Raw genomic sequence first — 57,671 nt, forward strand, 5'->3', positions numbered from 1 at the left:
AGGGTGGGATGGAACCTACAACGGAATATTAATGCCATCAACCGATTATTGGTTTACTGTAGATTACACCGAAGCTGCAGCTTACAAACAATTTAAAGCGCATTTCTCACTGAAACGATAATATCAATTAACCATAAAAAACAAAAAAAGTGCTAGAATTCTCTAGCACTTTTTTTATTTGGAATAATAATATTAGTCTAAAATAAAACTCACCGAAACATTTGCAACTACTTCAATTTCTCCTGCAGCAAGAGTCTCCTTTTGAGGTGTATTTCCTGGTAAACCGGAATCTGCCATAGCCATTTTAAACATCGGTTGCGGAAAATAAGCTTGCGTTGTATCGCTAATAGTAATCGCTTTGCCAATTTTTTGATTTAAAACAATAACATAATCTTCAGCTTTATGTTTAGCGTCTTTCATGGCTAATTTTCTAGCATCTGATTTATATTCTTCCAATTTAGAGGACTTAAACTCAATATTGTTAATGTTATTGATTCCTTTATCAACAAGTCCCATTGTTAAACCATCATATTTTGAAAGCTCTTTTAGGATAATAGTAACCGATTGTGAAGCTCGATAATTGTATTTCTTTTTCTCGTAATCATAATTTCGGTTTAAACTAACATCTGTTGTTTTAAAATCGGAAGATGGGATTCCAAAATCCTTAATGAATTTGAGAACTTTGTCAACAGTTTCATCGTTCAATCTTTTTACCTCGGCAGCATCTTTTCCTGTATTTTCAACTCCAAAGTTAATGCTAACTTGATCTGGTTTCACACTGATTTTTCCTTCTCCAGAAACTGAAATTTGAGGAATTTGTGCTTTTTCTTGAGCCTGCAGTGCAATGGTAAACAAAGCAAATGCAATTACGACAACTTTTTTCATAATTATTTGATTTAGATTTATTTCAGGTTCAAAAGTTGTGCCAATTATAATTTACCTTGTTTGGCCATCACCGCCATAATCACAATAGGTACTAATAATACTACAACCATGAAAAAGTTATCTTGAAGAATTGAAGGATGAATTAGAATCGAAAAAAGATATCCGCCTATGGCACCGCCAAAGTGGGCCGTATGACCAATGTTATCATTTTTTGCTTTCATTCCATAAATGGAATACAATAAATAACCAATACCAAAAAGATAAGCAGGGATTGGAATTGGAATAAAAAATAGAAAAATTTGTAAGGTTGGGTCTAGTAAAATAGCTGAATAGATAATTCCGGTTACAGCTCCCGAAGCTCCAATTGCTCTGTAATTCGTATCATTATTATGAATGTAAAGTGTTAACATATTTCCAAATAGTAAGCTTGCAAAATAAATTAGCAGAAACGCATAATTACCCAAATCACCATAAACTACTGGAGCAAAAAAATACAAACTCAGCATATTAAAAGCCAAGTGGCCAATATCGGCATGAAGAAATCCAGAGGATAGCATCCGAATTTGATCCCCTCTTTTTATACTACCAATATGGAATTGATATTTGCTAAAAAAATAGGAATCTTCAAATCCTTTGAAACTTATTATTACAGTTGCTGCAATTAAAATAATTAGAAAAATAGATGCATTCATATTTTTGTTTTAGGTAAAAATAAGAATAGTTTGTTAGGTTTTGAATATATAAACTCTTAAAAATTAACTTAAAATGTATATTTGCATAAAATTAATGAAATGCAGTTTTTATTATTTCTTTTAGTATATCCTTTGTTGTGGCTAATTTCAATCTTGCCATTTCCGATTTTGTATTTATTGTCGGATGGGGTATATGTTATTGTATATCATGTTGTTGGTTACCGAAAAAAAACAGTTAGACAAAATATTGCTATTGCATTTCCAAATTTATCAACTGCTGAACGCCTAGAAATTGAAAAAAAATCATACCATCATTTGTGTGATATGTTTTTGGAAATGGCAAAAACAATGACAATTTCTAGGAATGAAATTGACAAACGATTTGTTTTTACCAATATGCAAACGTATTTAGATTTAGAGAAAAAGGGCAAAAGTATTGCATTGTTAATGGCACATTATGCCAGTTATGAATGGTCTGTTTCGATAAATTATCATTCTGATTTTCAAGGATTTGCAATATATAAAAAGCTTTCTAATAAATATTTAGACAAATTGGTACGAGATATTCGATCTAAATTTAAAGCCGAATTAATTTCAACTAAAGAGACTAGAACTGTTATCGAACAGAATAAAATAAATAACATTTTAGGTTTGTATGGTTTTATTAGTGATCAAACTCCAAGAAAATCAAGTGCGTTGCATTGGTATAAATTCCTAGGAGTTGAAACGCCTATTCATGTTGGCGCTGAAGATTTGGCAAAAAAATACGATATGAATGTGGTGTATTTAAAAGTTCGGAAAGTAAAAAGAGGATACTATGAAGCTACTTTAGAAGTGCTTTCAGAAGATGTATCATCTGTTCCAAATTATGAAATTTCGGAAGCATTTATTCGAAAAGTAGAACAACAAATTCAAGATGCACCTGAGTTTTATTTGTGGACACACAAGCGTTGGAAACATCAAAAAAATAATTAATTATATAAAAAAAACCAAAACTATACGTTTTGGTTTTTTTATTTGAGTTCCACTATTAATTGTACATTTTCTTACGCATCTCTTGAATTTTATCGTCATCCAGATATTCATCAAATGTCATATAACGATCAATAACCCCATTCGGAGTAATTTCAAGAACTCTATTTGCAACCGTTTGAGCAAACTCATGGTCATGAGTTGTAAACAATACCGATCCTTTAAAGTTTTTTAACGAATTGTTGAAAGCGGTAATCGATTCAAGATCCAAATGGTTGGTTGGCTCATCAAGCATTAATACATTCGCACGAATCATCATCATTCGAGATAGCATGCAACGCACTTTTTCTCCTCCAGATAATACCGAACATTTTTTTAATGCTTCTTCTCCAGAAAAAATCATTTTACCTAAGAAACCACGAACATATACTTCATCACGCTCTTCTTCGGTTTTCACAAATTGACGCAACCAATCTACCAGATTTAAATCGCTTTTAAAGAATTCACTATTATCGTTAGGCAAATAAGATTGATTGGTAGTAATTCCCCACTCGTAAGTACCTGCATCTGCTATAAGGTTACCATTTAAGATTTCATAAAAGGCAGTGGTTGCACGAGAGTCTTTTGAAAAAACTACAACTTTATCACCTTTTGCCATATTTAAATCTACATTGCTAAACAACACTTCACCGTCAATGCTTGCAGCCAATCCTTGAACATGTAAAATTTGATCCCCAGCTTCTCTTTCAGTTTCAAAAATAATAGCTGGGTATCTTCGGCTAGATGGTTTAATTTCATCTAAATTTAATTTGTCAATCATTTTTTTACGAGAAGTAGCCTGTTTTGATTTTGCCACATTCGCACTAAATCGACGAATAAATTCTTCCAATTCGGCTTTCTTTTCTTCAGCTTTTTTGTTCTGTTGTGCTCTTTGTTTAGCAGCTAATTGACTTGATTCATACCAAAATGTATAATTTCCAGAATAGTGATTGATTTTTGAAAAATCAATATCAGAAATATGTGTACAAACCGAATCTAAAAAGTGTCTGTCGTGCGAAACTACAATTACCGTATTGTCATAATTAGCTAAGAAATTTTCAAGCCAAGTGATGGTTTCAAAATCCAAGTCGTTGGTAGGCTCATCCATGATCAATACATCTGGATTTCCAAATAAAGCCTGAGCCAATAAGACTCTTACTTTTAATTTACCCTCCATTTCACTCATTAAAGTGTAATGCGAATCGGCATTAATACCTAAATTAGAAAGCATCGCAGCGGCATCAGAATCGGCATTCCAACCATTCATTTCTTCAAATTGCACTTGCAATTCTCCAATTCTGTTCGCGTTTTCATCACTATAATCTGCATATAAAGCATCCATTTCTGTTTTAACAGCATACAATACTTTGTTACCCATAAGCACAGTTTCCAAAACAGTGTGCTCATCAAACATGTTGTGATTTTGATTCAAAACCGACATTCTTTTACCAGGTTCCAAAATCACTCTTCCAGAAGTTGGTTCTATTTCTCCAGCTAGAATTTTTAAAAATGTTGATTTTCCGGCGCCATTTGCACCAATTACTCCATAACAATTGCCTTGAACAAAAGAGGTGTTTACCTCGTCAAATAATATTCTTTTTCCAAATTGAACAGATAAATTAGATACGGTAAGCATAAATATTGAGTGTTAAAATTTGCTGCAAAAGTAATAAATTGCTTTCGACTTTAGTGGGTAATTTGAGTATTTTTTAGACGGGAAGGAAAGACATATTTATTTTTGACTTTCTTTCTTAAGTGCTTGTTCTAATCCTTTATAATCCAATAGAACTTTTGCGATTTGACCTTTTTTATTTAAAATAAAATGGGTAGGAAATGCATTTAAATGAAGTGTTTCATTCATGTATTTTTTCATATTTGGAACAACCAAATAGGATAGCGGCTTTTTTGATAGAAATTTAGTCAATTGCTCAGGTGAATCTTCTGCTAAGCTGATGAATAAAATATCTTTTCGGTCTTTGTATTGCGAAACTAGTTTGTTTACATAGGGAAATTCTTTAATGCACAACGGACAATGAATGTACCAACATTTTATGACTACAATTTTGCCTTTGAAGCTTTCGTTGGTTATGGTTTTTCCGTTTAGGTCTTTAAAATTAAATTCTGGAAACAAAGTGCCTTCCATTTTAAAATGCTCCAATTCTTCAATTGCTTTTTCGGTGATACTCGCTCTAATGCTGCTGTCGGAATTGGTATTTATTCGAATTAATCTATAATTGTTTGTTGTTTTTTCAATAAACGGAATGTATTCTCCTTTAGTAAGTTGCGTTAAGAAATCTTCCTTTGTGATTTGATTATTATTTTCATCCAATGGGTTAAAATCACTTGAAAGGATGATGTTGGCATCATAGTAATTGATCCAATTGGTATAGCTGGATTGAATTGAATTTGAATCCGACAGCGTTAATGATTTTTTTGGTTGCCCAAATGTTGTGCTCCAAATGAATATAAATAGGAATAAGATTATTTTTTGCATTTGGTAAAAATAATAATTATTTCTCATAAAAAATTTGAATAAAATTAGCAACCTTTGCCAAATGTTAGAGGTACTAGGTATTTATTTTTCGTATCAAAAGGAGATCACTATTTCCAATTGCAGTTTTACTTTACAAAAAGGTAAAACAGCTGCATTTATTGGTGAAAGTGGTTGCGGAAAAAGTACGTTATTGAAATTGATTTATGGATTATACGACTTGGATTCGGGGGCAATTAATTGGAATGCAATACCAGTTTTAGGTCCAAAATTCAATCTTATTCCGGGTATGGATTCTATGAAATATCTTGCCCAAGATTTTGATTTGATGCCCTACATTACTGTTGCCGAAAATGTTGGCAAGTACCTTTCCAATATTAATCCAGAAGTGAAAAATGCTCGAATTAAGGAGTTGCTAGAGATTGTTGAGATGCAAGATTTTGCATCTGTGAAAGCAAAATATTTAAGTGGCGGACAGATGCAAAGAATAGCTATAGCGCGGGTTTTAGCTTTAGAACCTGAATTGCTTTTGCTTGATGAGCCCTTCAGTCATATCGATAATTTCAGGAAAAATAGTTTACGCCGAAGGCTTTTTACGTATTTGAAAAAGAAAGAAATAACTTGTATAGTTGCCACGCACGATAGCACCGATGTGCTTTCTTTTACCGACGAAGTTTTGGTTATGAAAAAGGGTGAAATTATTGAGAGAGGAACGCCAGAATTTTTGTACCAGCATCCAATAAATCATTATGTAGCTTCTTTATTTGGTGATGTAAACGAAATTGAAATTGAGGGAACTATGCAACTAATATATCCTCATGAATTAATGGTGGTTGCACAATCTTCATTACAAGTAGAAGTTATTAATTCGTTTTATAGAGGGAGTAATTTTTTGATTGAAGCACATTATGAAAAAGGAAATGTGTTCTTTGAAAGTGCTGTTGGTTACCCTGGAGGAACGAGTTTGTTTTTAGAACGTAAATTAGTTTCCGTTTCTTAAAAATTCAACCAATTGCTTTACCGCAATCCCTCGATGGCTTATTCCAGATTTTTCTTCCATCGATAATTCGGCAAAAGTTTGGGTCATTCCATCCGCTACAAAAATAGGATCGTAGCCAAATCCATTTGTTCCAATTCTTTCATCGATAATTTTCCCGTTTATTATTCCAGTGAAAAGTGTTTGTTTTCCATTGTAATTTAAGCAAATTACGGTCTTGAAATTGGCTTTTCTGTTGGATTGCTTTTCTAAATTTAAGAGCAATTTATCTATGTTTTTCGAATCGTCTTTGGGTTCTCCAGCATATCGTGCAGAGTATACGCCGGGTGCGCCATTCAAAGCATCTACTTCCAGTCCCGAGTCATCTGCAAAACAGTTTAGTCCGTAATTAGTGGTTATATAATTCGCTTTTAATATGGCATTTCCTTCAATTGTTTCTGCAGTTTCAGGAATGTCTTCTGTACAGCCAATATCTTGAAGGCTTACTATTTGAATATAATCCGGAACTAATTGCTGAATTTCTTTAATTTTATTTGCATTATTGGAAGCAAAAACTAATTTCATTTAAATAAATTATTTAACTACAACTTGGATATTTTTGCTTGCGTTTACAGTGGATAATTTGCAAATGTATATTCCTGAATTAATATTATTGGTAGCAATTGTTTGATAATTCACTCCAATTCTAAGATCGTTTAAGGTTGTTTCTTTTACAAGTCTTCCTAAGGTGTCATACATAGAAAAAGTAGTAGGTTGTATTGAATCCAAAGTGAATGAGAAATGAATTTGGTTGTCTTGTGAAGGATTTGGCGCTATAGTAAAATGATTGGCATCAAAAACGGAGATTTCATTATTTAATGAAGAAGTCATTAGCCAAATCATACCATTCATCAATAATTTCTGGTGATTTCCATTTGCATCTCCAGTATAACCTGTGTATAAAGTATCTCCTGTATCTCCTGTACCGTCATCAATAATTGAACTGTCACCTACGGCAAAAACTTTTCCGTTTTGATAAGTAGCTGCTGCTACATAAACATTGGTTGTACCCGAAGTACTCGAACCTGATTTGTATACGATCCCTTTAACAGAGCTATTGTTTGTTGTGCTTAATGTCATCGTAGCTCCTCCCGACCATAATACCTGAACCGGATTGCCATAAGATCCATGAAGAATGCTATAATATGGGCTAGTTGTAGCTAAGGGAGCAAATGAAGTGGAGTTTCCGCTTACATTAGATAGTACATCAAATGTAATTCCTAAACCATCATTAGCAACTCCATTGTTGCTTAAAAAATCATTCCAAACCATTGGTGGATCATAGCCGTCATTATTTCTATCTGAACCAGCGTGGTCACAAATCATCATTAATCCACCGCCGTTTGCAATAAAATTCATTATTGCAGTTTTTTCTGAAGTTGTAAAAAGAGTATTTGGCTCTGTAATCACAAAGGCTTTGTAATTACTTAAATCTTGAACATTTGACGAGTTGCCGTAAGTTATTGCCCCGTTGTAAGGAAGGGTTTCTACGGTGTATCCTTGTTTTGCGCAATCTACAGCTATGGCAGAAATTCCTCCATCCCAGTAGGTTTCAGGAGTGGTTGATGTTACCCCCGATTGTGCAGGAGTAGGAATTCTTTGTGCATTGGAAGCGCCTGTTGTAGATCCTGCGCTTACATAAGGTATGTGTGTAGTGCTATTGAAATAAATATTATGTGCATCGGCATCAATAATCCAATCGGCATTTGCACACATTTCTGCTTTTGTTGCATCAAAAAGTATTTTATTTTGAGCATTTCCAAAGTTTGTAATAAGTGCAATAGTTATGATTAACGTAAGTTTCAAAAATTTCATATTGATTTTTTATTGAATTCAACTTACAAAAATAAGTTATTTTTTATTAGTTTTTTTATCGCTACTTAAAATAAATGTTTAAAAGTTGTTTATAGATTAGTTCAAAATAGTTCCTTCAAAAATTAATATTATTGTTATTTTTGCATCGTTTTTAACAACATTTATATCATGGTAAAAGATTTATTTGAAAGAATTCAAACCAACAAAGGACCACTAGGAAAATGGGCTTCTCAAGCAGAAGGGTATTTTGTATTTCCAAAATTGGAAGGTGAACTAGGTCCTAGAATGCAATTTCAAGGAAAAAATATATTAAACTGGAGTTTGAATGACTATTTAGGTCTTGCAAATCATCCAGAAGTTCGAAAAGCAGATACAGAAGCCGCAATTGCTTATGGAGCTGCTTATCCTATGGGCGCTCGTATGATGAGTGGACATACCAAATACCACGAACAATTAGAAAATGAATTGGCTGCTTTTGTAATGAAAGAAGCTGCCTATTTATTGAATTTTGGTTACCAAGGAATTATGTCGACTATTGACGCTTTGGTTACGCGAAATGATGTAATAGTTTATGATGTTGATGCACATGCGTGTATTATTGACGGGGTTCGTTTACATAGTGGCAAGCGTTTTACCTACCGTCATAACGACATTGAAAGCATGGAGAAGAACTTACAGCGTGCTACTAAATTGGCTGAAGAAACTGGAGGTGGAATTCTTTTTATTACCGAAGGTGTTTTTGGAATGCGTGGTCAACAAGGTAAGTTGAAAGAAGTGGTTGAAATGAAGAAAAAATACAATTTCCGTTTGTTGGTAGACGACGCTCACGGTTTTGGTACTCTAGGTAAAACTGGAGCTGGAGCAGGTGAGGAGCAAGGTTGTCAAGACGGAATTGATGTGTACTTTTCGACATTTGCAAAGTCAATGGCTAATATTGGTGCTTTTGTGGCTGGAGATAAAGATGTAATTGATTATTTGAAATACAATTTGCGTTCACAAATGTTTGCTAAAGCGTTGCCAATGATTCAAACAATTGGTTCGTTAAAACGATTGGAATTGTTGAGAAACTCTTCTGAAATTAAAGACAAACTATGGGTTAATGTAAATGCATTGCAAAATGGTTTAAAAGAAAGAGGATTTAATATTGGCGATACCAATACGTGTATTACCCCAGTTTACTTAGAAGGTTCTATTCCGGAAGCCATGATTATGGTGAATGATTTAAGAGAAAACTACGGAATTTTCCTTTCAATTGTAGTATATCCAGTTATTCCTAAAGGAATAATTTTATTGAGAATGATTCCTACTGCATCGCATACCCTAGAAGACATTAATGAAACACTAGCAGCCTTTGAGGCAATTCGTGAAAAATTAGTTAATGGAACTTATGCTAAAATTGCTGAAGCAAGTGTTCAAAATGTTGAATAATATTCTAAAGCTTCTTTAAATAAAAAATCCATTCATCACTGAATGGATTTTTTATTTATAAATCTTTTCGATAGGTACGTCTTCTTCTAAAAGTTACGGGATCAAAATGCTTCCAAAGTTGATGAATGGCGATATTATCCTCAAGTTCCGGTGTTCTGATGCAATTTAGTATTCCTTTTTGTGTGAATGTTTTATAGTATTCTTCAAATATTATAGCAGTTACACCTTTGCTTTGGTATTCGGGGGCAACCCCAATTAAATAAAACAACACATCTTTCGACTCTTTTTTTGCTTTAAGCAAATGGTAAAATCCAAATGGAAACAATTTGCCTTTGGCTTTTTGCAATGCTTCAGAAAAACTAGGCATCACTATACTAAAAGCTACCATTTCATCGTTTTTATCCATTACGAATTTGATGTATTCTGGATTGATGAAACTGATGTATTTTTTCTTGAAATATTCTTTTTGAACATCGGTTACGGCAACAAATGACGATAAATTAGCATACGATTTATTGAATAAATCAAACATTTTATCTACATGAGGCATAATGTCTTTTGTTTTTGTAAAATTCAATTCTCTTAATTGATAGCGCTTTATTATTAGCGGAACAATTTTTTCAAAGTGTTCGGGTTTTACATTAGCAAAAGGAAATTTATTTTCTAGATATTCTTTTTCCTTTACATAGCCTAATTGTTCTAAATGCTCTTTATAATAGGGATGATTGTACCAAGTAATCATGGATCCAATTTCATCGTAACCTTCTGTTAAAACACCAACTTTATCTAAATTGGAAAATCCCATTGGGCCTTCTATATATTCTAAGTTGTTTTTTCTGCCAAGTTCTTTGACTTTTTCTAATAAGGCGCTGGTAACTTCAAGATCATCAATTACATCCCACCATCCAAAGCGAACTTTCTTTTTTTCTTGGTGATTTACTTCGTCCCAATTGATAATTGCGGCAATTCGGCCAACAATTTTATTGTTTTTATAAGCTAAATAAAAGTAGCCTTCCGCATTTTCAAAAGCCGGATTTTTGGTTTTATCAAACCCTTCTAATTCATCCTGAATTAAGGGCGGCACCCAATACGGATGGTCTTTGTAAAGTGAAAAAGGAAATGTAACATATTCCTTTAATAATGCTTTGGTATTGGCTTCTATAACTGTTATCATAGTTGTTGCGGTGTTAAAAACCAAAAAGCCCTTTTCTTTTTTTGGTTTTTACTTTTTCTTTTTTTCCTTTATCTTTGTTTGGGACACGGTATAATACTTCATCATAGTTGCCGTCGAATCTCCATGATGCTCCTAAGCCGATGTAAAGCAATTTAGGTGTGTCTTTATAATTTCGGCTAACTGATGCGTCAATTTGTATGTTGTTACTTAATAGATAGGCAGCTCCACCTGTAAAAATCCCATCCGAATAGTATTCATTTTTGAGTCCGCGGTTTTCAATAAATCCGCTCCAATGATCGTTGAAGCCTTTTGTTAGGGTAACTACATAGCCCAATGTTTGCATCGATGTTTTGTATTGATCCATAAAAACATTGGTGACTAATACACAGGATCTAGGCAAAATATTTTGTGTAATTAACATGGCTTTTGGACCGAAGGTTCCAATTGCTTCATTGGTTCTTGCAAAGAGTTCCTTATTGGAGTTAATATTAAGTCCAGCATAAATTCCAATTGATGGAATTAGCGAATGCCAATCGTATCTATGGTTCGCTTTCCAGCTTTTTACATCGATTTTTTTCTCATAATTTTTCAACGGATCGTATACCAAATATTTAAATCCAAATGTGGTTGTTTTGATTCCTCTACGATGTATCCCTATGGTGTCTAAATTATAGCAATCATTTTGATAGTTAATATTTAAAACGGCCTCCAATTCCTCTCTAAAAAAACCATATCGAGTTGTTAAATCAGTACTGTAACCTTTGGCAGTATATCCTAAAAGGCTGTGATTTTCATTTATGTAATTCAATCCAGATTCTACTTGCAAAACGGTTTTACCCACTGAAAATGCCGACATGGAGTTTCCTGGTCGATTGGAATTAATATCGTCGGTGTATTGAGCAAAGGTATTAGTGCTTGAAATAAATAAACAAACAAAGAACAACTGAATTAATTTCATGGTATACTATTTGATTTTTATGAATTTTAGAAATTCAAATGTACTATTTTTTATCATTATTTTAAGAGGTAATCCTAATTTAGAAACTTTGAATTTAGTATTTTTGACAAAATTTAATAAATATGCAAGAAGCATCAATAGGTAGTTTAATTGAAGATATATTCGTCATTTTGATTATTTACTATGTAATCAAATTTGTAATGCAATTATTTTTGCCACTAATGGCTCGAAAAGTTGTTGAAAAAGCAAATGAGCAATTTCAGCAACAATACCAACAAAACAATCATTCTCAAACACAAAATAAGCAAAGCGAAAAGCCCAAAGAAACTAAAAATGTGGGTGAATATATTGATTACGAAGAAGTAGAGTAAAATTAAGATCCACGTTAATATTTAATTATTTGTCACAATAATGAAGCAGATTCAAAAGTTATATCCCCATTTTTTAGCCTTATTTGGTTTTGTAGTAATTGCTCTAATTTATTTTTTACCAGTTTTACAGGGTAAGAAAATATATCAATCGGATATTGTTCAATATACCGCAATGGCCAAGGAACAAAATGATTTTAGAGCTGTTGAACATGCTGAACCGTATTGGACAAATTCGGCATTTGGCGGAATGCCAACGTATCAAATGGGAGCTAATTATCCACATGATTACATAGGGAAATTGGATGATGCCCTTCGTTTTTTACCTAGACCTGCTGATTATTTGTTACTTTATTTCTTAGGGTTTTACGGATTAATGTTAGTTTTAAAAATTGATCCTCTAAAAGCATTTTTTGGAGCATTAGCCTTTGGTTTTTCAACCTATCTTATTGTGATTTTGGGAGTTGGGCACAATGCGAAAGCCCATGCCATTGCCTACATGCCTTTGGTTGTAGCTGGTGTGATTATGGTATTTCGTAAAAAATATTTTTATGGTGGATTGCTTACGATGCTAGCCGTAGCATTGGAAATAAATGCCAATCACTTTCAGATGACCTATTATTTATTGTTTTTATTATTGGTTTTAGGAATTTACTATGCCTACAAATTCATAAAAAATAAAGAGTACAAAGAATTAGGCCTTGTAGGAGGGACTTTTGCAGTTGCTTTAATCTTTGCCCTAGGAGCAAATGCAACCAATTTAATGGCTACCAAAGAGTTTACGGATTATAGTATTCGCGGGAAAAGTGATTTGAAATTAACTCCAGAAGGGACTAAAAAAACAGAAACTTCTTCATTAGATCGTAGTTATATTACCGAATACAGTTATGGTGTTGCCGAAAGTTTAAATCTTATTGCTCCGCGTTTATTTGGTGGAGGAAATGGTGAGAAATTAAGCAATGATTCTGCGGTGTATGATTATATGTTAAAGTATGGCGCTTCAGAAGAAGAAGCGCGTCAAATAACCGATTCGTATGCGCCAACGTATTGGGGGTCTCAGCCAATTGTTGCGGCTCCTGCCTATATTGGTGCAGTGGTTTTCTTCTTAGCAGTTCTTGGATTGTATCACGACAAAAGAAAAATTAAATATGTTTTCTTTATTGGTGCATTGCTTTCTTTGGTGCTTTCATGGGGGAAAAATTTCTCGGTTTTAACTGATTTATGTATAGATTACCTGCCATTCTACGATAAGTTTAGAGCGGTTTCTTCAATTCAAGTAGTATTAGAATTGTGCTTTCCGGTTCTGGCTATAATTGGATTACATTCTTTTTTTACTTCTGATAAAGAAAAGCAATGGGACAGCCTTTGGAAATCATCGGCTACCGTTTTAGGTTTGTTGGTCTTGTTGTTTTTATGCCGAAGTTTATTTGATTTTTCGGGAGAATTAGACGGACAATTACGACAAATGTTTAGTCAAAGTCAGGATAAATCTTTTGGAATTGGATTTATTGATGCATTAAAAGCCGACAGAAAAACGATGTATGCAGCTGATTTATTGCGTTCTGGATTCTTTATTTCACTTGTTGCTATTGCTCTTTGGGCTCATACCAAAAACAAACTAAGTTCTCAAAATGCCATTATTTTAGTTGGCTTATTAATGGTTGCCGATTTGTTTTTTGTTGATAAAAATTATGTAAGCAATAAAGATTTTGTTAGTGCGCACGAGGTAGATGTTCCATTTGAAGTAACTCCAACCGATGAACAAATTTTGCAGGATACTACCAGTTATAGAGTGTTGGATGTAGAAGGCTATTTAAATGCCAAAGCTTCTTATTTTCATAAATCTATTGGAGGATATTCGGCAGTGCGACCAAGAAGAATGCAAGAATTATTTGATTATCAAATTGCTAGAAATAACAAGCGTGTTTTGGATATGTTAAATGTAAAGTATGTTATTCAAACTAATGATAAAGGCGAAGAAGTGGCAAGTATGAACCCAGAAGCCAATGGAAATGCATGGTTTGTAAAAGAACTTAAAATGGTGCCAAATTCAGATGCCGAGATGAAAGCATTGGATAAATTAGATAATAAAAATGTTGCAGTAATTAATAAATATGAATTTGGAGCTTGTTTTAAAAATGATACACATACTTTTAGTGTAGATTCAACAGCAACAATAAACTTAACACTGAACAAACCAAATCATTTAAAATATAGATCAAACAATATAAATGATGGATTTGCGGTCTTTTCCGAAATGTATTATAAAAATGGATGGAAAGCTACTGTAGATGGAAAAGCAGCAGAGATTGTAAGAGTTGATTATGCCTTAAGGGGATTGAATATCCCTGCAGGAAAACATACTATTGAATTTAGATTTGAGCCACAAGTAGTAAAAACCGGAAGTACTATTGCTTTAGTAAGTTCTATTGGGATGTTGATGTTATTGGTTGGCGGAATTTATTTTGAGAGAAAGAAGAAATCGAACTAAATGCAACAACCAAAAAAACTCTTAATCATCACTTATTATTGGCCACCAGCAGGCGGGCCAGGGGTACAACGATGGTTAAAGTTTGTGAAGTATTTACCTGATTTTGATATTCAGCCGATAGTATATGTTCCCGAAAATCCAACGTACCCAATTGTAGATGAAGGATTGCTAAATGAAGTTTCAGATAAAGCAATCATTCTTAAAAACAAAATTTTTGAACCCTATCAACTAGCGGGAATTTTCTCTAAGAAACAAACACAAAAAATAAGTTCTGGAATTATTCCGGCAGCCAAAAAACAGTCTGTTTTAGAAAAATTATTGCTTTGGGTACGCGGAAATTTATTCATTCCGGATGCACGAAAATATTGGGTAAAACCTTCGGTTACTTATTTGAATAAATACATTCAAGAAAATAATATTGATACCATTCTAACTTCGGGGCCGCCTCATTCTTTGCATTTAATTGGTTTAAAATTAAAAGAAGAATTGGGTGTAAAATGGTTTGCCGATTTTAGAGATCCATGGACAACTATTGGATATCATAAAGCCTTGAAATTGTCTTCTTATGCCGATAAAAAGCACAAGTTTTTAGAAAGTAAAGTACTCAATTCCGCCGATACTATTATTGTAACTAGCAAGACCACCAAATCGGAATTTCAAGCACTAACCCAAAAGCCAATTGAGGTTATTACTAATGGTTATGATATAGAAAATGTGGCCAAACAAACTTTAGACGAAAAGTTTACCATGGCGCATATTGGTTCCTTTTTATCCGATAGAAATCCCAAAGTATTATGGGAAGTTTTGCAAGAATTAGTTACAGAAAATAGTACTTTTTCGGCCAATTTTCAATTGAAATTAATTGGAAAAATAAGTCAGGAAATACTAGAAAGCTTATCCAATTATAATTTGGAATCGTATTGCAATAATTTAGGTTATGTTTCGCATACAGAAGCTATTGCACACCAAAGAAAATCACAAGTTTTATTATTGATTGAAATTGATTCAAAAGATACCAATAGTATCATTCCGGGAAAATTGTTTGAATACATGGTTTCCGAAAGACCTATTGTTGCCATTGGTCCGAAAGATTCTGATTTTGCAGAAATAATTTCTTCAACAAATACCGGAGTTTTCTTTACCTATTCTGAAAAAGAACGTTTGAAAAAAACTATTCTTTCTTATTTTGAATTATTTTTGGAAAACAAATTACTAGTGCATCCTATTGGTTTACAGTATTATTCGAGAAAGAGTTTAACTGAAAAATTGGCAAACTTAATTAATCATTAATATCCAATTCAAAATGGGAATAGTTCAATCGCAATCTATTAAAAATACCATTATCACCTTCTTCGGATTTGGGATTGGAGCCATCAATGCACTGTTTTTTTACACCAATTTTTTAGAGAAAGAGTATTACGGTATTGTAATGACAGTACTTTCTGGTGCCAATATATTGATGCCATTAATGGCTTTTGGAGCACAAAATACCTTAATTCGATTTTTCTCTTACTATAAAACTCAGAAAGAAAAAGAGGAGTTTTTAACTTTCATGTTGGTCTTACCTTTGGCGTTAATAATTCCAATTGGATTGCTATTTTATTTCTTTTATGATCCAATTGCTGCTGGCTGGATTCAAGAAAATCCGACCTTAAAACCGTATTTTTGGTTAATTCCATTTGTTGGATTATTCATGGCATACTTTGAGGTGTTTTATGCATGGGTTAAAGTACATATGAAATCGGTTATTGGGAATTTAATAAGTGAGGTATTAGTTCGATTGATTGTAATGATTTTATTGTTTTCGGTTCACTTTAATTGGATAGAAAAATCGACTTGTGTTTACGGAATTGCATTAGCCTATTTTGCTCAAGTAGTTGTTATGAAACTCTATGCTATTTCGGTAAAAATGCCCGTTTTACGCTTTGTTATCCCTCAAAATTTAAAAGAGATTGTGCAATACTCCTTTTTTATTATTGTGTCTGGTGGGGTTGCGGTAATGTTAGTCGATTTTGACAAAGTGATGATAGCACAATATTTAAATATTAGTCAAAATGCTTTGTACGGAGTAGCAATTTTTATTTCAACAGTAATTGCAGTTCCAAGTAGAGCCATGACTCAAATAGTAGCTCCTATTACTGCTAAATTAATGGCTGAAAAGAAGTTTGATGAACTCAATGAACTCTATAAAAAAAGCGCCATCAATCTTCAGGTTATTGGCGGATTTATTATGTTTATTATATTTTTAAATATTAAACAAATGTACCTGCTCATCCCAAAAGATTATAGCGGAGGAATTTGGGTTGTATTTATGATTGGTTTGTCTAAATTTTATGATGTTTTGTTGGGTAATAATAATTCGATTATTGTCAATACCAAGCACTACAGAACGGTCTTATTATTCGGTGTTTTTACTGTATTTTTAATGATAGTATTAAACATGATATTTATTCCGAAATATGGAATTGAAGGTTCAGCATTTGCTACCTTATTGACTGTAATGATATACAATACCATCAAATTGTTTTATGTTGTAAACAAGATGAATTTGTACCCTTTTACAAATAAGACATTGTATTCTTTAGGGATATTAAGTTGTAGTTTTGCACTATTTTATTTTTGGGATTTTGCATTTCATCCAATACTAAATATAGGTTTGAAATCAATTTTATTTTCTTCTTTTTATTTATATTTAAATTATAAATTACAAATTTCGGAGGAAGTAAATAAAGTAGTGGATTCAGTTTTCAGTAAGCTTAAAATTAATCGTTAATTTTTTTATATTTGAAATAATAAATTTAAACGGTCACATCGATTAAATATGAAATCAAAACAAATTATATTTTTATTTTTTGGATTAATAATACTAACTAGTGGTTATAGTCAATCCTTTATTCAGGCTTATGCTAATGTAGTAAACCAATGTTCGCAAACCAATATTACGGCCAATTTAACTGAATTTGAAGCGTTAGGATTGAAACGAAGAGGAACAGCTCCGTTGCAAAACACTTTAGATTGGTTAAAAAATAAATATTTGAGTTATGGTTATACTGCTGCACAAATGCAAGAAGATTCATACACTTATTCTGGTTCAACCGCTGTATGTAAAAATTTAATTGTTACTAAAATTGGTACGCTATATCCCAATACTTATGTTATTGTATGTGGACATTATGATTCAATTGGTGGTACTGGCACCAATGATAATGGAAGCGGGACTTCGAGTATATTGGAAACGGCTCGATTATTACAAAATGTTCCTACCGATTATTCGATAAAATTCATAAACTTTAGTGGGGAAGAAGATGGTCTTTATGGAAGTCAACATTATGTAAGTTCTGTTGTAAATGCAACGAATCCAAAAATGAACATTCGATTAGTTTTTAACTTAGATGAAGTGGGTGGAGTTGCCGGAATGGTAAATAACACTATTACCTGTGAACGAGATACCAACACTAATCCTTCAACCAATAATGCAGCTTCTGCAACAATGACTAATGAGTTGATGAATTGCGTTACTTTATATTCGCCATTAAACACCTTTTTATCTTATGCCTATTCCTCTGACTATATGCCGTTTCAGAGTAATAACGAAATCATAACTGGTTTTTTTGAAACAAATGAAACGACTCACAAACACAGTCCAACAGATTTTTTAATCTATATGGATCCAGTGTATAATTATAATGTTGCAAAAGCTACTATTGGAGCAACTTTGCATTTTGCTCAAGCAAATGCTGCAGCTATGGCAGCAGATAAATTTGATGAATATGGAGTTAGTTTTTTTCCTAATCCAAGTAAGGATATTCTAAATATTAATTTAGGTTCGTTACCAGTTGCCGATTACACTTTTTCTATAATAGACATCAATGGAAAAGAAGTGTTAAATACTACTTTTAAAGCCGCTAAATTAATTGAAACAGTATCGGTTGCAACTTTGTCTAAAGGAATTTACTTAGGAATTCTACAAGCAGGAGACAATAGAATTACCAAGAAAATAGTAATTGAGTAAGTTGCTTTATAGTTTGTTTTTCAAATATTTTCCAGTAATTGAATTTTTGTTCTTAGCAACCTCCTCTGGAGTTCCTTCAGCCAATAACTGACCTCCATTTTCACCACCTTCCGGACCCAAATCAATGATCCAATCGGCACATTTTATTAAGTCGAGGTTGTGTTCAACCACCAAGATGGAATGTCCGTTTTCGATTAAGGCATCAAAAGAAGCTAATAGTTTTTTAATGTCATGAAAATGCAATCCGGTTGTTGGTTCATCAAATACAAATAAGGCTTTTTCTTTGGAAGCACCTTTAACTAAAAACGAAGCCAGTTTAATTCGCTGTGCCTCACCTCCCGATAGTGTAGAAGAAGATTGCCCTAATTGAACATATCCTAATCCAACATCTTGTAATGGTTGTAGCTTTTGTGTGATTTTTGTTTGTTTGTGCTCGTTAAAAAACAAAATGGCATCGTCAATGGTCATGGTAAGAATATCGTCGATATTTTTATCTTCAAAATTCACTTCCAAAATTTCCTTTTTGAATCGCTTTCCTCCACAAGTTTCGCAAGGCAATTCTACATCGGCCATAAAAACCATTTCCACATTAATTGAACCATCACCTTTACAAGTTTCGCAACGACCTCCATCTACATTGAAAGAAAAATGCTTCGGTTGGTATCCACGAATCTTAGATAATTTGGTTTTGGCATACAAATCTCTAATGTCATCATAGGCCTTAATATAAGTCACTGGGTTGGAACGCGAACTTCTTCCAATAGGGTTTTGATCTACATATTCAATGTGTCTAATTTTATGATAATGCCCTTGCATATCAGTGTATTGACCTGCTTTTTCACTAACTCCTTCTAGCTTTTTTTGTATGGCTGGAAATAATATTTTTTTAACCAAGGTACTTTTCCCGCTTCCAGAAACTCCCGTAATCACAGTTAGGCATTCCAATGGAAAACGAACATTAAGGTTTTGTAAATTGTTTTCTCTAGCGCCCAGAATATCAATATATGCTCCCCATTTTCTGCGATTTCTAGGGACTTTAATTTCAAGTTCTTCGTTAAGGTATTTTGCAGTTAAGGAATCCGATTTTAAGATTTCATCATAAGTTCCTTGAGCAACAAGATTTCCACCGTGTGTCCCTGCTTCCGGACCAATATCTATTATACAATCGGCTTGTCTCATGATGTCTTCATCGTGTTCAACTACAATAACCGTATTGCCTAAATCGCGCAGGTTTTTCAATACTTCTATTAATAATTCGGTGTCTTTTGGATGCAATCCAATGCTTGGCTCATCTAAAATATACATTGATCCAACCAAACTACTACCTAACGAAGTAGCAAGGTTGATGCGTTGGGATTCTCCGCCAGAAAGCGTTGCGGAATTTCTATTTAAGGTTAAATAATCCAACCCAACATTACTTAAAAATGCCAATCGGTTTTTTATTTCTACCAATAATCTTTTGGATACCAAACTATCGTATTCCGATAATTGCAAATCGTTAAAAAACGGGATTAATTTTTTTATTGATAAATCTACTAAATCCGATATGGTTTTTCCTCCCACTTGAATGTAGTTGGCTTCCACACGAAGTCGTTTTCCTTTACAAGTTGTGCATTTTGTTTTTCCGCGATACCGCGAAAGCATAACTCGGTTTTGGATTTTATAATTTTTTTCTTCCAATTCTTTGAAGAAATCATGAAGCCCTTGAAAATAGGAATTTCCATTCCAAACCAATTCTTTTTGCTCTACAGATAATTCGAAATACGGCTTATGAATAGGAAAATCAAACTTATATGCATTGTTAACTAATTCATCGCGATACCATCCCATGCTTTCACCTCGCCAAGGATAAATGGCATTTTCAAAAATAGAAAGAGCCGTATTCGGAATTACCAATTCTTCATCTATCCCAATTACATTTCCATATCCTTCGCATTTTGGACAAGCTCCATAAGGGTTGTTAAAACTAAATAAATGCACATTTGGCTCTAAAAAACTCATGCCATCCAATTCAAAATTTGAACTGAACTCGAGTCGGTTTTTGGAATCTACTTCTTGTAGAAAACAAACGCCTTTTCCTTCAAAAAAAGCAGTTTGCACCGCATCTGAAAGTCGGTTGTAAAATTCTTCTTCGTCTTTTACAACGATACGGTCTATAATTAATAGAATGTCTTTGTTATCAAGTGAATGGTTATCAATTTCATCCAATCGCACCATTTGGTTGTCAACTAAAATTCGAGCAAAACCTTGTTGCAAAAGCACCTTTAGTTTGTCTTCCAATTTTCTGCCGTTTTCTAAATGAATCGGAGCAAGTAGCAGCCAACGGCTTTCTAAATCAAACTTTTTCACTTCATTTACGACATCCTTTACGGTATCTTTTCGAACTTCTTTTCCTGAAATAGGAGAAATAGTTTTTCCAATACGAGCAAAAAGAAGTTTTAGATAATCATAAATTTCGGTTGAGGTACCTACAGTAGATCGGGCATTGGTGGTGTTCACCTTTTGTTCGATAGCAATTGCAGGAGCAATTCCTTTGATGTAATCAACTTTGGGTTTGTCTAATCTTCCAAGAAATTGTCTTGCATAAGAAGACAAGCTTTCTACATAGCGTCGTTGCCCTTCGGCATATAAAGTATCAAAAGCTAGAGATGATTTTCCAGATCCCGAAAGTCCAGTAATAACCACTAATTTATTTCTAGGAATGGCAACATCAATGTTTTTTAAATTGTGTATGCCAGCTCCTTTAATGATAATATTTTTCTTTGGATCTAGGATGGAAACATCTTTTGGAATCATGATAAAAAATGAATTTTTGCAAAGGTACTAATTTATCAAATGAGTTTACGAGTTGAACAAATCACAAATTTAATTAACACAAAAAATAGTATCTTTGATAATCTACTTTGCGCAAGTTTTATTAAAAACAGGTCTCTAAATAGAAAATAATTCTTTGAAAGAAAAGCAACTCATCTTAGGCCTTAAAATGAACGACGAAAAGGCGTTCGGATTATTGGTGGAATTATTTTCCCAAAAAGTGTACAATACGTGTATTGGAATGCTTCAAAATATGGAGGATGCACAAGATGTTACTCAAGAAATATTTATTGCCATTCATTTAAATTGTAGGGAATTTAAAGAAGAAGCATCACTTTCTACTTGGATATATAGAATTTCGGTGAATAAATGTTTGGAATTTATTCGAAAGAAAAACAGAAAAAAACGCTCAGGAATTTTTAAATCTATTTTTACATCAACTGGTGAAATTGAAATGAACAACCATTCTGATTTTATTCATCCCGGAATACAATTAGAAAATAAAGAGCTCGGTATTGTATTGTTTAAAGCCATTAATTTATTGCCAGAACAACAGAAAACAGCTTTTATTTTACATAAATTAGAACAAGTAAGTTACAATGAAATTGCCGAAATTATGGAGCTTTCTCTTTCGGCAGTTGAGTCGTTGCTGTTTAGAGCAAAACAAAATTTAAGAAAACATTTGTCTGTTTATTATGAAGAAAATGAAAAATGAGCGCAAGTTTTTCTAAAAAATAATCTCTATAAAAATATGAAAACAAAAGAAAATTGGATTGAATGCACTTTGAACTCGTTGGAGACGGTCCAGCCAGTTAGTATTTCATTTGATTTGAAGGAAAAAATAAAGAAGAGTATTCACGAAAATGCTGAATCAAAAATGAGTTCTACTCAAATTTGGTTGGTAGCAGCTTCGGTAGTTCTACTTTTAAGTATCAATTTAGTTACTATGAATTACTATTCTAAAGACCTAAATAAAACAATTTCAACCGAAGAAAAGAATATAGTATATCAAGAATATTTTACCAATATCAACGAATAAATACGTAATTATGGGCAATACAAAACTTTTAAAATTAATTGTACTGATCTTACTTTTAGTAAATACGGCTACAATTAGTTTTTTATGGATTACTAAACCACCAAGGCCAAATAAGCAAGATAATGCCAAGGAATTTCTATCAAATGAATTGTCATTTGATGTTAAGCAACAAGAACAATTAGAGAATTTACGGACTAATTTTGTTGAAAATCGAGAAGAATTAAGAAAAGAGATAAATGATAAAACGGATGCTTATTTTGCATTGCTTCAAAATCCAAAAATAGATTCGGCAACGGTAAAAAAAGCAGCTAAAGAAATTATTGCAATTAAAGAAAAAGAAGAACTAGCTGTTTTTTATCATTTTCAAAAAGTAAGAGCTTTGTGTACCGATAACCAAAAGCAAAAATTTGATAAAATAATAATGGAAGCAGCTCGAATGATGGGACCAAATCAACGAGAAGGTCATGGTCCACCACCAAGATGTGAAAGACACGATCCGCCACCACCACCAAGTAGCATGGATATACAATGTTCTCCACCACCAAGGAAGTAATTTATGAAAAAGGTATTCGTAGGGGTTTTTATTATTGCAATTACATGTCTTTCTTTTCAGGTAAAAAAGAATAAGAAAGATTTTACATTTTTCATTCATTTAAATTTTCAAAACAAACCTTTGGTATTGAATGATAGAAAATACATTACAATTAATAAAGATACCGTAATCATTACCAAATTGAAGTTTTATCTTTCTAATATTATTTTAGAAATGGAAGACGGAACCCAGTATAAAGAAAGTTCCAGTGTGCATTTGGTGGATGCGGAAAATTTAAGTTCACTTGAATTCAAATTAAAAAAGGTACCCGATTTAAAAATAAATAAAATTAGTTTTAATGTTGGTGTGGATAGTTTGAATAGTGTTTCTGAGAAGTTTGATGGTGATTTAGATCCTTCCAAAGGAATGTATTGGGCGTGGAATACGGGTTATGTAAATATGAAATTGGAGGGTAAAAGTTCCAGTTGTACAAATGCCAAGAAAGAATTTCAGTTTCATATTGGGGGTTATTTGACAAAGCAAAATGCAATTCAAAAGATAGAATTTGTTTTATCAGAAAAACAAAATAAAAGCATCACTGTAGAGTTGAGTAATTGGTTGGATGCCATTTCTTTAAAAGAAACAAAATCCATAATGATACCAGGAGAAAAAGCTATTAAAATGGCTCAATTATATAAAAACATGTTTCAAATTAAACAATAATACCTATGAAAAAGAACTTACAATTGTTTTCAATCTTGCTTTTTATGAGCATGGCTATTCAGGCGCAATACAATACCATGCCAATGCCAGAAGCTTTGTATGGAACTGATTTCAATTTGAATATTCACGAAAGTACCAAGCAATTGGTTACCGGAAATCAAACAATAACGGGAGCGATAAATAATGAGAATTTTTGGGGTCCTACATTATTTATTAATAAAGGAGATTTGGTTCATATGAATGTTACCAATAATTTAAATGAATCAACTACTTTGCACTGGCATGGTATGCACTTGCCTTCTGTAATGGATGGTGGTCCGCATCAAGTAATTCCTGCTGGAACACTTTGGCAACCGTATTGGACCGTTATGAATCAGGCATCTACTTTATGGTATCATCCTCATTTACATACTACAACTCAGGCGCAAATGACAAAAGGAATAGGTGGTTTTATTATTGTTAAAGATCCTCAGGAAGCCGCTTTGGCTTTGCCTAGAACCTATGGAGTAGATGATATTGTATTGGCATTAACGAGTAGAAGTTATAATGCTACTACCAATACTTTTGTAAGTTCCACTCGAGTTTATGGTGATTACATGTTGTCTAATGGAACTCCGAATGCGCAAATAAGTTTGCCAAAACAGTATGTTAGAATACGCATTTTAAATGCCGAAATAGAAAGAGGTTATAATTTAGGATTCAGTGATAATAGAACTTTCTATATCATAGGTAACGACGGCGGATTATTGAATGCTCCTGTAGCAGTGACAAGAGTGAAACTTATGGTAGGGGAGCGTGTAGAAATTATGGTAAATCTTGGTGGTGATGCAGTAGGATCGAGTATTGATTTAAAAGCGTATAATTCGGGGCAAGCTTTTGGTTTTCCGGGTGGAGAGCCAAATACTTCTGGCGATTTTGGAAGTTTATTAAATAACATAGATTTTAATGTATTGCATATTAATGTGGCTGCAACTACCACAGCTACGACACCAATTACCTCAGTTCCATCTACATTGGCTACTAATACTTATTGGACAGCAACAGATGCAAATGTAACGAGAGCAATTGCCGTGACTAATGGCAATCCTGGTCCAGCAAGTGTGCCGTTTAATTTTGATAATGTATCGTATTCGTTAACCATGACTCCCAAAGTGGTTAATTTAGATGATGTAGAAAAATGGACGATTACAAATAGTAATGTGTTTGGGCATTCTTTCCATTTGCATGATGTTGAGTTTAAAATTGTGGCTCGAAACGGAGTTGCAACTGCAGTAGGAAGCCACGAAAGCGGGTGGAAGGATACTTTTTATTTGCCAAAAAGTGAGTCGGTAACATTTGTGGCTAAATTTAATGATTTTGCAGATTCAGATGTGAACCATCCTTATATGTACCATTGTCATTTTGGAGGTCATGAAGACGGCGGAATGATGGGACAATTTATTGTTACAGGGACCATGGGAACCAATCAAAATGCAACCAATACTAATTTTAGTTTGTATCCAAATCCAGCCAATGACCGATTATATGTAAATTTAAAAGATTCTGAAACCGAAATATATTACGTTACAATTTCAACAATTACAGGAAGGGTGGTTATGATGTTACCACAGCCCGAATGGCAAAACGGAATTGATATTTCTTCTTTGGAAGCCGGTGTATATACTTTTCAAATGATGGATAAGCAATCTAAGAGTACCACCACTAAAAAATTCATAAAAAAATAATTTATGAAAAAGTTATCTGTAGCTTTATTTGTATTATTAATATTGGTATTTTCAAGCTATACAATAATAGAAAAGGAGAAAACAATCTCTAATTTCAAATTAAAAAGCGCTACAAATAACCAATGGGTTTCCTTATCGGAATACAAAGAAGCAAAAGGATTTGTGGTTGTTTTTACCTGTAATAAGTGTCCGATGGCGAAGTTTTATTCTAAAAGGCTGAATCAAATGGATATGAAATATAAGAAGATGGGCGTACCTGTATTAGCTATTAATTCTATGGATACATTGGCTTATGCCGAGGAATCTTTCAAATTAATGCAGAAAAAAGCAAAGAAAGACCAATTTTCATTCCCTTATTTGCAAGATAAAAAACAACGTATTGCAAAAGAGTTTAAAGCTACACATACACCTCAAGCTTTTGTGATTTGGAAAAATGAAGTTGGAAAATTAGTTGTTAAATACCAAGGTGCGATAGACGATAATGCCGGCGAACCAGAAAAAATCAAGCATCATTTTTTAACAGATGCATTGGATGAATTACTTCAAAATAAAGTTGTAACAACTCCTAAATCAGAATCATTTGGATGCCGAATTTACTTTAGAGGCGAAGAACAAAAAATGGATTAAATAATAATAATTGAAAAGGAAAAGAACATATAGTATCCTCATCGTATTATTAGCATGTAGTTTTTTGTCTTTAAAAAAGGCACAGAACGAAGCTGTTTACGAGGATTTTTTTGTTCCTAAAGGTTGGCCCAAACCAGTTTATAATTTTAAAGACACTAAACTGACTCAGGAAGGTTTTGAATTGGGTAGAAAGCTATTTTATGATCCAATACTTTCAAAAGACAGTACCATATCGTGTTCTAGTTGTCATTCTCAATACACCGGATTTGCTCATACAGATCATGCGGTAAGTCACGGAATTGAAGGTAGAATCGGAACTCGAAATGCGTTACCCTTAATGAATTTGGCTTGGGTAGAAAAATTCCATTGGGATGGAGGAGTGCTGGGTTTGAATTCACAGCCCATAAATCCAATTACAAATTCACTCGAAATGGATAATACCATGGCAAATGCCTTATTAAGTTTGAATCATTCAAAAAAATACCAAAGGTTGTTTTACAAAGTGTTTGGGGATAGTGTGATTACCACCAATAACTTACTTAAATCGATTGCTCAATTTACGGTATCACTTCAAAGCTATAACTCTAAATACGACAAAGTAATGCGTCATGAAAAAGGGGCGTTTTTTACAGAGCAAGAGCAAAACGGACATCAATTATTTAAAAGAAATTGTGAATCATGCCATAAAGAACCACTGCTCACAAATGAAGGATTTGCAGATAATGGTTTGCCGTTAGATAAAGATTATAGCGATTATGGAAGAGTGGCAATAACTCAAAATCCGAAGGATAGTTTTAATTTTAGAGTGCCCACATTACGGAATATTGAATTTACATACCCGTATATGCACGATGGAAGATTTATGAAATTGAGGGACGTTATTAATTTTTATACAGATGGTAAGGCCAATAGAAAAACCTTGGCTAGAGAATTACAAAAACCAATAGTATTATCTGAAAACGAAAAGAAAGATCTTATTGCTTTTTTATTAACTTTAACCGATAAAGAATTTTTATTTAATCCAAAATATAATTATCCAAAAGAATAAATCATTAGTAACCAATTATTTATTATGAAAAACAAATTATTATTTATTTTAGTTGTACTTGCTGCAAGCAATGCATTGTTTGCTCAAACCAACCCTATAATTACCGGTTGGCTAAGAAATACAACCGGAATTACGGGAAGACATTATGTTGCAGGAAATTCTACACCTATTGTAGATACACCATTAGCAAATGTTCAAACAGTGCAGTATTCTGCAAGTTCGGTTTATGTTTCTACAAATGGTATTCCAGCTTATATTACGGGTCCTTTTCAAGATGGAAATCCATCCTTAGCAACAAGTCAGAATGGTATTTTTAAATTTCCATTAACTCCAACACCAAATACCAGTACACCAACTTCAACTACGGGAGGTAATATTGGGCTTTTTATTAATGGTGTTGCACTTTTTGATTATAGAGATGGTGTTTCTTGGAAAAACTCAACAAGTTCTTTGTGTGGTGGGCCAATTCAGCCTCCTTGTACAGGTGATGGAGTTTGGAATAGAGATGCGGTTGTTGCAGAAAAAGCAGGATTTGATTGCTCTAAAGCACATCCGGCAATGGGGAATTACCACCACCATCAAAATCCAAGTGCATTTAACACCGATTTAAGTGTGATATCTAATGTTTGTTCATTGTATCCTTCAGATGGTTTGTATACCATTGATGTTAATCAACATTCTCCGTTAATTGGTTTTGCATATGATGGGTATCCAATTTATGGAGCTTATGCTTATGCAAATGTAAATGGTACGGGAGGAATTGTACGAATGAAATCTGGTTTTCAATTGCGCAACATTACCACCAGAACCACCTTATATACTGGTGCAACCGTAACTGCTGGACCAGCCGTGAGTACTACTTATCCTCTTGGTTATTTTAAAGAAGATTACGAGTTTGTTTCTCATCCCAATGATGCTAGTTATTTGGATATCCATAACGGAAGATTTTGTGTAACACCTGAATATCCAAACGGAATCTATTGTTACTTTGCCACAGTTGATGCCAATCATAATTCAGCGTATCCTTATGTAGTAGGTCCAACTTTTTATGGAGTGAAAACAGCAGCCAAAGTAACCTCAATTACAGAAGCAACTACAACATTAAGTACAGAAACTAATAATTTTGATATAATAAACACTACCGTTTTTCCTAATCCAGCAAAAGACTTTTTTGCAGTTCAGGTGCCAATGGCTGTTCAAGATATGAAAGTTGAACTTATTGATACTTTAGGAAAAGTTATTCAAACTCAAATACTGTATCAAGGAAGTACCATGTGTTATTTTGATGTACAAACTTTATATTCTGGAGTTTATTTTATTAGAATAGCTGATGATAAATCGAATACTACAACAAAAGTAATTATTGAATAAAGCTGTATCTATTTAATCATAATTCAATTAGATATTCATATTGAACCTACTAGGAGTGTTTTTTGTAAATAGAATAAAATAGAAGGTTACTATTTAATTACGAAATCGTAATAGTAAAACACAACATTACCACAACATTTGTAATTAATACGATTCTAAAAATAATTAAATTATAATTAAATTAGTATTTAAAACTCCTGTAAATTAATGATTTAAATAGATTTTTTATATTTTTTACAATTAATTAATTTGTATAGTTTTTATATAGTTTAAGATTTAATATGAAATTACAATTGAAATGAAATTTATGTAAATTTGAAAAATAACTAATACCAATACCTATGAAAAAAATTACATTATTAATTTCCTTGATGTTCACATTATTGGGAATTGCACAACCAACAACTAATGCACCTACACCAGCACAAAACGCTGCGAATGTAATTTCGGTGTATAGTGATGCCTACTCAACTAATGTAGGAACGAATTACAATCCTAATTGGGGACAATCAGGATCTGTAAATACAACTTTCAGCCCAACAGGTTCCGGAAGTAACTATGCAATGGCATATACCAACTTCAATTATCAAGGTACTGAAACAAGTACTCAAAATGCTTCTTCAATGGAGTACATTCACATTGATGTTTGGACTGCAAATGCAACTGTTTTAAAATTCTCTCCAATTAACAATGGAACAGGCGCTACTGAATTTTTAGTAGATGTTCCTTTAGTTACAAGTGGATGGAGTAGCGTAGATTTACCTAAGAGTGCTTTTGTAGGTATGACTTGGGATTCAATTTTCCAATTGAAATTTGATGGACAAGCAGGTGTTTCTCCTTCTACTATTTACTTAGATAATATTTATTTTTGGAAAACAGCTTCACAGCCTTTATCGGCACCAAATACAAATGCACCAACCCCAAACCATGCATCAGCAGATGTAATTTCGGTTTATAGTGATGCGTATACTACTAATATAGGAACTAATTACAACCCTTTTTGGGGTCAATCAGGATCTGTAAATACCACATACAGCCCAACGGGTTCAGGAAGTAATTATGCAATGGCATACACTAATTTCAATTATCAAGGTACTGAAACAAGTACTCAAAATGCTTCAACAATGGATTTTATTCATATTGATGTTTGGACTGCAAATGCTACAGTTTTGAAATTTTCTCCGATTAACAACGGTACAGGAGCAACTGAGTATCTTGTAAATGTTCCTTTAGTAACAGGAGGATGGAGTAGCGTTGATTTACCTAAGAGTGCTTTTGTGGGAATGACTTGGGATTCAATTTTCCAAATGAAATTTGATGGTCAAGCAGGAGTTTCTCCTTCTACAATCTACTTAGATAATATCTATTTCTGGAAAACAGCTGCACAGCCATTAACGGCTCCAAATACAAATGCACCAACACCTACGCATGCTTCAGCAGATGTAATTTCGGTTTATAGTGATTATTATACCACTAATGTTGGAACGAATTACAATCCTTTTTGGGGACAATCAGGATCTGTGAATACTACTTACAGCCCAATGGGATCTGGAAGTAATTATGCAATGGCATACACTAACTTCAATTATCAAGGTACTGAAACAAGTACTCAAAATGCTTCTTCAATGGAGTACATTCACATGGATGTTTGGACGGCTAATGCTACAGTGTTGAAATTTTCTCCAATTAATAATGGTACAGGAGCAACTGAATATCTTGTAAATGTTCCTTTAGTAACAGGAGGATGGAGTAGTGTTGATTTACCAAAAAGTGCTTTTGTAGGTATGACTTGGGATTCAATTTTCCAAATGAAATTTGATGGTCAAGCAGGAGTTTCTCCTTCAGATATTTATTTAGATAACATCTATTTTTGGAAAACAGCTTCGCAGACTTTAACTGCACCAAATACAAATGCACCAACACCAACGCATGCTACAGCAGATGTGATTTCATTATATAGCGATGCATATACAAACGTTGTTACTGATTACAACCCTAATTGGGGACAAACAGGATCTGTAAATACTACATTTGATCCAACAGGAGCAGGTAATAACTTTGCAATGGCTTACACTAATTTCAATTATCAAGGTACCTATTTGAACCAAACAAATGCTTCAAATATGGAATATTTACATATTGATATCTGGACTGCAAATGCTACCTCTGTTAAAATTTCACCTATTAATAATGGAACTGGAGTACCAGAATATCTAGTTAATATTCCTCTAGTAAATGCTGGTTGGAGTAGTGTTGATTTACCAAAAAGTGATTTCGTAGGTATGACTTGGGATTCAGTATTCCAATTAAAATTAGACGGTCAATCAGGTGTTTCTCCATCTACTATTTATTTAGATAATATTTATTTCTGGAAAACAGCTTCTCCTACAGGAACTCCTACAATTGGAAACTTTATTGTTCCAGCTAAAAATACTGGAGACGCTCCATTTACTTTAACTGATCCAACAAGTAACAGTACAGGTGCATTCTCTTACACAAGTAGCAACTTAGCTGTTGCAACTATTTCTGGAAATGTTGTAACTGTGGTTGGTCCTGGAGTATCTGTAATTACAGCAACTCAAGCTGCTGCTGCTCCATATATTTCTGGAAGTGTTACTGCAAATTTAGTGGTTACTGAAGTACCAATGGTTGCTGCACCAACACCTCCTGCAAGAAACTCTTGGGATGTTATTTCTTTATTTAGTAATGCCTATACAGATATTACAATTAATGATTGGGCTGCTGGTTTAGGATGGGGAGGATTAGCTCCAATTACAGATCTTCAAATTGCTGGAAATGATACTAAGAAAATTGCTTTTGGTAATTTTATAGGTGTAGATTTTGGTGCAGGTCATCATATTGATGCAACTAACATGACTGATTTCCATATGGATTTCTGGATTCCTAGTGCAACCGATTTAGTAGGTAAAGTATTAAATCCTAAATTCTCTGCTTGGACTTCAGATACATCTGGAGAGACATCTAGTTTCTTGTTAACTTATTTGCCTTCAGTTAAAGGTACATGGGTTTCAATTGATGCACCTATTTCAACATTCACATCTGGAAATAGTAATCCAAACATTAGAAATAATGTAGCACAGTTTTTAATTTCATCTAATTTAGGTGCAGTTTATGTAGATAACATTTATTTATATAGAGCTGCAACAATGACTACAGACACTTTTAATACATCAAATGTTAGATTGTATCCTAACCCAACTTCAACAAGTTTAACTATTGAAGCGAAAGATGCTATCGAAAGTATTGCGATTTACAATGTTTTAGGTCAAGAGGTTATGAGTAAAAACCCAATGTCTAATTCGATGACAATGGATGTTTCCAATCTTCAAAACGGACTATACTTTGTAAATAGTACAATAGAAGGTAAAACTTCAACTACAAAATTTATTAAAAATTAAGTTAAATAAGTTAAGTTAAGTTTTTTATTATTAAAAGCACGTTATTTATAACGTGCTTTTTTTTTGTTTTATAACCGTGATATTTATCAATATTGTTTATCTTTAGTGCTGATAAAATTTTAATTTTAAACAAATAATGCCCAAAATATTTTGTTTTAGAATAGTATCCTTTTTTATTTTAGTGTTTTCAATAAATGGAATTTCTCAAGAATTACCACCAATTGTGAAATTTAATCCGGTTACCTATAACGCTGGAAACCAAAACTGGATGGTAACTCAAGATAAGAACCACCTACTTTATTTTGCAAACAACGAAGGATTGCTAGAGTATAATGGAACTAATTGGTCTTTATATAAATCTCCTAACGAAACAATCATTCGATCTGTAAAAGCCATTGATGATTTAATTTATACAGGGAGTTATATGGAGTTTGGGTATTGGAAAAGGATGACCAACGGTAGGCTTGTTTATAATTCTTTAAGTAAGAACATCAAGAATAAAATTATAGATGATGAACAGTTTTGGAATATTCTAAATATTGATAAGTGGGTTATTTTTCAATCTTTAAATCGAATTTATATTTACGATACCGAGACAAAGAAATTTAAAATAATTACTCCTAAAAATAGTATTACCAAAGCTTTTAAAACTGATAATGCAATTTATTTTCAAGTAATTAATGAAGGGCTTTTTGAGATTGAAAACGGACAAAGTAAATTGGTTTCGAATGATGTAGCTCTTAAGAATTATAAAATTGTAAATGTATTTCAAGATGGTAATGGTTTAATTATTCATACGCAAACAAATGGTTTTTATAGATTAAATGAAAACATTGTTTCTGGATATAGTATTGCTGCCAATTCAGAATTAAGTGGAACGAGTATTTATAGTAGTTGTCAATTAAACAATGGAAATTTTGCTATTGGTACTATTTCGGATGGTATTTATATAGTTTCTCGCTTCGGAAAAATTGATTACCATATTTCACAAACCAACGGATTAAGTAATAATACTGTTCTCTCTTTATTTGAAGATCAAGACAAGAATCTCTGGATTGGTTTGGATAACGGAATCAACTGCATTAATTTACAATCACCAATCAAAAGTTTTTTAGATGAATCGGGTAAATTAGGAACCGTTTATGCTTCAATTTTATATCAAGGAAAGTTGTATGTAGGAACCAATCAGGGGTTGTTTTATAAGCAAAATAACAGCTTCGACACTTTTCAGTTTATAAGCGGCACCAAGGGTCAGGTTTGGTCTTTGTATATTTACCAAGGAACTCTTTTTTGCGGACATGATTCGGGGACTTTTATTGTTTCTAATACTTCTGCAAAGTGTATTTTTAATCAATCAGGAACTTGGAAATTTCAATCCGTAGCCAATAAAAATATATTGCTACAAGGAAACTATTATGGGATTTCAGTTTTAGAAAAGATAAACAATCAATGGTCATTTAAAAATAAAATATCCGGATTTGATTATTCATCTAAATATTTTGAGTTAAACTCAAAAAACGTAATATATGTAAGCCACGAATATAAAGGTATCTTCAAATTTAAAGCTCATGACAACTATACAAAAGCTGGAAACATAGTAAGGTTGGAAGCACCAAAAAAAGGAAAAAATGCTAGTTTAATTAAATACAACAACACTATTTATTACGCTTATAAGGAGGGGGTTTTTAAATTAAACGAAAATAAAAATGTCTTTGAAAAAGATACACAATTAAGTAAAATTTTCACAAATGATGAGTTTACCTCTGGTAAAATGATTGTGGATCAATCCAATAAAATATGGTTTTTTTCTAAGCATTATATCTATTATTTCTATAGAAATAAATTCAACTATGAATTAAAACAAAACTCAATTCCGATTCCATCAAAGTTTACCAATGCATTAACGGGTTATGAAAACATCACACAACTTAATGATTTTTGTTATTTGATAGGAACAACAGATGGTTACAATACGATAAATATCAATGACCTTAGTTTTAAAAATAATAAAGTTTTTATATCCTCAATTAGTGTAAATTCTCTAAACAATAAAGCAAGTTATATTTCAATAAGTAATGAAGGAGAATTAAAGCATGACGAAAATAATATTTCAATAAATTTTTCAGTAGCTCAGTTCAATAAATATATTGCTGCGGAATACCAATATAAATTAGAAGGTTTTCAAGATAATTGGAGCCAATGGAGTAATAAATCAGCTGTGAGTTTTAAAAACTTATCTCCAGGTGATTACAAATTTGTGGTTCGATCTAAAATTGCAAATACCAATCTTGAAAATACAGCAGTGTATAATTTTACAATATTGAAGCCTTGGTATTTAACTAATTTAGCGCTTTTCATTTATTTAATAGGATTAATTTATTTGGCTTATTGGATTAATAAAAGATATCAAGATTATTACCATCAACAAAGAGCTAAATTGATAGAAGAGAACAATTTGTTGCTTGAGATCAAAGAATTGGAAAATGAGCAGCAATTAATGAAATTGCGTAACGATCAGCTTTCAATGGATGTTGATGCAAAAAATAAAGAATTGGCTGTTTCTACCATGAGCTTAATTAAGAAAGATGAACTTTTGTCATTGATTAAAGAAGATTTAAAGAAAACCACTGATGAGGAAAATAAAAATACCAGTATTAAATCGGTGATTTCAAAAATATCTAAAAACATCAGTAATGAAGATACTTGGAATGTATTTAAAGAAGCTTTTGATACTGTTGATAAAGACTTTTTGAAGAAACTAAAAAGCTTACATCCTGCATTAACACCAAATGACTTGAGACTTTGTGCTTACTTGAGATTAAATTTATCCTCTAAAGAAATAGCTCCATTACTAAATATTTCTGTAAGAAGTGTAGAGATAAAACGATATCGTTTGCGTAAAAAAATGAATTTGAGTCACGAAAACGGTTTAGCGGAATATATATTGTCTGTCTAATTTTAATTATACAACTAATTTTACCTATACAATAGCACAACAAATTATTCTATTTTCCGCATATTATTTTCTGTTATTTTAAAACAATTTACATTTAATTTATTGATTGTCATTATATTATGTTCTAATATTGATAACTATACAACAATCTGCTCGATGTATGTTTTTTGTTGTAATTATTTTTTGATTTATTAAATGGATATACAATACTTTTATCCTAATTTTATGATGTAACAATATAAAATTGTTTAATAAATAGTTACCAAACCTAATAATAAGATTAACAAACAACAATTTATGCCTAGCCTTATGAAAAAAATCATTTTTTTAGTCACACTTTTTATTTATTCGTCTGCAGTTTTTTCACAAGCAGATCGTGTAGAAATTGAAAAGAGTAACTCGGGATTCAAATTAAAAGTCAATGGAAAAGACTTCATCATTAATGGAATGAACTGGGATTATTATCCAATTGGAACTAATTATTCCTACAGTTTGTGGAAGCAGTCTGATGACGTAATTATGGCTGCATTAGATGCAGAAATGGGTCTATTGAAAAATATGGGTGTAAATACCATTCGACAATACACCGGTATTCAACCAAAATGGATCACTTATATTTATCAAAAATATGGTATTTACACGGTAATAAATCATTCTTTTGGTAGATATGGCCTTACTCTTAATGGTTCTTGGGTTCCAAATACTGAATATTCTAATACACTAACTCAAGAAATTCTTCTTAAAGAAACTAAAGAATTGGTAACCGAATATAAGAACACTCCTGGTTTATTGATGTTTTTGTTAGGTAATGAAAATAATTATGGATTGTTTTGGGACGGAGCAGAGACTGAAGATGTTCCAATGGAGGATAGAAAATCTACAGTTAGAGCAAAAGAAATGTATAAACTATTCAATCAAGCTGTAGTTGAAATGAAGAAAATAGATAAATCGCATCCCATCGCAATTTGTAATGGAGATTTACTATTTATTGACATCATTGCTAAAGAATGTAAAGATGTAGATGTTATAGGAACGAACATGTATCGTGGAGTTTCCTTTACCGATGCTTTCCAAAAAGTGAAAGAAAAATTAGATATGCCGTTAATGTTTACGGAGTTTGGTGCCGATTCATTTAATGTTAAAGACAATGCCGAAGACCAAAAGTCTCAAGCATATTATCTAGTAAATAATTGGAAAGAAATTTATCAAAATGCTGCTGGATTGGGTAAATCAGGAAATTCAATTGGAGGTTTTACTTTCCAATTTAGTGATGGATGGTGGAAATACGGTCAAACAAGTAACTTAGATGTTCATGATAACAATGCCTCTTGGTCTAATGGCGGATATCAAGCTGACTTTCATCAGGGTGAAAACAATATGAACGAAGAGTGGTTTGGTATTTGTGCTAAAGGTCCAACTAATGCAAGAGGTTTATATACTTTATATCCTAGAGCAGCTTATTATTCTTTGAAAGAAGCACACAATATAAATCCGTATGAGGCAGGTGCTACTGCTGAAAGTATCGATCGCCATTTCGGATCAATCCAATTAATGGATGCTGTTTTAAGAGCTAGAGGTGATAAAGCAGCTTTAGGTTCAAATGATACTGATATTTTAAAAGTAAGTAATTTAAGAGCAGAATTTACAACTTTTAACACCGGTGGTAGCTTAATCACCACTCCGGCAGTTGCTGCTGCAAATTCATCTTCTTATCCTAATAAATTAGGTTTTGATCATATGCAATCTTACTATGTTGGTGTTGAAGGTAACCCTGCGCCAAATATGAAAGCAAATATTAATGTAAATATTTTAGGTCATGTTGCCGAAAATCCTATTAACGAAATTTTCTATGAAAATAGAGGTAGAAGTCAGTATGTAAGAACAGAAAATGGTGTTGTTACTCAAAGTGATGTTAATAGAGTTCAAATATATAATGCTTCGTATACTTGGAATGAAAAATACTTTGATTTAAAAGGTTTTTATAGAGTAGGTCATTACCATTGGGGATATGAAGGTGATTTTTTTGGTTTGTATACCGAAACAAATTATGGACCAAATATGGACATCTATAACGGAGAAACTTCAGGTTTTGAATTTGAAGGAAAAAAAGGTCTAAGCGGATTAAAAGGAGCATTTGGACCACAATTATGGTGGGGAGCAAATCCGGCGTATCTTTTGAAATATAACAGAAAAATTGGAAAAATAGATGCAACTGTAGTGTATCACGAAGATATTGCAGACGCCAACGCAGCTACAACATCTATAGCTATTCCACTTCCAAAAACCCGTAGAGCAACCGTTCATTTTAAATCAAAGATTGGAAATGTTGGATTAGAACTAGGTGGTATTTGGGGAGGTCAACCATTAAATGGAAGAGTTTTTCAAATTGCTAATGAATTAGATGGAGTATACACAACTTATGACGATAAAATAACTTCAAAAGATAACTGGGGGGGTAAAGCAAAAATCACCTATTCTAAAGGTCGTTTCAATATGTATACGCAAGGAGCGATAATGGGATTAGTTGCAAATGGTGGTGCAGATAATACGAAAACATTTACAGGTTGGAAATTAAAAGATAGCGGAAGTGGAAATCAAACCAACTTCTTAGCTGGATTTACTTACAGCTTTGGTAATCTTCAAATTGCTCCCAACTTTTTATGGCAAAAGCCATTAGTAGGGGCCATGCCAAATGATATTAATGCACCAGGTAGATTAAGAAATATTCAGTCAGATCCGTTTGTTGTTAGATCCAATCGTGAAACTTTAGGAGGTGAGTTGTTACTTACTTACGATCCAACTCCTGCAACCTGGTATTACGAATGGGATAATGATATGGCAGAGGATGCTAAATTTGCAATCAATGCTGATTTCGTTTACCGTCATTTACCAACTACTCAAGATGCTGCCATAGGATTCTTAGTGAATCGTACTGCGTTTGCATTTCCAAATTCTGCTCCAGCACACGATTTATGGGAAGTAAATTCAAGAATTGTTTCAAAATTAACTCCAGAATTCGGATTGATTTCAAATATTTATTTTGGTAATGCTCAAGCAAATGGAAGTGATACCAGATTAATTGAAAGAATTGGAGGAGATGTTAGAATTATTTATAGAAAAGTGAAATTAACTACTTCATTAAAACTAAACGATTGGGGTCCTTATGATTACCATCGTGATTTTAACTTAACTTATCCTACACAGTTTTCTTTGGATTTATCGACTTCAGTAGGAAAACCAAATTGGTTTATTTTACCTAATACCAAAATCGGTATTTTAGGAACTTGGCGTTCATTAGATAAGTATTCTCCAAGATATTTACCTAATCAAACCGCAACTCTTTATGCTACGCAACCAATTATTAGTCCGGTTGGTTTTAATAATGGTTCAGAATGGGAAATTAGAACTTATGTTCACATTAATATTGGCAAATAATTATAATTTAAGACATATGAAAAATATAAAAATCAATACTATGAAAAATTCATTCCTTTTAGCTGTAGTAATGCTATTTACAATGAGTTGTGAAAGAAATTTATCGGATGATGCAACGCTTTCTACCTTTTCTAAAAATGCAGATGTGTTTATCGATACATTCAGTGCAGGTTTAGGTTATGGTGCTTTTGGCGGATCTAATTATACTGCTTTTACAGTAGACACCGAAGTAAAATATCAAGGATCAGCTTCTATGCGATTTGACGTGCCAAGTGTAGGAGATCCAAATGGTGCTTATGCTGGTGGTGTATTTATTGATGGTTCAGGTCGTGACTTAACAGAATATGATGCTTTGACTTTTTGGGTAAAAGGTTCACAAGCAGCTACATTAAATGAAGTAGGTTTCGGAACAGATTTCGGTTTGAATAAATACAATGTAGTTATGGCAAATGTTCCAATTGATACCAATTGGAAAAAAATTATTATTCCAATTCCTGATGCTTCAAAATTAATACAAGAAAAAGGTTTGTTTTGGTATTCTGAAGGTGCAGAAAATAATTTAGGATATACCTTTTGGATTGATAATGTAAAATATGAAAAATTAGGAACCATAGCGCATCCACAGCCTAAAATTATGGATGGTGCAAATGCTACTCAGCAAACTTATATTGGAGCAAACATCAATATGACTGGACTTACAGATACTTTTAATATGCCAAATGGAATTAACCAAACTATTTCATTAGCACCTAGTTATTATACATTTACTTCTTCAAACCCAAGTGTTGCATCGGTGAGTGAATCTGGAGTAATTACAGTATTAACAGCAGGTTCAACAGTAATTACAGCTACAATAGCGGGTACTAATGCAGTCGGATCTTTAACAATTAACTCACTTGGAGTATTTATTCCTGCTCCAACACCTACTGTGAATCCAGCCAATGTGATTTCAATTTTTAGTAATGCATATACTAACGTTCCAGTTGATTATTATAATGGGTATTGGGCTCCATATCAAACAACTTTAGGTCAAGCAGATATTCATATTAATGGAGATGATTTAATCAAATATTCACAATTTAATTTTGTTGGAATCCAATTTTCTCAGCCTACTATTAATGCATCATTAATGACCTACGTTCATGTTGATTTGAAAGTATTAAATACGACAGGAGCAAGAAATTCTATTAATATTAAATTAGTTGATTTTGGGTCTGATGGAATCTACGGTGGAGTGGGTGACTCAAGTCATCAATATACGGTTAACAATTCAAATTTGGCAACAGGAAATTGGGTGAGTTTAGAAATACCACTTTCTGCTTTTACAGGTTTAACCAGCAAAGCACATTTGGCACAATTTATTTTAGGTCCTACAACTTCTGGGATTACAGACCTACTTGTTGATAATGTTTATTTTCATAATTAACAAGTACTATTTAACCTTAATAATTTTTAATCATGATATTCAATAAAAAAATTAATATAAAAAATACCCTATTTGTTAGTTCGTTATTCCTTGTTTTAAGTTGTTCAACAGATGAAAAACAAACTGTTACAACGATGAATCAATTAGTGAAGCAAGACGAATTTGATGTAGATGGTGCACCAGATAGTTCATTGTGGAACTACGATATAGGAACTGGAAATAACGGTTGGGGAAACAATGAATTAGAATATTACACTAATAGACCTCAAAATATTAAAGTCGAGGGTGGTGTTTTAAAAATTACCGCAATCAAAGAAAATTATATGGGTTCTGCCTATACCTCTGCACGAATTACTTCTAAAGGTAAATTCGAGCAAAAACACGGTCGTTTTGAAGCTCGCATTAAAATGCCTTGGGGTAAAGGTGTATGGCCTGCATTTTGGATGTTGGGAGCCAATTCTAGCACAGTTTCTTGGCCACAATGTGGAGAAATTGATATCATGGAATATTTAGGAAATAAACCAACTTCAATGTTTGGATCACTTCATGGTCCTGGCTATTCTGGAGCGAACTCATTGTCTAAAATTTTTAGTCTTATCAATGATCGTTTTGATACCGGATATCATATTTTCGGGATTGAGTGGGGAGAAGATTATATTAATTATTATGTAGATAATGTATTATACAACCAAATTACTCCTGCTAATGCTCCTGGAGAATGGGTTTTTAATCAACCTTTTTATATTATTCTAAATCTTGCGGTTGGTGGTAATCTTCCAGGATCTCCTAATAGTGAAACTACTTTCCCTCAAACAATGTATGTAGATTACGTTAGAGTTTATCAATAGAATTCAAAGAAAAATAAATAGTAAATAAAACAACTTTTAGATTTTTTTATTGAAATCTAATACGATTTTATTTCTAAATAATAGAATTGCATTACAATACAATCATGAATCAGAGTCAAAACGCCTTACTGGATAACGATTTGAAAAATAGCAACAAAGCTGTTTCAATGGAAATAGTAACAGTGGATGGTGAAAAATATTATAAAATCACTAATAATGATGCAATGCGTCCTTTTTTCATGAGTATTGTAAGTGACTCCAATCATTGGATGTTTATTTCAAGTAATGGCGGTCTATCAGCAGGCAGAAAAAACTCCGAGTTTGCTCTTTTTCCTTATTATACCGATGATAAGATTACCGAATCTACCGATATTACGGGAAGTAAAACTATTTTTCAGATTTCGTTTCAAAACGAGGTATTAATTTGGGAGCCATTTTCTGAGCGCTTTACAGATCGTTATACCATCACCCGGAATTTGTACAAAAACTTCTATGGTAACAAAATTCTATTTGAAGAAATCAACCACGATTTACAATTAACGTATCGCTACCATTGGAATTCAAGTAACAAATATGGTTTTGTGAAAAAATCAGAGTTGCACAATCATTCTTCCAAAGCCTATACAATTTCATTATTAGACGGACTTCAAAATATCATGCCTTATGGCGTTAATACCGATCTTCAAGCTACAACCAGTAATCTTGTTGATGCTTATAAAAGAAGTGAATTACATCAAGGATCTGGACTGGGTATTTATGCCTTAAGTGCTATAATTGTAGATAAAGCCGAACCTAGCGAAGCACTAAAAGCCAATATAGTTTGGTCTTTAGGAATTGACAATCCAACTCATCTGGTTTCTTCTTTGCAACTTTCAAATTTTAGAAAAAAATATAGAGTAACCCCAGAAGCAGATGTTAAAGGCGAAAAAGGAGCTTACTTTATAAATTCAGATATAGTATTAAATTCCAATTCTAAGAAAGATTGGATGTTTATTGCTAATGTGAATCAGGATCATTCGGATATTGTTCAAATTATTGAAACCATTCAGAACGATAAAAATCTGATTCAAAGGGTTAACGAAGATGTTGAATTAGGAACTAAAAAATTAATTGATATTAATGCATCTGGAGACGGACTTCAATTAACTGCTGATCATTTAAGAGATACAAGGCATTTTTCAAACACCTTGTTTAATATCATGCGTGGTGGAATTTTTGATTATAATTATCAAATTGAGAAATCTGATTTCACAACTTATTTGAATAAAGCAAACACAATTATTTTTCAAAATTTCGAAAAAGAAATTAAACAACTTCCTGAGTTATTTTCGTTGCAAACAATTAAAGAATTTGCTGAAAAGCATCAGGATGCAGATTTATTTCGTTTGTGCACCGAATATTTACCACTTAAATTTAGTAGAAGACACGGCGATCCAAGCCGACCTTGGAATAAATTTTCTATCAATACGCAAAGTGAAATAGATGGCTCTAAAATATTAGATTATCAAGGAAACTGGCGTGATATTTTCCAAAATTGGGAAGCATTAGCTCATTCATATCCGGATTTTATTGATAACATGATTCATAAATTCCTCAATGCATCTACCTTTGATGGGTATAATCCCTATCGGGTAACCAAAGATGGATTTGATTGGGAAACGATTGAACCTGATAATCCTTGGTCTTACATTGGGTATTGGGGTGATCACCAAATTATCTATTTATTAAAATTCTTAGAATTTATAGAAAAACACCAGCCAAACAAACTCGATTCTTATTTTGATAACGAGTGTTTTGTTTATGCTGCTGTACCCTATGTGGTTAAGCCGTATGAGGATATTTTGAAAAATCCAAAAGATACCGTAGGTTACAATCACGAATGGGAAAAATTAATCAATCAAAGAAAATATGCAATTGGTGCAGATGGAGCTTTGTTAAATAGCAATGAAGGCGCGATTTATCATGTAAATTTTATTGAAAAAATTCTGGCGACTGTATTGTCTAAGATGTCCAATTTTATTCCCGAAGGTGGTATTTGGATGAATACCCAACGACCAGAGTGGAATGATGCCAATAATGCTTTGGTAGGAAATGGCGTTTCAATGGTGACGCTTTATTACTTAAGACGATTTTTAAATTTCTTTCAGCAACTATTAGATCAATCCCAAATAGAAAATATTAAAATCTCTAACGAAATGGTTGAGTTTTACCATGAAGTTAGGGAGTGTTTGCTTGAAAACAAACACTTATTGTCTGGTAAAATTGATGATCAGTCGAGAAGAAAAATTATGGATCGGTTAGGAAAAGCCGCTTCCGATTATCGTCATCAAATCTATAATAGTGGTTTTTGGGGTAAAAAAAGAACCCACTCTATGGCTGGTTTAAAAACTTTTACCCAAGTATGTTTGGATTTTATTGATCATTCTATTGAGGCGAATAAAAGAGCCGATAATTTATACCATGCTTATAATTTGATTACCATTAAAAAGGATAGTGAAATTTCCATTTCCTATTTGAGCGAAATGCTTGAAGGACAAGTGGCGGTTTTGAGTTCGGGAAATTTAAATTCTAAAGAAGCCTTAGTGGTTTTAGATGCATTAAAAAATAGTAAATTATTTAGAGAAGATCAATACAGTTATTTGTTATATCCAAATAAAGAATTGCCAAAATTCTTAGAGAAAAATACTATTTCTAAAGATGCGATTTCCAATTCAGAATTGTTATCCCAATTAGTGTCAAATAATAATACACAAGTAGTTAAATTGGATTGTGATGGGAATTATCATTTTAATGGAAATTTCAATAATGCAAATGATTTAAAGAAAGCACTTGAACAATTAAAAAATGACGAAAAATACCAATCTTTAGTCGAAAAAGAGTTTGATAAAGTGACAGCTATTTTCGAAGAAGTATTTAATCACAAAGCATTCACTGGAAGATCAGGAACATTTTATGGATATGAAGGGTTGGGATCCATTTATTGGCATATGGTTTCAAAGTTGCAATTGGCAGTTCAAGAATGTTGTATAAAAGCTCAAGAAGAACAAGAATCACCGGAAGTAATCGGACGATTATTGGAGCATTATTATGAAATAAACGCTGGTATTGGAGTGCATAAATCACCTGCTTTGTATGGCGCATTTCCAACCGACCCGTATTCGCACACACCTGCTGGTAGGGGAGCACAACAACCGGGTATGACTGGGCAAGTGAAGGAAGATGTATTAAGTCGATTTGGAGAACTAGGTGTTTTTATAAAAAATGGATGCCTGTACTTTTCTCCTGTTTTATTGCGAAAAACCGAATTTTTATCAGAATCTAAAACGTTCCATTATGTGGATTTATTTATGCAACAAAAAGCAATTCAGGTAGGTCCAAATTCGCTTTGTTTTACTTATTGTCAAATTCCAATTGTATATACTATTGGTTCTTCTGATAGAATCGAAGTGATTCATTCAAATAATACGAAAGTAGATTCTGATTCATTACAATTAGATACCCCTACAAGTCAAAAACTATTTTTAAGAACGGGTGAAATTCTACAAATAAATGTAACCATTAATGAGCAGATGCTTCGAAACTAATTTGTTTCGAATACCATTCAATCAAATAATATATCAATTAAAATAATATCAAATGTCAAATAACATTAGCACTTCAAAAGAAACGGTTTCGATGGGTCAGAAGATTGCCTTTGGACTAGGAATGTTAGCAAATCAAATGTTTCCTGCTGCGCTTGGAATATTTATGGTTGTTTTGGTACAAAATTTAGGATTTCCTGCTTGGATGTGGGGGATATTATTCTTTTTACCTCGAATTTTTGACGCATTTATAGATCCAATTATGGGATTTATTTCGGATAATACAAGATCAAGATGGGGGAGAAGACGTCACTATGTTTTTATTGGTGCCATTATTATGGGGATTTCATTCGTGTCTATGTGGCAATTGTATAAAGAAAATGGAGTGCAATATAATTTTATTTTCTTCTTGTTATGGTCTTTCATTTTTTACCTCGGACTCACAATTTTTAGTGTTCCTTATGTAGCGATGGGATATGAAATGAGTGATGATTTTCATGAGCGAACAAGTATTATGGCTATTTCTCAATGGATTGGACAATGGGCTTGGGTCATTGCACCTTGGTTTTGGGTTATTATGTATGATCCCAATTGGTTTCCAAATGCGAATTCAGTAAATCCGTTAAAACCAGATGCCGATACCGCTCTTGCAACTAGAACTTTAGCAATTTGGGTTGGAGTAATTTGTATGTTGCTGGCTATGATTCCGGCCTTATTTATAAAAAGTAAATCAACAGTAAATGAAACTAGTTTTTCACCTCTAACCTTCAAAGCGATAGGTGGAAGTTTAAAAGAGATTCTATTAAGCTTTAAAGAAGCATTCAGCAATAAGCCTTTTACCAAATTATGTATTGCTACTTTTTTGATTTTTAATGCTTTTAATACGGTAGCTGGTTTTACCTTTTTTATTGTAGTTTATTATTTATTTAACGGAAGTACCGTTGATGCAGGTATTTGGCCTACTTTATTTGGATGTGTAGGTGCACTCGCAACTACATTTATTGTGATTCCTTTGGTGGCTTATATTTCAAAGAAAATGGGCAAAAAAGATGCGTTCTTATTATGTCAAGGAATTTCTGTTTTCGGATATATTTTGCTGTGGTTTTTGTTTATTCCGGGTAAACCATATATGTTCTTGTTTGCTTTACCGTTCTTTTCATTTGGTATAGGAAGTCTTTTCACCTTAATGATGTCGATGACTGCAGATGTTTGCGATATGGATGAATTAACTTCGGGTAAACGAAGAGAAGGAATTTTTGGTGCTATATATTGGTGGATGGTGAAATTTGGTTTTGCTATAGCAGGCTTGCTAACGGGGGTAATTATGTCTCTAGTTCACTTTGATCCAAATGCATCTGTTCAAGCAGATGGAGCTATTACTGGCTTGCGATTATTTTTCTCCGGAATTCCAATTCTTGGAACACTAATTGCGATGTGGGTAATGCGTAATTATGATTTAACAGAAGAAAAAGCCAATGAAATTAAAGAACAGCTATTAGCTTCTAGAGAGGCGCAATCTTCAAAAACTAATTAATTTTTATTTCCAAATTATAAAATGAAAAATACAGCATCAATTAAATTACTCTTTTCGCTTTTCCTATTTTGTCAATTTGGATTTGCGCAAGTTGATGTAGTTTATTCTGATTTAGTTTGGTCTGATGAATTCAATACTAATGGCGCTGTAGATTCTAATAAGTGGTTTCACCAAACGCAATTGCCTTCAGGTGGAAGTTGGTTTAATGGTGAACTACAACATTACACCAATCTTATTACAAATTCATTTGTTAATGCTGGAATGTTAAATATTGTTGCCAAAAACGAATCTTATACCGATCAAGGAATTACTAAACAATATACTTCAGCACGATTAAATTCAAAATTTGCTTTTAAATATGGTCGTGTTGATGTGAGAGCAAAATTACCTATTGATGCAGGAACTTGGCCTGCAATTTGGATGTTAGGAAAAAATGTAAATGAACCTGGGGGGTATTTTTCATCTACTTTTGGGACTACAGATTGGCCGGCTTGCGGAGAAATAGATATTATGGAACATGGAATATTTCCATCACAATCTATTAATTACATTCAAAGTACTTTACATACACCTTCATCTTTTGGAGGTTCGGTGAATAATGGAGGAACAATAGCTTCCGATTTGGCGAATAGCTACCACGTGTATTCTTTAAATTGGTCTCCGTTTCAGCTGACCTTTTTATTAGATGGAGTTCCTTATTACACTTACAATCCTGCAGTAAAAAATGCAAGTACTTGGCCTTTTGATTTAGAACAATTTCTTTTGTTAAATGTTGCAATGGGAGGTGTTGCTGGAACAGTGCCTTCAAGTTTTACTCAGGCGTCAATGCAAATTGATTATGTGAGGGTGTATCAAAATACAACTGTGGATACGCAGGCACCTTTAAATTTTACAGCTTCCATAGGAAATGTTACCAGTACATCCATAGAATTGTTGCTTAATGCTACCGACAACTCTGGTACTGTCGGTTATAATGTGTCTTATGGCACCGCTTCAAATAACTATTCAGGAACTTCTGGAGTTCAAAAATCAATTGTTATTTCAGGATTAAATCCAAATACCAATTATTCATTTACTGTGACTGCGAGTGATTTAGCAGGTAATACGGCTTCAAATAATCCAATCTTTTTAAGTGCTACCACTTTACCAAATTCTACATTAATTTGCTCGGGTATTTCCAATCTTGCACAACAAGGGAGTTTTTCAACAGGCTATAATTATGAATTTCAAACCAATAATGGCAACGAGGTAAAAATTACTTACGGATTATTGGATACTGATAAAGTAGGAGTGGTTGCTTTTTTATGGAAACAAACTCCATTCTCTGAGGTACAAATGACTAATGTTTCTGGAAATGTTTTTACACACACATTAACCAATCAAACCATAGGTTCAACTATAAATTACGGAGTTAAATTTGCTTTTGCTGGAGGAATGTCGGTAACCAACTATTATTCTTATGTGGTAGGAAGTGCTTGTTCAATGGGGGTTGCTGCTTTTTCTGAATTAAATTCTATTTCATTTCCAAATCCTGTAACGGATAGTATTAATATTAATTCTAATATTTCAATTGATAAAGTTGAAATATATAATTTACTAGGAATTAAGGTCCTAGAGCAAAATTTAGAAACTGATAAAATTGATGTAACTCATTTGCAGCCTGGTGTTTATTTGATAATAATGTATTTAGGTTCTGAAAAAATAGTTAAAAAGATTATTATTAGATAATCGCAATTCTATTTACTATTTATAGTATTTTTCTTTAATAAAATATCTTAATTAGCTCATTTATTTCAATTAAAATGTTAAAATTTGATTTTTCGTTTGGATATTAAGAAATAATTAAGTTATATTTGTCAACAGTTTATTAACAATTAACAAGTCGCCTATCGTATAAAATTACTTTTAGAAATAAATATTTAGATTATTATTAACTACTAAAAGGTAATTTTATGGCTACTACTCAAATTCCTGATGCTTTATTGGTAAAGAATTATATAGCAGGCGACGAGAACGCTTTGGCTATATTAATTAAAAAACATCAATCTAAAATTTATGGATTTATTTATTCCAAAATGCCAGATCGCGATGTTGCCGACGACATTTTTCAAGACACTTTTATTAAAGTAATTAAAACTTTAAAATCCAATTCATATAACGAAGAAGGTAAATTTTTGCCATGGGTTATGCGTATCTCACATAACTTAATTGTAGATCATTACAGAAAAAACAAGAAAATGCCAATGCTACGTGAAACAGAAGAATTTTCAATTTTCTCAATCCTTACAGATAATTCTTTAAATGCAGAAGGTAGAATTATTACCGATGCCATTGAAAAAGATTTGCATAAAATAATTCAGCAACTTCCTGATGATCAAAGGGAAGTACTTGAAATGCGTATCTTTCAAGATCTAAGTTTTAATGAAATTGCAGAACAAACCGGAGTGAGTATTAATACAGCTCTTGGAAGAATGCGATATGCATTAATGAATCTGAGAAAAATTATTGAAAAAAATAATATTATTTTAACGAATTAAACAATATTTTGAATGCTATAACGTTATAGATATAAATTTAATTTTTTCTATGGCAAAACTTTACTCTAAAAAAGAATTAGCTTCAAAAAAAATGTTACCAAAAAAAGAAACGATTAGTTTTATTCTTAATTATTCAAAAGCATTGAATATAGTTAAAGTTGGTAACTGCAATTTCGAAATTATTGCTAATTAAAAAAATATCCCGATGTTATCGGGATATTTTTTTTTCTGCTTCTTTGATGATTTTTTTACTTCCTATATTTTTGGTAATAAAATCTTTGTCAATATTCCAGCCACGAGCAGGCGAATATTCCCTGCCATACCAAATAATTTGAAGATGTAGATCGTTCCATAATTCCTTTGGAAATAGGGCTTTTGCATCTTTTTCAGTTTGGATTACATTTTTACCATTACTCAATCCCCAACGGTACATTAAGCGGTGTATATGGGTGTCAACAGGAAATGCAGGTACACCAAAGGCCTGACTCATAACCACACTTGCTGTTTTATGTCCCACAGCAGGAAGTGCTTCTAAAGCTTCAAAACTTTGAGGAACTTCACCATTGTATTTTTCTATTAAGATTTGAGATAAACCATAGATACCTTTTGATTTCATTGGAGATAATCCACAAGGGCGAATGATTTCTTTTATTTCTTCGACTGTCATTTTTACCATATCCCAAGGATTATCTGCTTTCGCGAATAATATTGGAGTGATTTGATTTACTCTAACATCCGTGCATTGTGCCGATAGTAATACCGCAATAAGTAAGGTGTAAGGGTCTTTATGATCTAACGGAATTGGGATGCTTGGATAAATTTCTTTTAACGAATTTATAACAAATGTTGCACGCTCTTTTTTGGTCATTAATTGTTAAATTTGATTTGTAAATTAAATCAATTTAGCCGACATTCACAAAAATTAAATCTAATTCAATACCCATGACACATTTAAAAGTAGGAGATAAAGCGCCAAATTTCTCAGGAGTTGATCAAAACGGATCTGCGCATACTTTAGCAGATTACAAAGGAAAAAAATTAGTTGTTTTCTTTTATCCAAAAGCGAATACTCCAGGATGTACCGCGGAAGCTTGTGATCTTAGAGATAATTTCGAACGTTTCCAATCGAATAATTATGCGTTACTTGGTGTAAGCGCCGATTCGCAAAACGCGCAATTGAAATTTAAAGATAAATTCAATTTTCCTTTTCCATTACTTGCAGATGAAGATAAATCGGTAATCCAAGCATTTGGAGTTTGGGGACCTAAGAAATTTATGGGTAAAGAATACGACGGAATACACAGAACAACTTTTGTTATCAATGAATCCGGAATTATTGAACAAGTAATTTCTGAAGTAAAAACTAAAGCGCACGCCGCACAAATATTAGGCTAGCCTTAAATTATTTAATTCTATTTGTTCCAAAAACACCCGGTTTTTAAAGGTTTTTACTTTTTTAAAGTGGGATGGAGTTATTCCAGTTACTTGTTTGAACTGGGTTGATAAATGAGCAACGCTGCTATATTGTAATTGGTGTGTAATTTCATTGAGAGTTAATTCATTGTAAAGAATTAGCTCTTTTGCTTTTTCAATTTTATGTAACACAATGAAATGTTGTATGGTCATTCCAGTTACTTCTTTAAATAAATTGGATAGATACGTATAATTCAAGTTTAGTTTTTTACTCAAATAAATTGAAAGTTTAATTTTTGGAAGTTCGTTACTGTTGTGCACCATTTCGATGATGCAATTTTTTATTTTTTCTACTGTAGTCATTCTTTTTTCATACAGCAATTCCAATCCGCATTCTAAGAGAATTTTGTTTAGGTTCTCTTTTTTAGATTCAAATAATTCCGGTTCTAAAAGTTCTACTTCCCCCAGATTTACGCATTTATAAAGTATCCCTGAAGTATCTAAAGCATTTTCAACTACTTTAATGCATCGCTGTGAAACCATGTGCTTAATGTGAATTTTCATACTTTATTTGAATTAGCAAATTTGTAAATACAAAATGTATCAGAATTCTGTTCTGGTACAAAGCCAATCAAATAGTAGGGGTGAAGTTTAAATAGATTTCTTCGGGGACTGAAGAAGTAACTAATTACTAGTTAAATATTTTCATAAAAATAATAAAATAATTCTTATTGAACAAATTCGCAATACATTAATTTTGAGATTTATCATGATAAATAAAAAAAACCTCAATGTAACATTGAGGTTTTTGATTTTTAATTGCTTACGTCTTCTAATACTTTATTCGGATCGTAGCCAAATAATTTTTTATGTTTAATAAGTTCGGCGGTTCCTTCAGGCAACAGTTTTTCCCATCCTTTAGTTCCAGAACCAATCATTTTTAAAACTTCTCTTGAAAAGATTTTTAAATTATCCTTATCGTAGTCGGTTACATCAATTACTTTTCCATTGTATGCGAAGAATTTGTATAATTCTTTCATTCTTGGATGTACTTTTAAGTTTTGAGAGGTAATTACTTCACCATCTTCCAGCATTGGATATAAATATACTTTTAAATCTCTGTAGAATAATTTTCCGAATGCTTCTAATATTCCTCCACTTAAATGACGGTAATATTTTTCATCAAAAATATCTACTAAGTTATTTACACCCATTACCAATCCCATACGGGCTTTGGTATAGCTTGAGAAATATTCTACCACTTTATAGTATTCTTGGAAATTCGAAATCATAACGGTTTGCCCTAATGAGCAAAGTAATTCCGCTCGATCCATAAAATCTCTTTCGTCAATTTCGCCTTCTGAACGTAAATTGGATAAAGTGATTTCAAAAATCACAAATGTATTTTCCTTCTCTACTTTATTTTCTTTGGTAAACATATCAAGAGATAAATTCAACATGTCCATATTAACCTTAGTTACAGGACGGAAACTACCTCTTAGTGCCAAAATATTCTTTTTATATAAAACGGCTGCTGGTAATATGTTGTGTCCATCAGGACTAAACATTACGGCATCGGTCATTCCATTTTTAACCAATTGCAAACTCATCAAACGGTTGTCAACATTTGCAAAACGAGGGCCAGAAAAATTGATGGTATCTATTTCTAATTGATCTTTATCTAAATGATCGTATAAATAACGAAGTAATTTTTTTGGGTCGTTGTATTTATAAAACGCACCATAAATTAAGTTTACACCAAGAATACCAAGGGTTTCCTGTTGTAAACGAGCATCTGTTTCTTTAAAACGGATGTGAAGAATAATTTCATTATAATCTTCTTCTGGTTCCAGTTGGTATTTAATTCCAACCCAACCGTGACCTTTAAATTGTTTTGCAAAATCAATAGTTGCTACCGTATTGGCATAACTAAAAAATAATTTATTTGGATGTTTGGCGCGGTCTAATCTTTTTTCAATTAATTCTACTTCATGGGAAAGCATTTTTGTTAGTCGGCTTTCAGTTACATAACGGCCATCTGTTTCAACTCCGTAAATAGCATCACTAAAATCTTTATCGTAAGCAGACATTGCTTTTGCTATGGTTCCAGAAGATCCACCTGCTCTAAAAAAATGGCGCACTGTTTCTTGTCCCGCTCCAATTTCTGCAAAGGTGCCATAAATATTTTCGTTCAAATTAATGCGCAACGCTTTGTCTTTAATAGAAGGAATTTGTTCTATAACCTTGTCGCCTTTTAATTTTATGTCTAATCCGGAATTTCCCATAATCTTATTAATAGGCAACAAAGTTAGAAAAAATGGTGTTTATAAAAAGATAATTAATGCTATTTTTGTATTAATTTAACTAAGAATTATTTTTTGGATTAATTTAAAATAACACAAAATGAAGGTTTATTTTTTAGGTACCGGCACATCTCAAGGTATTCCTGTTATAGGAAGCGATCACGAAGTGTGTAAAAGCAACAATCCTAAAGATAAAAGACTTCGTGTTTCGGTTTGGGTACATACCGAAAAAACATCTATAATAGTAGATTGTGGCCCCGACTTTAGGCAACAAATGTTAACCTCTCAATGCAGTAGAGTAGATGCTATTTTGTTTACTCATGAGCATGCCGATCATACTTCAGGAATTGATGATATTAGACCATTTAACTTTAAGCAAGGCAAAATTCCAATTTATGCTCACACTCGAGTTATTGAAAACTTAAAGAGAAGATTTGATTATGTTTTTGAACATGAAAATCGGTATCCAGGAGCGCCATCCGTTCAGCCAATTGAAGTTGTTAATAATGAGCCGTTTTCAATTGGGGATATAGAAATAGTTCCAATAAATGCGTACCATGCCAATTTGCAGGTTTTTGGGTATAAAATGAATGATTTTGCCTATTTAACGGATGTGAAAACCATTGCATCCGATGAGATTGAAAAAATAAAAGGGGTAAAGGTCTTGGTTATTAATGCCTTAAGAGAAGACCCACATCATTCCCACTTTAATTTGCAAGATGCTTTGGATTTTGTAACTTTGGTGCAGCCTCAAAAAGCATATTTAACTCATATTAGCCATTTATTAGGTTTTCATGATCAAGTAGCGCAAAAGCTACCAAACAATGTTTTTTTGGCCTATGATAATTTAGAAATAGCACTGTAGTTATGAAGAGGCAATTGTATTTATATCTTTTTATTTTATCGGCATTAGTTACAGCATTTACTTACATGTATTATAGTAAAGCCCTTTCTTTTGAAAAGAAAAACAAAGAGGTGGAGTTGCAATACATTAAAGATAGTATTGCAAAAGCAAATTTTGTAGAGAGCGATGTTCAAAAATTAATTCCTCAAATAAAAGAAGCTTTATTATCCAATAATGATAACCCAAAAGGGAATAAATTCGTAGGTCAAGAACAAAAAGCAGATCAAAAATTTGTAATTAGTGAAATAAAAATACTTAATCAACGTTGGATAAAAGCCGATTTTAGTGACGGAAAATATTCTGGTGAAGTGATGCTTAAATATTTTGTTGAAAAAGACGGAAAAATCACCTTTCAAACAATGGATTCCTTTATTAATCCAAAACAAGAATAACAAAAACAATAAAATTTTAAGCCCAATAAAATTTTAAACCTATGAAAAACCTACTACTATTATTTACAATAGCCTCAATTTTCATTTCCTGTAAGTTAAATGATGCAACAGAAGAAGATACTAAAACTCCAGTTAAAGACTCCACCATTGTTGGAGCAGATAAAGATGAAAACGGATGCTTGGCATCTGCCGGTTATACTTGGTCTAAACTAAATAAAGAATGTGTTAAAGCCTTTACCGGAATTCAATTGAATCCAACAGATAATGCAGCAACCGAAGATGAAACTCTTTGTGCTTATGTATTATTTAATGAAGATGGAGATAAAGCAGAAATATTTTTACCTGATGATAAATCATTTATTGTATCAAAATCGGGTTCCGAAAAAGTTTGGGTTTTTGAAGATTACCAATTGATTGCTCAAAATGGCTACCAACTTAAAAAAGCAGGCCAACTTGTTTTTTCAGGTGATGGCGAAATAGGAAATAAAGTATCCGGAAGCGATAATCCTGACGGTCAAGAATAAAAATAAAAAAAGTCTCTTTTAAGAGACTTTTTTTATTGTTGTAACCAATTCATAAAATCATAAAAATTCTGAGGAGCCACACCATGGCCTACAGGATATTCTTTGTACACAACTTCTATTCCTAATTGAGTTAATATTGGAGCTGCTTTTCTTGCCCAATCTACTGGAACCACTTGGTCTACAGTGCCATGGGAAGCAAATATTTTCAAATTACTAAAATCATTAGTTTCAAAATTTGGTTTTACCATTTCAAGGTTTAAATAGCCACTCATGGCAACCACACGTTGAATTTTTTCAGGGTAGGAGAGGGCAACAGCATAACTTAAAATAGTACCTTGACTAAATCCAATTAATGTAATGTTTGTGGCATCTATTGGATAGTTTACAAATAATTCATCAATGAAATTAGCTATTAAATCTCTAGATTGCTGAGCTTGTGGAATATCTGAAAATTTATTCTCATCGGCATCAAAATTAATAGCATACCAGGCATAACTACCAAAGCCCATATCATACGGAGCTCTAGCCGAAATAACATAATATTCTTCTGGAAGTTCAGATGCAAAGGAAAATAAATCTTCTTCGTTGCTACCGTATCCATGTAATAATAGCAATAACGGATTCTTATCTAATATAATTTTAGGTTCTCGAACTAAATGGTGAAGTGTCATAGGTATAATTAAAAATTACTAAACCATTTTTGGTACCATTTTCCTAATAAAGGTAACGGAATAACCTCTCCTTTGGCAGCAGTAAAAATTCCGTAAATGGTCAATACTGAAATGAAAATCCACATGGGTGCTGCAATCATAATGCTTTCAAAATAACTAATGGAAACTCCCAAAGTAATAAAGGTCAACGTTAATCCCAATCCCTGACGGATGTGAAACGATGCATAGGGATTTTTGTTTTCTGAATTCATTGAAAGGGCAATTAATACACCAACAATTAAAATGTAGCTTGTTATAGCAGCAGATTTTCCTTCGTCAATTGTTTTTTGATCCATTACGATTCAATAAAAGTATTGTTGTTGTAGATTCCGATTACTTTTCCTTTCATTTTTGTTCCAAGAAACGCTGAGTTTTTAGATTTTGAAAGAATATTTTCTTTAGTGAAAACCCATTCGCCATCGGTTGTGAAAAGGGTAATATTTGCTGGTTTCCCTTCTGCAATTTCTGAAATTTCGATACTGAAAATTGATTTTGCATGTGTAAGTTTAGCAACTATAGTTTCTACCGGCAAGACGGTTAGCAAGGCCCCAAAAGCACTTTCTAGTCCGATTGAACCATTTTTAGCCCCGTCAAATTCCATTTTTTTATGTTCAATATCAATCGGATTGTGGTCTGAAGTGATGATGTCAATGGTATTATCAGCAACACCGGCAAGTAATGCCAATCGATCTTCATTAGTTCTCAGCGGTGGTGAAAGTTTGTATCGAGTGTCAAATCCGTCCAGCTTTTCATCGGTTAAAACCAAATTAGAAACAGCCACACTACACGTTACTTGTAATCCTTTGGCTTTAGCCTCCCGAATTAAATCCACCGATTTTGCAGTTGAAATGGTTGGAAGGTGTAGTTTTCCACCTGTATATTCTAATAAAAATAAGTTTCTAGCAACAATAAGTTCTTCGGCAAGATTCGGAATTCCTTTTAATCCCAAGCGAGTAGATACAACCCCTTCATTAACAACGCCACTTCCTTTAATCTTATCATCTTGGCAAAAAGTAATCACTAATCCGTCAAAATCTTGAACATATTGCAAACCAATTTTAAGTAAATTGGCATTAGCTAAGCTTTGTCCATAATCTCCAAATGCTACAGCTCCCGCATTTTTCATATCGAATAATTCGGCCAAATCGGTTCCTTCGCAATTTTTGGTTAAAGCTCCAATTGGAAATAAATCAGTTGCCGAATGTTTAGCTTTTTGTTTTACAAAATGAATTTGAGATTGGTTGTCAATCACCGGAAAACTATTGGGCTGTAAAGCAATTGCTGTAAATCCACTCTTAGAGGCAACATGAAGTCCGTTGGCTATGGTTTCACGATCTTCATAACCTGGCTCACCAAGAGAAACGCTGCTGTCCATCCACCCTTGTGAAAGGTGTAAATTGGCATGACTTATTTCTTTGTACAAGCTGTCTTGGGCTAGGTTCTTTCCAATTTTTTCAATAATACCATCATTAATTTTCACATCAACTATTTGTTGGTGAAACGGACTTTTAGAGTCGATAATCTTGGCTTCACGGATTATGATTTTCATAACTTTTTTTATTGGATTTACAGCTCGTTAGAGCCAAAATCATTTTACATATTTTTGAATTAATACTTCAAGTGTAATAAATAATAAAGATAATAAAATAAATAATTTCCACATTTGATTGTCACTTCGGTTGGCTTGAAGTGTGTCAAAGATAGCACTCACATTACTTATTTCTTTATAATTGTCAAACGCATCTGTATTGGTGTTTTCTAAATTACTTTCGGTTCGATTATAATTAAAACTAATTGTATTTACAGGTATTTGATTGTTGAAGATACCAAAATTTCCTGCTTCTTTTGGATTGTCATTACAGGTTATTTTTACTTTATTGTTAAGTAGTTGTTGCAAAGGAATAAAGCTTTCTTGGTTGTTTTTTACAGTTACGATTTCGTCTTTGCCAAGTTTTGTTTCAACAATAAATGATTTGTTCTCTCCAATTTGCAATACATTGATGCCAGCTTTTTGAGCGTTTTGTCCCATATTATAAAACACCGGAACTACTATTGGAGAATTTTGAAAATTACTATTCAATTTGTTTAATGGCGCCGCAAAAACATAGGTTGTTGATACATCGCTAATAGAAGAACTTAAAAATGCAGTTTGATCTGCATAGCCTAAAACCACTGGAGCAGTGTTTCCAATTTCAAAGGAAACTTTAGTTTTTGGATATTGAAAATTGGTAACTTCTTTTTCAAAAACACTACTAAATAATGGATGGCTGAAATTAATTTTTGTAATTAATTTATTAGAATTGTTTTTTGATTTGAATTGAATACTGCTTATCGCACTTAAAAACGAATTCATAGTTGCAGCCGATGCTTCTTCACTTGGAATAAAAATAATATTTCCTCCTTTTTCAGAAAATGATTTCAAGGTGGTTTGTAATGCTTGTGGAATTTCTTTCAATTCATTTAATACAATAGCATCTTGCTTTTCAATCAAGTTATAATCTAAAGCGGTAAGTTCAAAGTTGGAATAATTAAATTCTGCAGCAGTGTATATTCGGGATAAAAACGAACTTTTTTCTTGATTTCCAATGCTAATTACATTGCTTTTTTGAGGTTTTGAAATACTAAAGTAATACGTGTTATCGTACTCTAAACTATTATCAGAAACAGAAACATAACCATGAAAATCAGCCTTTGGGATTGTGAAGTTTATGGTTTTGTTCTTTGACTCTAAATCAACTAAGGTCTTTGCAGCTAGTTTCTTTCGGTTGAATAACGAAATTGGCACCTCTTTGAAATCATCGCCATAAGCAGATAATTTAACCCCAATTTCATAAAAGTTATCCATGGTTTGATTGATGAAAACACTATCAACGGAAATATTGTTGGTTTTTTCGGCTTCCGAAATAATATAATATAAGTTTTCGTCTTCACTTTTTGAACCTGCATTTTTCGAATCTAAACCAACAGCATCGGTAATCACAACAATATCTTTTCTAAATGCCGATTTGTGTGCTTTTATTTTGGATAAAATAGACTCTAATTGAAATGGAGTGGCACTGTATTTTAAGTTTTGCAGTTCCTTTTGAATGGATTTAATATCGGTATTCCAATAACTATCAGAGCATGTTAATAAGGAAAAATTGGCACCTTCCGGTGTGTGTTCCAATAAATCTTGAACGGCTCTTTTTAGCAATTCCCCTTTTTGACCTTTGGCTTGCATACTGAACGAATTGTCCAAAACAATGTAAAGTTCGTTTTTTGCATCTTTATGATCTTTAGCAACAAAAAATGGTTTTGCAAAAGCCACAATTAATGTGGTTAGTAATAAAAGGCGCGAAGCTAATAGTAAGTATTTTTTTATTTTAGAGCTTTTACGGGTTTGAACTACAAGCTCTTTTAGGAATTTTACGTTGGTAAAATATTCAGTTTTAAATTTACGAAGTTGAAAAA

General features: G+C 32.7%; 46 protein-coding genes (1 of these 46 running past the window's edge). 30 read left to right on the forward strand and 16 right to left on the reverse strand.

Features of this window, described 5'->3' with window-relative positions:
* On the forward strand, nucleotides 1-121 hold a 121-nt coding region (locus ACKOWY_RS04525; RefSeq protein ID WP_408940140.1), incomplete at its 5' end, for a T9SS type B sorting domain-containing protein.
* Between the two features lie 71 nt (nucleotides 122-192).
* Here ACKOWY_RS04525 and ACKOWY_RS04530 read toward each other — a convergent pair.
* Nucleotides 193-885 (reverse strand): SIMPL domain-containing protein, encoded by a 693-nt coding sequence (locus ACKOWY_RS04530; protein WP_408940255.1) that lies wholly within the window; start codon nucleotides 883-885, stop codon nucleotides 193-195.
* Between the two features lie 44 nt (nucleotides 886-929).
* Nucleotides 930-1,577, reverse strand: coding sequence for a rhomboid family intramembrane serine protease (locus tag ACKOWY_RS04535; RefSeq protein ID WP_408940256.1), 648 nt, complete (start codon nucleotides 1,575-1,577; stop codon nucleotides 930-932).
* Between the two features lie 99 nt (nucleotides 1,578-1,676).
* Between ACKOWY_RS04535 and ACKOWY_RS04540 the strand changes: the two genes are divergently transcribed.
* Nucleotides 1,677-2,552, forward strand: coding sequence for a lysophospholipid acyltransferase family protein (locus tag ACKOWY_RS04540; RefSeq protein WP_408940257.1), 876 nt, complete (start codon nucleotides 1,677-1,679; stop codon nucleotides 2,550-2,552).
* A 55-nt stretch (nucleotides 2,553-2,607) separates the two neighbouring features.
* Here the strand turns inward: ACKOWY_RS04540 and ACKOWY_RS04545 are convergent, their stop codons facing one another.
* Nucleotides 2,608-4,224 (reverse strand): ABC-F family ATP-binding cassette domain-containing protein, encoded by a 1,617-nt coding sequence (locus tag ACKOWY_RS04545; RefSeq protein ID WP_408940258.1) that lies wholly within the window; start codon nucleotides 4,222-4,224, stop codon nucleotides 2,608-2,610.
* A gap of 96 nt (nucleotides 4,225-4,320) precedes the next feature.
* Entirely contained in the window at nucleotides 4,321-5,082 is a 762-nt protein-coding gene (locus tag ACKOWY_RS04550; RefSeq protein WP_408940259.1) for a TlpA family protein disulfide reductase, read from the reverse strand.
* Between the two features lie 61 nt (nucleotides 5,083-5,143).
* On the opposite strand from ACKOWY_RS04550, the gene ACKOWY_RS04555 reads away from it, so the two are divergent.
* On the forward strand, nucleotides 5,144-6,079 hold the full coding sequence (locus tag ACKOWY_RS04555; protein ID WP_408940260.1) for an ABC transporter ATP-binding protein: 936 nt from the start codon (nucleotides 5,144-5,146) through the stop codon (nucleotides 6,077-6,079).
* Here ACKOWY_RS04555 and ACKOWY_RS04560 read toward each other — a convergent pair.
* Both ACKOWY_RS04560 and ACKOWY_RS04565 read right to left on the reverse strand, forming a co-directional pair.
* On the reverse strand, nucleotides 6,062-6,640 hold the full coding sequence (locus tag ACKOWY_RS04560) for a non-canonical purine NTP diphosphatase (RefSeq protein ID WP_408940261.1): 579 nt from the start codon (nucleotides 6,638-6,640) through the stop codon (nucleotides 6,062-6,064). The two genes, ACKOWY_RS04555 and ACKOWY_RS04560, sit on opposite strands and share 18 nt — an antisense overlap.
* Nucleotides 6,641-6,649: 9 nt before the next feature.
* The gene (locus tag ACKOWY_RS04565; RefSeq protein WP_408940262.1) at nucleotides 6,650-7,930 is read right to left on the reverse strand and encodes a T9SS type A sorting domain-containing protein; all 1,281 of its coding nucleotides are present in this window, start codon (nucleotides 7,928-7,930) and stop codon (nucleotides 6,650-6,652) included.
* A 168-nt stretch (nucleotides 7,931-8,098) separates the two neighbouring features.
* On the opposite strand from ACKOWY_RS04565, the gene ACKOWY_RS04570 reads away from it, so the two are divergent.
* Nucleotides 8,099-9,358: an aminotransferase class I/II-fold pyridoxal phosphate-dependent enzyme gene (locus ACKOWY_RS04570; RefSeq protein WP_408940263.1), complete on the forward strand. Its 1,260-nt coding sequence runs from the start codon at nucleotides 8,099-8,101 to the stop codon at nucleotides 9,356-9,358.
* A 55-nt stretch (nucleotides 9,359-9,413) separates the two neighbouring features.
* Here the strand turns inward: ACKOWY_RS04570 and ACKOWY_RS04575 are convergent, their stop codons facing one another.
* Both ACKOWY_RS04575 and ACKOWY_RS04580 read right to left on the reverse strand, forming a co-directional pair.
* Nucleotides 9,414-10,532, reverse strand: coding sequence for a GTP cyclohydrolase (locus ACKOWY_RS04575; RefSeq protein WP_408940264.1), 1,119 nt, complete (start codon nucleotides 10,530-10,532; stop codon nucleotides 9,414-9,416).
* Between the two features lie 13 nt (nucleotides 10,533-10,545).
* The gene (locus tag ACKOWY_RS04580) at nucleotides 10,546-11,490 is read right to left on the reverse strand and encodes a transporter (RefSeq protein WP_408940265.1); all 945 of its coding nucleotides are present in this window, start codon (nucleotides 11,488-11,490) and stop codon (nucleotides 10,546-10,548) included.
* A 122-nt stretch (nucleotides 11,491-11,612) separates the two neighbouring features.
* On the opposite strand from ACKOWY_RS04580, the gene ACKOWY_RS04585 reads away from it, so the two are divergent.
* From ACKOWY_RS04585 to ACKOWY_RS04605, 5 genes are read left to right on the forward strand one after another with little or no spacing between them, the layout of a single operon-like run.
* Nucleotides 11,613-11,861, forward strand: coding sequence for a DUF4834 domain-containing protein (locus ACKOWY_RS04585; RefSeq protein ID WP_408940266.1), 249 nt, complete (start codon nucleotides 11,613-11,615; stop codon nucleotides 11,859-11,861).
* A 40-nt stretch (nucleotides 11,862-11,901) separates the two neighbouring features.
* Nucleotides 11,902-14,349: a YfhO family protein gene (locus ACKOWY_RS04590; RefSeq protein ID WP_408940267.1), complete on the forward strand. Its 2,448-nt coding sequence runs from the start codon at nucleotides 11,902-11,904 to the stop codon at nucleotides 14,347-14,349.
* Nucleotides 14,350-15,639, forward strand: coding sequence for a glycosyltransferase family 4 protein (locus ACKOWY_RS04595; RefSeq protein ID WP_408940268.1), 1,290 nt, complete (start codon nucleotides 14,350-14,352; stop codon nucleotides 15,637-15,639).
* Nucleotides 15,640-15,652: 13 nt separating this feature from the next.
* Nucleotides 15,653-17,122, forward strand: coding sequence for a lipopolysaccharide biosynthesis protein (locus ACKOWY_RS04600; protein ID WP_408940269.1), 1,470 nt, complete (start codon nucleotides 15,653-15,655; stop codon nucleotides 17,120-17,122).
* Nucleotides 17,123-17,170: 48 nt separating this feature from the next.
* Nucleotides 17,171-18,361, forward strand: a complete 1,191-nt coding sequence (locus ACKOWY_RS04605; protein WP_408940270.1) for a M28 family peptidase — start codon at nucleotides 17,171-17,173, stop codon at nucleotides 18,359-18,361.
* 6 nt (nucleotides 18,362-18,367) lie between these two features.
* On the opposite strand, the gene uvrA is transcribed toward ACKOWY_RS04605, so the two are convergent.
* The gene (gene uvrA, locus ACKOWY_RS04610; protein ID WP_408940271.1) at nucleotides 18,368-21,157 is read right to left on the reverse strand and encodes an excinuclease ABC subunit UvrA; all 2,790 of its coding nucleotides are present in this window, start codon (nucleotides 21,155-21,157) and stop codon (nucleotides 18,368-18,370) included.
* Between the two features lie 187 nt (nucleotides 21,158-21,344).
* Here uvrA and ACKOWY_RS04615 point away from each other — a divergent pair, with 187 nt between their 5' ends.
* From ACKOWY_RS04615 to ACKOWY_RS04695, 17 genes are all read left to right on the forward strand, one after another.
* Nucleotides 21,345-21,890: an RNA polymerase sigma factor gene (locus tag ACKOWY_RS04615; protein ID WP_408940272.1), complete on the forward strand. Its 546-nt coding sequence runs from the start codon at nucleotides 21,345-21,347 to the stop codon at nucleotides 21,888-21,890.
* A 36-nt stretch (nucleotides 21,891-21,926) separates the two neighbouring features.
* Nucleotides 21,927-22,214 carry a hypothetical protein gene (locus tag ACKOWY_RS04620; RefSeq protein ID WP_408940273.1) on the forward strand — a complete coding sequence of 96 codons (288 nt, stop codon included), beginning with the start codon at nucleotides 21,927-21,929 and terminating at the stop codon, nucleotides 22,212-22,214.
* A 10-nt stretch (nucleotides 22,215-22,224) separates the two neighbouring features.
* Complete coding sequence (locus tag ACKOWY_RS04625) at nucleotides 22,225-22,767, forward strand: Spy/CpxP family protein refolding chaperone (RefSeq protein WP_408940274.1); 543 nt, start codon at nucleotides 22,225-22,227, stop codon at nucleotides 22,765-22,767.
* A 3-nt stretch (nucleotides 22,768-22,770) separates the two neighbouring features.
* Entirely contained in the window at nucleotides 22,771-23,469 is a 699-nt protein-coding gene (locus ACKOWY_RS04630; protein ID WP_408940275.1) for an MbnP family protein, read from the forward strand.
* Nucleotides 23,470-23,474: 5 nt separating this feature from the next.
* Nucleotides 23,475-25,193, forward strand: coding sequence for a multicopper oxidase domain-containing protein (locus ACKOWY_RS04635; protein ID WP_408940276.1), 1,719 nt, complete (start codon nucleotides 23,475-23,477; stop codon nucleotides 25,191-25,193).
* A 3-nt stretch (nucleotides 25,194-25,196) separates the two neighbouring features.
* Complete coding sequence (locus ACKOWY_RS04640; RefSeq protein WP_408940277.1) at nucleotides 25,197-25,820, forward strand: thioredoxin family protein; 624 nt, start codon at nucleotides 25,197-25,199, stop codon at nucleotides 25,818-25,820.
* Between the two features lie 10 nt (nucleotides 25,821-25,830).
* Nucleotides 25,831-26,868 (forward strand): cytochrome-c peroxidase, encoded by a 1,038-nt coding sequence (locus ACKOWY_RS04645; protein ID WP_408940278.1) that lies wholly within the window; start codon nucleotides 25,831-25,833, stop codon nucleotides 26,866-26,868.
* Nucleotides 26,869-26,892: 24 nt separating this feature from the next.
* Nucleotides 26,893-28,239: a YHYH protein gene (locus ACKOWY_RS04650; RefSeq protein WP_408940279.1), complete on the forward strand. Its 1,347-nt coding sequence runs from the start codon at nucleotides 26,893-26,895 to the stop codon at nucleotides 28,237-28,239.
* Nucleotides 28,240-28,580: 341 nt separating this feature from the next.
* On the forward strand, nucleotides 28,581-31,658 hold the full coding sequence (locus ACKOWY_RS04655) for a T9SS type A sorting domain-containing protein (protein WP_408940280.1): 3,078 nt from the start codon (nucleotides 28,581-28,583) through the stop codon (nucleotides 31,656-31,658).
* A gap of 136 nt (nucleotides 31,659-31,794) precedes the next feature.
* Complete coding sequence (locus ACKOWY_RS04660; protein ID WP_408940281.1) at nucleotides 31,795-34,614, forward strand: triple tyrosine motif-containing protein; 2,820 nt, start codon at nucleotides 31,795-31,797, stop codon at nucleotides 34,612-34,614.
* A gap of 309 nt (nucleotides 34,615-34,923) precedes the next feature.
* On the forward strand, nucleotides 34,924-38,049 hold the full coding sequence (locus ACKOWY_RS04665) for a glycoside hydrolase family 2 TIM barrel-domain containing protein (RefSeq protein WP_408940282.1): 3,126 nt from the start codon (nucleotides 34,924-34,926) through the stop codon (nucleotides 38,047-38,049).
* A 40-nt stretch (nucleotides 38,050-38,089) separates the two neighbouring features.
* Complete coding sequence (locus ACKOWY_RS04670; protein WP_408940283.1) at nucleotides 38,090-39,475, forward strand: glycosyl hydrolase family 16; 1,386 nt, start codon at nucleotides 38,090-38,092, stop codon at nucleotides 39,473-39,475.
* A gap of 32 nt (nucleotides 39,476-39,507) precedes the next feature.
* Nucleotides 39,508-40,323 carry a family 16 glycosylhydrolase gene (locus tag ACKOWY_RS04675; protein ID WP_408940284.1) on the forward strand — a complete coding sequence of 272 codons (816 nt, stop codon included), beginning with the start codon at nucleotides 39,508-39,510 and terminating at the stop codon, nucleotides 40,321-40,323.
* Between the two features lie 104 nt (nucleotides 40,324-40,427).
* A complete protein-coding gene (locus ACKOWY_RS04680) occupies nucleotides 40,428-43,907 on the forward strand; it encodes a hypothetical protein (protein ID WP_408940285.1) in 3,480 nt (1,159 codons plus the stop codon).
* Nucleotides 43,908-43,959: 52 nt separating this feature from the next.
* Nucleotides 43,960-45,438: an MFS transporter gene (locus ACKOWY_RS04685; protein WP_408940286.1), complete on the forward strand. Its 1,479-nt coding sequence runs from the start codon at nucleotides 43,960-43,962 to the stop codon at nucleotides 45,436-45,438.
* Between the two features lie 21 nt (nucleotides 45,439-45,459).
* A complete protein-coding gene (locus tag ACKOWY_RS04690; RefSeq protein ID WP_408940287.1) occupies nucleotides 45,460-47,166 on the forward strand; it encodes a family 16 glycosylhydrolase in 1,707 nt (568 codons plus the stop codon).
* 224 nt (nucleotides 47,167-47,390) lie between these two features.
* Nucleotides 47,391-47,975, forward strand: a complete 585-nt coding sequence (locus ACKOWY_RS04695; RefSeq protein WP_408940288.1) for an RNA polymerase sigma factor — start codon at nucleotides 47,391-47,393, stop codon at nucleotides 47,973-47,975.
* A 208-nt stretch (nucleotides 47,976-48,183) separates the two neighbouring features.
* On the opposite strand, the gene nth is transcribed toward ACKOWY_RS04695, so the two are convergent.
* Nucleotides 48,184-48,843: an endonuclease III domain-containing protein gene (gene nth, locus ACKOWY_RS04700; RefSeq protein WP_408940289.1), complete on the reverse strand. Its 660-nt coding sequence runs from the start codon at nucleotides 48,841-48,843 to the stop codon at nucleotides 48,184-48,186.
* Between the two features lie 74 nt (nucleotides 48,844-48,917).
* Here nth and bcp point away from each other — a divergent pair, with 74 nt between their 5' ends.
* Nucleotides 48,918-49,370, forward strand: coding sequence for a thioredoxin-dependent thiol peroxidase (bcp, locus tag ACKOWY_RS04705; RefSeq protein ID WP_408940290.1), 453 nt, complete (start codon nucleotides 48,918-48,920; stop codon nucleotides 49,368-49,370).
* Here bcp and ACKOWY_RS04710 read toward each other — a convergent pair.
* Both ACKOWY_RS04710 and ACKOWY_RS04715 read right to left on the reverse strand, forming a co-directional pair.
* A complete protein-coding gene (locus ACKOWY_RS04710) occupies nucleotides 49,362-49,952 on the reverse strand; it encodes a helix-turn-helix domain-containing protein (RefSeq protein ID WP_408940291.1) in 591 nt (196 codons plus the stop codon). The genes bcp and ACKOWY_RS04710 overlap by 9 nt on opposite strands.
* Before the next feature lie 251 nt (nucleotides 49,953-50,203).
* A complete protein-coding gene (locus ACKOWY_RS04715; protein WP_408940292.1) occupies nucleotides 50,204-51,673 on the reverse strand; it encodes a TonB-dependent receptor in 1,470 nt (489 codons plus the stop codon).
* A gap of 118 nt (nucleotides 51,674-51,791) precedes the next feature.
* Between ACKOWY_RS04715 and ACKOWY_RS04720 the strand changes: the two genes are divergently transcribed.
* The 3 genes from ACKOWY_RS04720 to ACKOWY_RS04730 are packed head-to-tail and all read left to right on the forward strand — an operon-like array spanning nucleotide 51,792 to nucleotide 53,511.
* The gene (locus tag ACKOWY_RS04720; RefSeq protein WP_408940293.1) at nucleotides 51,792-52,556 is read left to right on the forward strand and encodes an MBL fold metallo-hydrolase; all 765 of its coding nucleotides are present in this window, start codon (nucleotides 51,792-51,794) and stop codon (nucleotides 52,554-52,556) included.
* A 2-nt stretch (nucleotides 52,557-52,558) separates the two neighbouring features.
* Nucleotides 52,559-52,987 (forward strand): hypothetical protein, encoded by a 429-nt coding sequence (locus ACKOWY_RS04725; RefSeq protein ID WP_408940294.1) that lies wholly within the window; start codon nucleotides 52,559-52,561, stop codon nucleotides 52,985-52,987.
* A 41-nt stretch (nucleotides 52,988-53,028) separates the two neighbouring features.
* Complete coding sequence (locus tag ACKOWY_RS04730; protein WP_408940295.1) at nucleotides 53,029-53,511, forward strand: hypothetical protein; 483 nt, start codon at nucleotides 53,029-53,031, stop codon at nucleotides 53,509-53,511.
* 32 nt (nucleotides 53,512-53,543) lie between these two features.
* Here ACKOWY_RS04730 and ACKOWY_RS04735 read toward each other — a convergent pair whose 3' ends face one another.
* The 4 genes in view from ACKOWY_RS04735 to ACKOWY_RS04750 are tightly spaced (at most 39 nt apart) and all read right to left on the reverse strand, a layout consistent with a single transcriptional unit that may run on beyond the window.
* Entirely contained in the window at nucleotides 53,544-54,182 is a 639-nt protein-coding gene (locus ACKOWY_RS04735) for an alpha/beta hydrolase (protein WP_408940296.1), read from the reverse strand.
* A gap of 8 nt (nucleotides 54,183-54,190) precedes the next feature.
* On the reverse strand, nucleotides 54,191-54,517 hold the full coding sequence (locus tag ACKOWY_RS04740) for a hypothetical protein (RefSeq protein WP_408940297.1): 327 nt from the start codon (nucleotides 54,515-54,517) through the stop codon (nucleotides 54,191-54,193).
* Nucleotides 54,517-55,770, reverse strand: a complete 1,254-nt coding sequence (locus tag ACKOWY_RS04745; RefSeq protein WP_408940298.1) for a dihydroorotase — start codon at nucleotides 55,768-55,770, stop codon at nucleotides 54,517-54,519. Before ACKOWY_RS04745 ends, ACKOWY_RS04740 begins: the two co-directional genes overlap by 1 nt.
* A gap of 39 nt (nucleotides 55,771-55,809) precedes the next feature.
* Nucleotides 55,810-57,671, reverse strand: partial view of a BatA domain-containing protein gene (locus ACKOWY_RS04750; RefSeq protein WP_408940299.1) — the 3' portion only. The gene runs 67 nt beyond the window's last position; only the last 1,862 of its 1,929 coding nucleotides appear in the window; its start codon lies beyond the right edge, outside the window; it ends in the stop codon at nucleotides 55,810-55,812.

This window comes from Flavobacterium sp. (assembly GCF_046073885.1).
Lineage (GTDB): Bacteria > Bacteroidota > Bacteroidia > Flavobacteriales > Flavobacteriaceae > Flavobacterium.

Coding starts and splice junctions, on each gene's coding strand:
- ACKOWY_RS04530 (WP_408940255.1), bottom strand. CDS start 885: ATGAAAAAAGTTGTCGTAATTGCATTTGCTTTGTTTACCATTGCACTG.
- ACKOWY_RS04535 (WP_408940256.1), bottom strand. CDS start 1,577: ATGAATGCATCTATTTTTCTAATTATTTTAATTGCAGCAACTGTAATA.
- ACKOWY_RS04540 (WP_408940257.1), top strand. CDS start 1,677: ATGCAGTTTTTATTATTTCTTTTAGTATATCCTTTGTTGTGGCTAATT.
- ACKOWY_RS04545 (WP_408940258.1), bottom strand. CDS start 4,224: ATGCTTACCGTATCTAATTTATCTGTTCAATTTGGAAAAAGAATATTA.
- ACKOWY_RS04550 (WP_408940259.1), bottom strand. CDS start 5,082: ATGCAAAAAATAATCTTATTCCTATTTATATTCATTTGGAGCACAACA.
- ACKOWY_RS04555 (WP_408940260.1), top strand. CDS start 5,144: ATGTTAGAGGTACTAGGTATTTATTTTTCGTATCAAAAGGAGATCACT.
- ACKOWY_RS04560 (WP_408940261.1), bottom strand. CDS start 6,640: ATGAAATTAGTTTTTGCTTCCAATAATGCAAATAAAATTAAAGAAATT.
- ACKOWY_RS04565 (WP_408940262.1), bottom strand. CDS start 7,930: ATGAAATTTTTGAAACTTACGTTAATCATAACTATTGCACTTATTACA.
- ACKOWY_RS04570 (WP_408940263.1), top strand. CDS start 8,099: ATGGTAAAAGATTTATTTGAAAGAATTCAAACCAACAAAGGACCACTA.
- ACKOWY_RS04575 (WP_408940264.1), bottom strand. CDS start 10,532: ATGATAACAGTTATAGAAGCCAATACCAAAGCATTATTAAAGGAATAT.
- ACKOWY_RS04580 (WP_408940265.1), bottom strand. CDS start 11,490: ATGAAATTAATTCAGTTGTTCTTTGTTTGTTTATTTATTTCAAGCACT.
- ACKOWY_RS04585 (WP_408940266.1), top strand. CDS start 11,613: ATGCAAGAAGCATCAATAGGTAGTTTAATTGAAGATATATTCGTCATT.
- ACKOWY_RS04590 (WP_408940267.1), top strand. CDS start 11,902: ATGAAGCAGATTCAAAAGTTATATCCCCATTTTTTAGCCTTATTTGGT.
- ACKOWY_RS04595 (WP_408940268.1), top strand. CDS start 14,350: ATGCAACAACCAAAAAAACTCTTAATCATCACTTATTATTGGCCACCA.
- ACKOWY_RS04600 (WP_408940269.1), top strand. CDS start 15,653: ATGGGAATAGTTCAATCGCAATCTATTAAAAATACCATTATCACCTTC.
- ACKOWY_RS04605 (WP_408940270.1), top strand. CDS start 17,171: ATGAAATCAAAACAAATTATATTTTTATTTTTTGGATTAATAATACTA.
- uvrA (WP_408940271.1), bottom strand. CDS start 21,157: ATGATTCCAAAAGATGTTTCCATCCTAGATCCAAAGAAAAATATTATC.
- ACKOWY_RS04615 (WP_408940272.1), top strand. CDS start 21,345: ATGAACGACGAAAAGGCGTTCGGATTATTGGTGGAATTATTTTCCCAA.
- ACKOWY_RS04620 (WP_408940273.1), top strand. CDS start 21,927: ATGAAAACAAAAGAAAATTGGATTGAATGCACTTTGAACTCGTTGGAG.
- ACKOWY_RS04625 (WP_408940274.1), top strand. CDS start 22,225: ATGGGCAATACAAAACTTTTAAAATTAATTGTACTGATCTTACTTTTA.
- ACKOWY_RS04630 (WP_408940275.1), top strand. CDS start 22,771: ATGAAAAAGGTATTCGTAGGGGTTTTTATTATTGCAATTACATGTCTT.
- ACKOWY_RS04635 (WP_408940276.1), top strand. CDS start 23,475: ATGAAAAAGAACTTACAATTGTTTTCAATCTTGCTTTTTATGAGCATG.
- ACKOWY_RS04640 (WP_408940277.1), top strand. CDS start 25,197: ATGAAAAAGTTATCTGTAGCTTTATTTGTATTATTAATATTGGTATTT.
- ACKOWY_RS04650 (WP_408940279.1), top strand. CDS start 26,893: ATGAAAAACAAATTATTATTTATTTTAGTTGTACTTGCTGCAAGCAAT.
- ACKOWY_RS04655 (WP_408940280.1), top strand. CDS start 28,581: ATGAAAAAAATTACATTATTAATTTCCTTGATGTTCACATTATTGGGA.
- ACKOWY_RS04660 (WP_408940281.1), top strand. CDS start 31,795: ATGCCCAAAATATTTTGTTTTAGAATAGTATCCTTTTTTATTTTAGTG.
- ACKOWY_RS04665 (WP_408940282.1), top strand. CDS start 34,924: ATGAAAAAAATCATTTTTTTAGTCACACTTTTTATTTATTCGTCTGCA.
- ACKOWY_RS04670 (WP_408940283.1), top strand. CDS start 38,090: ATGAAAAATTCATTCCTTTTAGCTGTAGTAATGCTATTTACAATGAGT.
- ACKOWY_RS04675 (WP_408940284.1), top strand. CDS start 39,508: ATGATATTCAATAAAAAAATTAATATAAAAAATACCCTATTTGTTAGT.
- ACKOWY_RS04680 (WP_408940285.1), top strand. CDS start 40,428: ATGAATCAGAGTCAAAACGCCTTACTGGATAACGATTTGAAAAATAGC.
- ACKOWY_RS04685 (WP_408940286.1), top strand. CDS start 43,960: ATGTCAAATAACATTAGCACTTCAAAAGAAACGGTTTCGATGGGTCAG.
- ACKOWY_RS04690 (WP_408940287.1), top strand. CDS start 45,460: ATGAAAAATACAGCATCAATTAAATTACTCTTTTCGCTTTTCCTATTT.
- ACKOWY_RS04695 (WP_408940288.1), top strand. CDS start 47,391: ATGGCTACTACTCAAATTCCTGATGCTTTATTGGTAAAGAATTATATA.
- nth (WP_408940289.1), bottom strand. CDS start 48,843: ATGACCAAAAAAGAGCGTGCAACATTTGTTATAAATTCGTTAAAAGAA.
- bcp (WP_408940290.1), top strand. CDS start 48,918: ATGACACATTTAAAAGTAGGAGATAAAGCGCCAAATTTCTCAGGAGTT.
- ACKOWY_RS04710 (WP_408940291.1), bottom strand. CDS start 49,952: ATGAAAATTCACATTAAGCACATGGTTTCACAGCGATGCATTAAAGTA.
- ACKOWY_RS04715 (WP_408940292.1), bottom strand. CDS start 51,673: ATGGGAAATTCCGGATTAGACATAAAATTAAAAGGCGACAAGGTTATA.
- ACKOWY_RS04720 (WP_408940293.1), top strand. CDS start 51,792: ATGAAGGTTTATTTTTTAGGTACCGGCACATCTCAAGGTATTCCTGTT.
- ACKOWY_RS04725 (WP_408940294.1), top strand. CDS start 52,559: ATGAAGAGGCAATTGTATTTATATCTTTTTATTTTATCGGCATTAGTT.
- ACKOWY_RS04730 (WP_408940295.1), top strand. CDS start 53,029: ATGAAAAACCTACTACTATTATTTACAATAGCCTCAATTTTCATTTCC.
- ACKOWY_RS04735 (WP_408940296.1), bottom strand. CDS start 54,182: ATGACACTTCACCATTTAGTTCGAGAACCTAAAATTATATTAGATAAG.
- ACKOWY_RS04740 (WP_408940297.1), bottom strand. CDS start 54,517: ATGGATCAAAAAACAATTGACGAAGGAAAATCTGCTGCTATAACAAGC.
- ACKOWY_RS04745 (WP_408940298.1), bottom strand. CDS start 55,770: ATGAAAATCATAATCCGTGAAGCCAAGATTATCGACTCTAAAAGTCCG.